The sequence below is a fragment of the Arcobacter thermotolerans genome (assembly GCF_983172305.1).
Genome location: NZ_CFAFZJ010000005.1, coordinates 1 through 57055, shown reverse-complemented (window position 1 = coordinate 57055; position 57055 = coordinate 1). Strand labels below are relative to the sequence as shown.

General features: G+C 26.9%; 67 protein-coding genes and 1 other RNA gene (1 of these 68 cut by a window edge). 29 read left to right on the top strand and 39 right to left on the bottom strand.

What is annotated here, in order from left to right:
• The 7 genes from rpsS to AC5LG6_RS05535 all read right to left on the bottom strand — a co-directional run.
• Nucleotides 1-147, bottom strand: partial view of a 30S ribosomal protein S19 gene (rpsS, locus tag AC5LG6_RS05565; protein WP_066154611.1) — the 5' portion only. It extends 129 nt beyond the left edge of the window; 147 of the gene's 276 nt are visible here — the first part of the coding sequence; it begins with the start codon at nt 145-147; the stop codon falls past the left edge of the window.
• Between the two features lie 9 nt (nt 148-156).
• Nucleotides 157-984 carry a 50S ribosomal protein L2 gene (gene rplB, locus AC5LG6_RS05560; RefSeq protein ID WP_066154608.1) on the bottom strand — a complete coding sequence of 276 codons (828 nt, stop codon included), beginning with the start codon at nt 982-984 and terminating at the stop codon, nt 157-159.
• 10 nt (nt 985-994) lie between these two features.
• Nucleotides 995-1276 carry a 50S ribosomal protein L23 gene (locus tag AC5LG6_RS05555; protein WP_066154604.1) on the bottom strand — a complete coding sequence of 94 codons (282 nt, stop codon included), beginning with the start codon at nt 1274-1276 and terminating at the stop codon, nt 995-997.
• Between the two features lies 1 nt (nt 1277).
• A complete protein-coding gene (gene rplD, locus AC5LG6_RS05550) occupies nt 1278-1889 on the bottom strand; it encodes a 50S ribosomal protein L4 (protein WP_141050392.1) in 612 nt (203 codons plus the stop codon).
• Nucleotides 1886-2461: a 50S ribosomal protein L3 gene (gene rplC, locus AC5LG6_RS05545; RefSeq protein WP_066154598.1), complete on the bottom strand. Its 576-nt coding sequence runs from the start codon at nt 2459-2461 to the stop codon at nt 1886-1888. The genes rplD and rplC overlap by 4 nt, the downstream gene beginning before the upstream one ends.
• 19 nt (nt 2462-2480) lie before the next feature.
• Complete coding sequence (gene rpsJ, locus AC5LG6_RS05540; protein WP_066154595.1) at nt 2481-2795, bottom strand: 30S ribosomal protein S10; 315 nt, start codon at nt 2793-2795, stop codon at nt 2481-2483.
• A gap of 214 nt (nt 2796-3009) precedes the next feature.
• Nucleotides 3010-3759, bottom strand: a complete 750-nt coding sequence (locus AC5LG6_RS05535; RefSeq protein WP_498585915.1) for a sulfite exporter TauE/SafE family protein — start codon at nt 3757-3759, stop codon at nt 3010-3012.
• A gap of 94 nt (nt 3760-3853) precedes the next feature.
• Here AC5LG6_RS05535 and AC5LG6_RS05530 point away from each other — a divergent pair, with 94 nt between their 5' ends.
• Entirely contained in the window at nt 3854-4108 is a 255-nt protein-coding gene (locus AC5LG6_RS05530; protein ID WP_434283473.1) for a hypothetical protein, read from the top strand.
• On the top strand, nt 4108-4896 hold the full coding sequence (locus tag AC5LG6_RS05525) for an exodeoxyribonuclease III (RefSeq protein ID WP_498585914.1): 789 nt from the start codon (nt 4108-4110) through the stop codon (nt 4894-4896). The genes AC5LG6_RS05530 and AC5LG6_RS05525 overlap by 1 nt, the downstream gene beginning before the upstream one ends.
• Nucleotides 4897-4913: 17 nt before the next feature.
• Here AC5LG6_RS05525 and thiI read toward each other — a convergent pair whose 3' ends face one another.
• Entirely contained in the window at nt 4914-6371 is a 1458-nt protein-coding gene (gene thiI, locus AC5LG6_RS05520) for a tRNA uracil 4-sulfurtransferase ThiI (protein WP_498585913.1), read from the bottom strand.
• 84 nt (nt 6372-6455) lie between these two features.
• Here thiI and AC5LG6_RS05515 point away from each other — a divergent pair, with 84 nt between their 5' ends.
• Nucleotides 6456-6713 carry a hypothetical protein gene (locus tag AC5LG6_RS05515; RefSeq protein ID WP_066154578.1) on the top strand — a complete coding sequence of 86 codons (258 nt, stop codon included), beginning with the start codon at nt 6456-6458 and terminating at the stop codon, nt 6711-6713.
• Here the strand turns inward: AC5LG6_RS05515 and AC5LG6_RS05510 are convergent.
• The 3 genes from AC5LG6_RS05510 to AC5LG6_RS05500 form a co-directional block, all read right to left on the bottom strand.
• Nucleotides 6710-7198, bottom strand: a complete 489-nt coding sequence (locus tag AC5LG6_RS05510; RefSeq protein WP_066167881.1) for a hypothetical protein — start codon at nt 7196-7198, stop codon at nt 6710-6712. The two genes, AC5LG6_RS05515 and AC5LG6_RS05510, sit on opposite strands and share 4 nt — an antisense overlap.
• 12 nt (nt 7199-7210) lie before the next feature.
• Nucleotides 7211-8470: a putative Na+/H+ antiporter gene (locus AC5LG6_RS05505; protein ID WP_066154571.1), complete on the bottom strand. Its 1260-nt coding sequence runs from the start codon at nt 8468-8470 to the stop codon at nt 7211-7213.
• Between the two features lie 75 nt (nt 8471-8545).
• Nucleotides 8546-9199: an ATP-binding protein gene (locus tag AC5LG6_RS05500; protein WP_498585961.1), complete on the bottom strand. Its 654-nt coding sequence runs from the start codon at nt 9197-9199 to the stop codon at nt 8546-8548.
• A 139-nt stretch (nt 9200-9338) separates the two neighbouring features.
• On the opposite strand from AC5LG6_RS05500, the gene AC5LG6_RS05495 reads away from it, so the two are divergent.
• From AC5LG6_RS05495 to AC5LG6_RS05465, 7 genes are all read left to right on the top strand, one after another.
• Nucleotides 9339-9593, top strand: coding sequence for a hypothetical protein (locus AC5LG6_RS05495; protein ID WP_498585912.1), 255 nt, complete (start codon nt 9339-9341; stop codon nt 9591-9593).
• Between the two features lie 107 nt (nt 9594-9700).
• A complete protein-coding gene (locus tag AC5LG6_RS05490) occupies nt 9701-10333 on the top strand; it encodes a TnsA endonuclease N-terminal domain-containing protein (RefSeq protein WP_498585911.1) in 633 nt (210 codons plus the stop codon).
• Nucleotides 10334-12208, top strand: a complete 1875-nt coding sequence (locus AC5LG6_RS05485; RefSeq protein ID WP_498585910.1) for a transposase — start codon at nt 10334-10336, stop codon at nt 12206-12208.
• The gene (locus AC5LG6_RS05480; RefSeq protein ID WP_498585909.1) at nt 12205-13110 is read left to right on the top strand and encodes a TniB family NTP-binding protein; all 906 of its coding nucleotides are present in this window, start codon (nt 12205-12207) and stop codon (nt 13108-13110) included. The genes AC5LG6_RS05485 and AC5LG6_RS05480 overlap by 4 nt, the downstream gene beginning before the upstream one ends.
• A complete protein-coding gene (locus AC5LG6_RS05475) occupies nt 13107-13688 on the top strand; it encodes a TniQ family protein (RefSeq protein WP_498585908.1) in 582 nt (193 codons plus the stop codon). The genes AC5LG6_RS05480 and AC5LG6_RS05475 overlap by 4 nt, the downstream gene beginning before the upstream one ends.
• A 101-nt stretch (nt 13689-13789) precedes the next feature.
• Nucleotides 13790-14728, top strand: a complete 939-nt coding sequence (locus AC5LG6_RS05470; protein WP_498585907.1) for a tyrosine-type recombinase/integrase — start codon at nt 13790-13792, stop codon at nt 14726-14728.
• Between the two features lie 50 nt (nt 14729-14778).
• Nucleotides 14779-15528 carry a hypothetical protein gene (locus tag AC5LG6_RS05465; RefSeq protein ID WP_260960312.1) on the top strand — a complete coding sequence of 250 codons (750 nt, stop codon included), beginning with the start codon at nt 14779-14781 and terminating at the stop codon, nt 15526-15528.
• On the opposite strand, the gene AC5LG6_RS05460 is transcribed toward AC5LG6_RS05465, so the two are convergent.
• The 3 genes from AC5LG6_RS05460 to AC5LG6_RS05450 form a co-directional block, all read right to left on the bottom strand.
• Entirely contained in the window at nt 15512-16312 is an 801-nt protein-coding gene (locus AC5LG6_RS05460; protein WP_260960313.1) for a class I SAM-dependent methyltransferase, read from the bottom strand. The genes AC5LG6_RS05465 and AC5LG6_RS05460 overlap by 17 nt on opposite strands.
• A 122-nt stretch (nt 16313-16434) precedes the next feature.
• A complete protein-coding gene (locus AC5LG6_RS05455; protein ID WP_498585906.1) occupies nt 16435-17499 on the bottom strand; it encodes a restriction endonuclease subunit S in 1065 nt (354 codons plus the stop codon).
• The gene (locus AC5LG6_RS05450; RefSeq protein WP_498585905.1) at nt 17492-19276 is read right to left on the bottom strand and encodes an HsdM family class I SAM-dependent methyltransferase; all 1785 of its coding nucleotides are present in this window, start codon (nt 19274-19276) and stop codon (nt 17492-17494) included. The genes AC5LG6_RS05455 and AC5LG6_RS05450 overlap by 8 nt, the downstream gene beginning before the upstream one ends.
• 625 nt (nt 19277-19901) lie before the next feature.
• On the opposite strand from AC5LG6_RS05450, the gene AC5LG6_RS05445 reads away from it, so the two are divergent.
• The gene (locus tag AC5LG6_RS05445) at nt 19902-20558 is read left to right on the top strand and encodes an endonuclease (RefSeq protein WP_498585904.1); all 657 of its coding nucleotides are present in this window, start codon (nt 19902-19904) and stop codon (nt 20556-20558) included.
• Nucleotides 20559-20610: 52 nt separating this feature from the next.
• Here the strand turns inward: AC5LG6_RS05445 and AC5LG6_RS05440 are convergent, their stop codons facing one another.
• The 8 genes from AC5LG6_RS05440 to AC5LG6_RS05405 all read right to left on the bottom strand — a co-directional run bounded on the left by AC5LG6_RS05440 (nt 20611) and on the right by AC5LG6_RS05405 (nt 27865).
• Nucleotides 20611-20736 (bottom strand): YHYH domain-containing protein, encoded by a 126-nt coding sequence (locus tag AC5LG6_RS05440; RefSeq protein WP_260960301.1) that lies wholly within the window; start codon nt 20734-20736, stop codon nt 20611-20613.
• A gap of 70 nt (nt 20737-20806) precedes the next feature.
• Entirely contained in the window at nt 20807-21031 is a 225-nt protein-coding gene (locus AC5LG6_RS05435) for an excalibur calcium-binding domain-containing protein (RefSeq protein ID WP_260960302.1), read from the bottom strand.
• 35 nt (nt 21032-21066) lie between these two features.
• Entirely contained in the window at nt 21067-21456 is a 390-nt protein-coding gene (locus AC5LG6_RS05430) for a hypothetical protein (protein WP_498585903.1), read from the bottom strand.
• Nucleotides 21457-21467: 11 nt separating this feature from the next.
• Nucleotides 21468-22406, bottom strand: coding sequence for a zinc dependent phospholipase C family protein (locus AC5LG6_RS05425; protein WP_260960304.1), 939 nt, complete (start codon nt 22404-22406; stop codon nt 21468-21470).
• A gap of 212 nt (nt 22407-22618) precedes the next feature.
• Nucleotides 22619-24214: a hypothetical protein gene (locus AC5LG6_RS05420; protein WP_498585902.1), complete on the bottom strand. Its 1596-nt coding sequence runs from the start codon at nt 24212-24214 to the stop codon at nt 22619-22621.
• An 18-nt stretch (nt 24215-24232) separates the two neighbouring features.
• Nucleotides 24233-24538 (bottom strand): hypothetical protein, encoded by a 306-nt coding sequence (locus AC5LG6_RS05415; protein WP_260960306.1) that lies wholly within the window; start codon nt 24536-24538, stop codon nt 24233-24235.
• A 338-nt stretch (nt 24539-24876) separates the two neighbouring features.
• Complete coding sequence (locus AC5LG6_RS05410; RefSeq protein WP_498585901.1) at nt 24877-26595, bottom strand: Tn7-like element transposition protein TnsE; 1719 nt, start codon at nt 26593-26595, stop codon at nt 24877-24879.
• 379 nt (nt 26596-26974) lie between these two features.
• Nucleotides 26975-27865 (bottom strand): magnesium chelatase domain-containing protein, encoded by an 891-nt coding sequence (locus tag AC5LG6_RS05405; protein ID WP_498585900.1) that lies wholly within the window; start codon nt 27863-27865, stop codon nt 26975-26977.
• Between the two features lie 110 nt (nt 27866-27975).
• Here AC5LG6_RS05405 and AC5LG6_RS05400 point away from each other — a divergent pair, with 110 nt between their 5' ends.
• The 3 genes from AC5LG6_RS05400 to AC5LG6_RS05390 all read left to right on the top strand — a co-directional run bounded on the left by AC5LG6_RS05400 (nt 27976) and on the right by AC5LG6_RS05390 (nt 30646).
• On the top strand, nt 27976-29766 hold the full coding sequence (locus AC5LG6_RS05400) for a methyl-accepting chemotaxis protein (protein WP_498585899.1): 1791 nt from the start codon (nt 27976-27978) through the stop codon (nt 29764-29766).
• Between the two features lie 31 nt (nt 29767-29797).
• Nucleotides 29798-30199, top strand: a complete 402-nt coding sequence (locus tag AC5LG6_RS05395; RefSeq protein WP_081560801.1) for a PAS domain-containing protein — start codon at nt 29798-29800, stop codon at nt 30197-30199.
• Between the two features lie 72 nt (nt 30200-30271).
• Entirely contained in the window at nt 30272-30646 is a 375-nt protein-coding gene (locus AC5LG6_RS05390; RefSeq protein ID WP_066347059.1) for a hypothetical protein, read from the top strand.
• Nucleotides 30647-30654: 8 nt separating this feature from the next.
• On the opposite strand, the gene def is transcribed toward AC5LG6_RS05390, so the two are convergent.
• The 7 genes from def to AC5LG6_RS05355 all read right to left on the bottom strand — a co-directional run bounded on the left by def (nt 30655) and on the right by AC5LG6_RS05355 (nt 37620).
• The gene (def, locus tag AC5LG6_RS05385; RefSeq protein WP_066163997.1) at nt 30655-31170 is read right to left on the bottom strand and encodes a peptide deformylase; all 516 of its coding nucleotides are present in this window, start codon (nt 31168-31170) and stop codon (nt 30655-30657) included.
• Between the two features lie 8 nt (nt 31171-31178).
• Nucleotides 31179-31763 carry an ATP-dependent Clp endopeptidase proteolytic subunit ClpP gene (clpP, locus tag AC5LG6_RS05380; protein ID WP_066153896.1) on the bottom strand — a complete coding sequence of 195 codons (585 nt, stop codon included), beginning with the start codon at nt 31761-31763 and terminating at the stop codon, nt 31179-31181.
• A 14-nt stretch (nt 31764-31777) separates the two neighbouring features.
• Nucleotides 31778-33079: a trigger factor gene (gene tig, locus AC5LG6_RS05375; protein ID WP_498585898.1), complete on the bottom strand. Its 1302-nt coding sequence runs from the start codon at nt 33077-33079 to the stop codon at nt 31778-31780.
• Nucleotides 33080-33172: 93 nt separating this feature from the next.
• The gene (gene ppk2, locus AC5LG6_RS05370; protein ID WP_498585897.1) at nt 33173-34303 is read right to left on the bottom strand and encodes a polyphosphate kinase 2; all 1131 of its coding nucleotides are present in this window, start codon (nt 34301-34303) and stop codon (nt 33173-33175) included.
• Complete coding sequence (gene ppk2, locus AC5LG6_RS05365; protein ID WP_434257232.1) at nt 34290-35243, bottom strand: polyphosphate kinase 2; 954 nt, start codon at nt 35241-35243, stop codon at nt 34290-34292. The genes ppk2 (AC5LG6_RS05370) and ppk2 (AC5LG6_RS05365) overlap by 14 nt, the downstream gene beginning before the upstream one ends.
• 23 nt (nt 35244-35266) lie before the next feature.
• Complete coding sequence (gene nspC / locus AC5LG6_RS05360; protein ID WP_498585896.1) at nt 35267-36415, bottom strand: carboxynorspermidine decarboxylase; 1149 nt, start codon at nt 36413-36415, stop codon at nt 35267-35269.
• A 2-nt stretch (nt 36416-36417) separates the two neighbouring features.
• On the bottom strand, nt 36418-37620 hold the full coding sequence (locus AC5LG6_RS05355; RefSeq protein ID WP_109066277.1) for a saccharopine dehydrogenase family protein: 1203 nt from the start codon (nt 37618-37620) through the stop codon (nt 36418-36420).
• A gap of 154 nt (nt 37621-37774) precedes the next feature.
• Here AC5LG6_RS05355 and ssrA point away from each other — a divergent pair.
• Nucleotides 37775-38172: a transfer-messenger RNA gene (gene ssrA, locus AC5LG6_RS05350) on the top strand.
• A gap of 34 nt (nt 38173-38206) precedes the next feature.
• Here the strand turns inward: ssrA and AC5LG6_RS05345 are convergent.
• From AC5LG6_RS05345 to amrA, 3 genes are read right to left on the bottom strand one after another with little or no spacing between them, the layout of a single operon-like run.
• Nucleotides 38207-38965, bottom strand: a complete 759-nt coding sequence (locus AC5LG6_RS05345; protein ID WP_498585895.1) for an ElyC/SanA/YdcF family protein — start codon at nt 38963-38965, stop codon at nt 38207-38209.
• Nucleotides 38966-39751 carry an AmmeMemoRadiSam system protein B gene (gene amrB, locus AC5LG6_RS05340; RefSeq protein ID WP_498585894.1) on the bottom strand — a complete coding sequence of 262 codons (786 nt, stop codon included), beginning with the start codon at nt 39749-39751 and terminating at the stop codon, nt 38966-38968.
• Entirely contained in the window at nt 39748-40290 is a 543-nt protein-coding gene (amrA, locus tag AC5LG6_RS05335) for an AmmeMemoRadiSam system protein A (protein ID WP_498585893.1), read from the bottom strand. The genes amrB and amrA overlap by 4 nt, the downstream gene beginning before the upstream one ends.
• Before the next feature lie 132 nt (nt 40291-40422).
• Here amrA and AC5LG6_RS05330 point away from each other — a divergent pair, with 132 nt between their 5' ends.
• From AC5LG6_RS05330 to cobA, 11 genes are all read left to right on the top strand, one after another.
• Nucleotides 40423-40752, top strand: a complete 330-nt coding sequence (locus tag AC5LG6_RS05330) for a hypothetical protein (protein WP_066153920.1) — start codon at nt 40423-40425, stop codon at nt 40750-40752.
• Between the two features lie 21 nt (nt 40753-40773).
• On the top strand, nt 40774-41421 hold the full coding sequence (locus AC5LG6_RS05325; protein ID WP_498585892.1) for a c-type cytochrome: 648 nt from the start codon (nt 40774-40776) through the stop codon (nt 41419-41421).
• On the top strand, nt 41411-42826 hold the full coding sequence (locus AC5LG6_RS05320) for a cbb3-type cytochrome c oxidase subunit I (protein ID WP_066153926.1): 1416 nt from the start codon (nt 41411-41413) through the stop codon (nt 42824-42826). The genes AC5LG6_RS05325 and AC5LG6_RS05320 overlap by 11 nt, the downstream gene beginning before the upstream one ends.
• A 12-nt stretch (nt 42827-42838) precedes the next feature.
• On the top strand, nt 42839-43000 hold the full coding sequence (locus tag AC5LG6_RS05315; RefSeq protein WP_164071313.1) for a hypothetical protein: 162 nt from the start codon (nt 42839-42841) through the stop codon (nt 42998-43000).
• An 81-nt stretch (nt 43001-43081) separates the two neighbouring features.
• Nucleotides 43082-44734: a nitrite reductase gene (locus AC5LG6_RS05310; protein ID WP_141051908.1), complete on the top strand. Its 1653-nt coding sequence runs from the start codon at nt 43082-43084 to the stop codon at nt 44732-44734.
• Nucleotides 44735-44794: 60 nt separating this feature from the next.
• Complete coding sequence (locus AC5LG6_RS05305; protein WP_498585891.1) at nt 44795-46375, top strand: cytochrome D1 domain-containing protein; 1581 nt, start codon at nt 44795-44797, stop codon at nt 46373-46375.
• Between the two features lie 8 nt (nt 46376-46383).
• Nucleotides 46384-47184, top strand: coding sequence for a peptidylprolyl isomerase (locus AC5LG6_RS05300; RefSeq protein ID WP_498585890.1), 801 nt, complete (start codon nt 46384-46386; stop codon nt 47182-47184).
• A 24-nt stretch (nt 47185-47208) separates the two neighbouring features.
• A complete protein-coding gene (locus AC5LG6_RS05295) occupies nt 47209-47517 on the top strand; it encodes a c-type cytochrome (protein WP_260969554.1) in 309 nt (102 codons plus the stop codon).
• The gene (locus AC5LG6_RS05290) at nt 47517-48638 is read left to right on the top strand and encodes a radical SAM protein (RefSeq protein ID WP_498585889.1); all 1122 of its coding nucleotides are present in this window, start codon (nt 47517-47519) and stop codon (nt 48636-48638) included. The genes AC5LG6_RS05295 and AC5LG6_RS05290 overlap by 1 nt, the downstream gene beginning before the upstream one ends.
• A gap of 2 nt (nt 48639-48640) precedes the next feature.
• Nucleotides 48641-49726, top strand: a complete 1086-nt coding sequence (locus AC5LG6_RS05285) for a cytochrome D1 domain-containing protein (RefSeq protein ID WP_498585888.1) — start codon at nt 48641-48643, stop codon at nt 49724-49726.
• 3 nt (nt 49727-49729) lie between these two features.
• Entirely contained in the window at nt 49730-50464 is a 735-nt protein-coding gene (cobA, locus tag AC5LG6_RS05280; protein ID WP_066164914.1) for a uroporphyrinogen-III C-methyltransferase, read from the top strand.
• Nucleotides 50465-50483: 19 nt separating this feature from the next.
• On the opposite strand, the gene AC5LG6_RS05275 is transcribed toward cobA, so the two are convergent.
• Together AC5LG6_RS05275 and AC5LG6_RS05270 are read right to left on the bottom strand one after the other, a co-directional pair.
• Nucleotides 50484-50864: a hypothetical protein gene (locus AC5LG6_RS05275; RefSeq protein ID WP_498585887.1), complete on the bottom strand. Its 381-nt coding sequence runs from the start codon at nt 50862-50864 to the stop codon at nt 50484-50486.
• Complete coding sequence (locus AC5LG6_RS05270) at nt 50851-51432, bottom strand: precorrin-2 dehydrogenase/sirohydrochlorin ferrochelatase family protein (RefSeq protein WP_066220317.1); 582 nt, start codon at nt 51430-51432, stop codon at nt 50851-50853. The genes AC5LG6_RS05275 and AC5LG6_RS05270 overlap by 14 nt, the downstream gene beginning before the upstream one ends.
• 124 nt (nt 51433-51556) lie before the next feature.
• Here AC5LG6_RS05270 and ahbA point away from each other — a divergent pair, with 124 nt between their 5' ends.
• Together ahbA and AC5LG6_RS05260 are read left to right on the top strand one after the other, a co-directional pair.
• Nucleotides 51557-52579: a siroheme decarboxylase subunit alpha gene (ahbA, locus tag AC5LG6_RS05265; protein ID WP_498585886.1), complete on the top strand. Its 1023-nt coding sequence runs from the start codon at nt 51557-51559 to the stop codon at nt 52577-52579.
• 14 nt (nt 52580-52593) lie between these two features.
• Entirely contained in the window at nt 52594-52989 is a 396-nt protein-coding gene (locus tag AC5LG6_RS05260) for a hypothetical protein (RefSeq protein WP_066163860.1), read from the top strand.
• A gap of 33 nt (nt 52990-53022) precedes the next feature.
• On the opposite strand, the gene AC5LG6_RS05255 is transcribed toward AC5LG6_RS05260, so the two are convergent.
• The 5 genes from AC5LG6_RS05255 to AC5LG6_RS05235 form a co-directional block, all read right to left on the bottom strand.
• Nucleotides 53023-53514, bottom strand: a complete 492-nt coding sequence (locus AC5LG6_RS05255; RefSeq protein ID WP_066402627.1) for a hypothetical protein — start codon at nt 53512-53514, stop codon at nt 53023-53025.
• Between the two features lie 63 nt (nt 53515-53577).
• The gene (gene hemH, locus AC5LG6_RS05250) at nt 53578-54513 is read right to left on the bottom strand and encodes a ferrochelatase (RefSeq protein WP_498585885.1); all 936 of its coding nucleotides are present in this window, start codon (nt 54511-54513) and stop codon (nt 53578-53580) included.
• Nucleotides 54503-55087: an ATP-binding cassette domain-containing protein gene (locus AC5LG6_RS05245; RefSeq protein ID WP_120987421.1), complete on the bottom strand. Its 585-nt coding sequence runs from the start codon at nt 55085-55087 to the stop codon at nt 54503-54505. Before AC5LG6_RS05245 ends, hemH begins: the two co-directional genes overlap by 11 nt.
• Before the next feature lie 151 nt (nt 55088-55238).
• Nucleotides 55239-55379, bottom strand: coding sequence for a hypothetical protein (locus tag AC5LG6_RS05240; protein ID WP_164071290.1), 141 nt, complete (start codon nt 55377-55379; stop codon nt 55239-55241).
• Nucleotides 55380-55438: 59 nt separating this feature from the next.
• A complete protein-coding gene (locus AC5LG6_RS05235) occupies nt 55439-55657 on the bottom strand; it encodes a cold-shock protein (protein WP_066220302.1) in 219 nt (72 codons plus the stop codon).
• Between the two features lie 443 nt (nt 55658-56100).
• Between AC5LG6_RS05235 and AC5LG6_RS05230 the strand changes: the two genes are divergently transcribed.
• On the top strand, nt 56101-56802 hold the full coding sequence (locus AC5LG6_RS05230) for a metallophosphoesterase family protein (protein ID WP_498585884.1): 702 nt from the start codon (nt 56101-56103) through the stop codon (nt 56800-56802).
• Nucleotides 56803-57055: the final 253 nt, after the last annotated feature.

The following is a 57055-nucleotide window of genomic DNA, read 5'->3' as shown; positions in this document are numbered from 1 at the left end:
AAATGTTAATCCAATCATATCTGGAAGAATTGTAGATCTTCTTGACCATGTTTTAATTGGTTTTTTATCTTTTGAACTATTAGCAGCCACAACTTTTTTTAGTAAGTGTGAATCTACAAAAGGTCCTTTTTTTATTGATCTTGCCATCTTAAACCCTTACTTCTTTTTTCTTGAAATGATTAGTTTATCACTAGCTTTTTTCTTTCTAGTTTTATAACCTTTAGTTGGCATACCCCATGGAGTAACAGGATGTCTTCCAGAATTCGTTTTACCTTCTCCTCCCCCGTGTGGGTGATCAATAGGGTTCATCGCAGATCCTCTTGTTTGAGGTCTAATTCCTAAGTGTCTTGTTCTACCAGCTTTACCAATTACCATATTTATATAATCCCCGTTTCCAACTACACCAATAGTAGCCATACAAACTCCAAGGATTTTTCTCATTTCACCAGATGGTAATCTTAAGATAACATATTTATCTTCTCTTCCCATAATTTGTGCATATCCACCAGCACTTCTAGCAATTTGAGCACCTTTACCTGGTTTTAACTCAATATTGTGAACCATTGTTCCAACAGGAATACTTACTAGTTGCATAGCATTTCCTGGTAAAATATCAAGTCCAGAAATAGCAGCTTGAACTTTATCTCCTACTTTTAAACCAGCAGGTTGAATAATATATCTTTTATCACCATCAGCATATGAAACTAAGCTAATTCTACAATTTCTATATGGGTCATACTCAACAGTTGCAATAGTACCTTCTATACCAAATTTATTTCTTTTGAAATCAATAATTCTATATAATTTTTTTGCACCTGCTTCTTTGTGTCTTGATGTAATTCTTCCATTATTATTTCTACCAGCATTTGCTTTTACTCTTACAAGTAAAGATCTAACTGTTGGTTTTGAAGTAATATCAGAGCTATCGATAACTGACATAAATCTTCTAGCAGGAGTTATAGGTCTAAATTTTTTAATTGACATTTTTTACTCCTTATGCTGAAAGGTTCGCAATTGCTGCGCCCTCTGGTAATGTTACATAGAATTTTTTAAAGTCAACTCTTTTTCCAAGTTTTCCTCTAAATCTTTTAACTTTACCATCTTGTCTTAAAGAGTTAATTTTTGTTGGAACAACTCCAAAATACTCTTTGAAAACCTCTTTTAAACCTGTTTTAGTCATTCTAGGACTAGTTTGAACAACGATTACACCATTTTCTTGAAGCTCGATTGTTTTTTCTGTATATAAAATTGATTTAATATCTGTTATATCTGCCATCTTAAGCCTCTTTTGTTAATGCTTCTAGTACTGATTTTTCAATTAGTACAGAGTGATATACAGCAATTAAGTATGCATTTACTTCTTGCTTTTCAATCATATAACAGTTTTTAATATTTCTAAACGCTAAATAAGTTTTTTCATCAATTGTATCAACAACAATTAATGTATCTCTTTTGTTTAGTTTACTTAAAACTGCAACCGCATCTTTAGTTTTACCTGATTCTAATTTAATTGAATCAACTGCAAAAAGTGAACCATTTTGAGCTTGTGCATTTAAAGCATATTTAAGTGCAAGAGCTTTTTGTTTTTTATTTACTTTTTGCTCGTAGTTTCTTTTTGTAGGACCAAAAATAACTCCACCGCCAACAAATAAAGGTGATCTTTTAGATCCCCATCTTGCAGCTCCACTACCTTTTTGTGCTTTAGGTTTTTTACCACCACCACTTACTTGTGCTCTAGTTTTCGCAGCTGCTGTATTTGATCTTAAAGATGATAAATACGATTTTACATATAAGTATAAATTGTGTTTATTAATCTCTTCATAATTAGCAGGTAAAACTAATTCACCACTATTTTCAAATTTTGTATTTAATACTATTGCTTTACTCATTTAGCAACCTTTACTTTTCCTAATGAACCATTTGGACCAGATACTGAACCTTTAAGAACTAAAACTCCAGATTCTGCATCAAATGATAAAACTTCATTTTTTACAGATACATTTGTATTTCCGTATTGTCCTGGCATTTTTTTACCTGGTTGAACTCTTCCTGGGAACTCACAGTTACCAATTGAACCTGTTCTCTTACCCATTCTATGTCCGTGAGAACTTCTTCCACCAGCAAAATTCCATCTTTTTACAACCCCTGAGAAACCTCTACCTTTTGTTCTAAAAGTTGTTTTAACGATTTTTGCTTCACCTAAACCAGTAACATCTAAATCTCCAGCTTCACTATTTGCTACAGTAATTGTTGCAAATCTGTTAAACTCTTTAGATAGGTTATATTTTTTTTGTTGTCCCTCAATAGCTTTGTTAAATTTTTTACCACTGCTATAAGAAACTAGTGCTACACCATCAGTTACTTGACATACTTTTGTATCAATAACTTTTAAAAGTGTAACCGCTGTACTAGGAACAGATACTGTTCTACTCATACCGATTTTTTGAACTATAAATTCCATCTTGTATTACCCTTTCTACTTATTCTTGACCCATTGATCTTACTTCAACATCAACCTCAGGAGCTAAGTCTAGTTTCATTAAAGAATCAACTGTATCAGCTGTTGCTGAAATAATGTCAATAATTCTTGAATGAACTCTAATCTCAAATTGCTCTCTTGAATCTTTGTTTACGTGAGGACCTTTGATAACTGTATATCTTCTGATTTTTGTAGGAAGAGGGATTGGACCTCTTAAATCAGCACCAGTTCTTTTAACAGCTTCAACTATTGAAGCAACACTTCTGTCTAAAACTCTATGATCATAAGCTTTAAGCTTTAATCTGATTTTTTCCATATATTTTTTCCTTTAAAGAACTCGTTAGACACCAAAAAATGGCTCTAACCACATTAAGTGGACGCGGATTATAACTTAAGTTACGTTAAATGTCAATAATTATGGGGCTTTTGAAAATAAATTATCAAATTTATTTCCTTTAATAAAGGAATAAAAGTAGATTTTTGACGCAAAATAAGTTACTATTAAGAATTGAAATAAAAAGAAACTTATTCTACATTATTTTTACTATAATATCTACAATAAGTTTTATAGCTAAAATTGTAAGTAGTGTTTTTAGAATAATTGTAAATTTTTTACCATCTATTAAACTTCTCGCTTTTGTTCCAACAAAACTTCCTGCAACAGCTCCAAAAATCATAGCAATAATAATCCAAATAAAGTCAAAGAATACAAAACCAAAATAGATAAAAACAACAACTTTTAGAAAATGAGTTATACTCATCAAAGCAGCTCCAGTTGCTACAACTTTATCTTTATCTTGATAATCTTTAAATAATAGTGTCATAGTAAGTGGTCCAGTAGCACCAACAACCATAGAAAGTCCAGTTTGAAAAAATCCAGCTAAATAGTAATTTTCATATCTTTTAATCTTTTCATTAAATTTTTCACTCCAAAGCGAAAGTAAAATATAGACTCCAATAAATAAAGGAACATATTCAAGAGAGATAAAACTCAAAATTCCAGCAAATAACCCTATTCCTAAAACTGAACCTATTAAAAACTTTGGTATTACTTCATATTGAATATCTTTGTATCCAAAAAAAGCACGGCTTATATTACTACTTACTTGAGTAAGTCCATGAACTGGAATAAGTGCATTTAAAGGCAAAAATGATGGTAAAATTGCTATTAACATCATTCCACCTCCTATTCCAACAACAGCTGCAATAACTGAAGTTAAAAAAGTAATAACTCCTAAAATAATCTCTGTTGAAGTTAAAATAGAAATAAATTCTGACATATATTTTTCCCAATTAAAAAGATTTTGTAAAATATCAAATAAACCCTTTATTATTGAAATATAGTTATACTTTAAATTAAAAAAAGGAGAAAATATGAAATTACTTCTTATTATTACTATATTTTTATCAAATTTATTATTTGCAGATTCAAATTATAATAAAAGTTATAGTGGCAAAATAGATATGCACGGTGGAAAGAGCGAAAATCTTTTAAATGATAAAAACAGTTTATCAAATAAAGATTTTAAAAATATTGGTATAAATAAACCAACAACACCAACTCAGCCAAAAGAGCCATCAAGCTTAATAAAAGATGAAAAAAAAGATATAAAGGAAATTAGAAAATAATGACAAAAAGATATAAATTTATCTCTTGGAATGTAAATGGTATCAGAGCAGTTGATAAAAAAGAGGCTTTAAAATGGGTAGACGATTACAATATTGATATTTTAGGAGTTCAAGAGACAAAATCACAAAAAGATCAAATACCAAATACAATATTTAATAAAGAGTTTTCTTTTAAAACTGCTAGTCAATCAAAAATAAAAGGAAGAAGCGGAACAGCCCTATTTTCAGATATTAACACTACTTTTGATTGCACTTGTCCTAGTGTAGATATTTTAGATGAAGGACGAATAAATGAAGTTCATTTTAATTTAGGAGAGAAAGATATAGCATTTTTTAATGTATATTTCCCAAATGGGCAAAGCTCTCAAGAGAGACTTGAATATAAAATGGAGTTTTACGATAGATTTTTAGATCATTGTGAAAATTTAAAAAGAGATGGAAAATCAATAATTGTTTGTGGTGATGTTAATACAGCTCATACCGAAATTGACATTGCACGTCCAAAAGCAAATGAAAATACAAGTGGTTTTTTAAAGATGGAAAGAGATTGGATAACAAAGTTCTTAAATCATGGATATATTGATACTTTTAGACTCATAAATGGTGATTTAAAAGATAAGTACTCTTGGTGGAGTTATAGAGCAAATGCTAGAGAGAATAATGTTGGATGGAGAATTGACTATTTTTATGTAAGTGAAGATTTAAAAGATTTTGTAAAAGATGCTTATATTTTAGATGATATTTTTGGAAGTGACCATTGTCCTATTGGACTTGAAATAGAAATTTAGAAATTTGTTTACAAATATTAAGGTCTAAAAACCTTTATATTTGTATATTTTCCTTCATCTTTTAAATATTGTCCATGAAGTTGGCTTAAAACACCTTTATCACAATATAGAAGATAAGTTTTTGAACTATCTAATTTCTTAAACTCTTTTTTTAAATCATAAAATGGTATTTTTAAAACTTCACCAGAAGCTTTTAAAATATCACTACTTTGTCTTATATCAACTACTATTTCATTTTCACCAACACTATTTACAACTTCTAAAGTTCCAACTTCACAAACATCATCTAATACCTCATCAATATTTTTAATTTTTGCATTTTTAATAGCTTCTTCTAAGATAGTATAATCAAAATTCTTTGCCTCTTTTTCAACTCTATCGAAACTGCCTGCTGTTACAGGATGTTGAGAAATCACTCCACAATACTCAGGCATTGCTTCTGCAAATTTCTTTGTACCTATTTTTGTTGCAATCTCAATAATATCTGGTTTACTCATCATAGCCAATGGTCTTAAAATCAAAATATCGCTTGCACTATCTATTAAACTTAAGTTTCTTAAAGTCTGGCTTGAAACTTGAGCAACACTTTCACCTGTCATTAAAGCATCAATCTTCATATCTTTTGCAACTTTTTGAGCCGCAATTATCATAAGTCTTTTTAACATAACTCCCATATAAGATGGGCTAATATCTTTAAAAATTTGTCCTACAACATCTTCAAAAGGAATAGTAATAAATGAAACTCTATGTGATGAAGCAAATTTATTCCATAAATACCAAGATACTTGCTTAACCCCTATTTCATGAGCAATTCCACCCAAATTAAAAAAGATAAAATGTGTTTTAAGACCTCTTTTAATAGATAAATATGAAGCAACAGTTGAATCAAATCCACCTGACATCAAAGATAAAATCTCACCTTGACTTCCTAAAGGAAATCCTCCTAATCCTTGATATTTTTGTGTAATAATATTTAATTTATTATGTTCCAACTCAAGTTTTATAGTAACTTCAGCATTTCTAAGATCAACACCTTTTGTCTTATTGTGTGCTAGCATATAACCACCAACAGTTTGCTCAATATCAATAGATTTAAAATCTTGTGTTCCAACTCTTTTGGCTCGTATTACAAATGTCTTATCAATTATCTCTTTTGACATATATTTGTTTACTTCAACTTTTATCTTATCTAAACTATCCATTTCATTTATTTGTATAGCTTCTAAAACCTGATCAATTCCTGGTGTTTGTAATAGTTTTTCTTTTAAAACTGAAGAGAATTCTAATGGAGTAATAAGTTCTATCTTATCAAAAAACTTTTTTAAAACTATTTCATTTGAAATATCTTTTGAAATTTTTTGTAAATTCATTAAAAGTTGACTTAACATCTGTCTTTTTGCTCTATCACCTTTTATCATAATCTCTGTAAAATATTTAACTATAAATTTTTGTGTTTTTATCTTATTTTCTATCATTAATTGCTTACCTATATTTTTTTAAGTCGGGATTATACCATTTTTTGAGATAATACAGCTTTTACAATATTTAAAAGGCGAAATATGGCTTTAGAAACTTTAGAAGATTTAGCAAAAGAGCTAAAAAATGAAGATAATAAAAATGTATATAAAATCTTTGATGATTTTGTTGCAAAATCAAATTTTAGTGCTGAGGAGCTAGAACAAAAACTAGCAAAAGAGTATGACTGTTTTAAATGTGATAGTTGTGAAAAATTTTACTGCTATGATGAGTATTCATTTTTTGATGAAGAGTGTATTTACTGTTTTGATAGCGAATCTGACGAGGAAGATGAGTTTTAGTCGTTAAACTCAGCTTCCAGCTCATCTTTAATAATTAAGGCATCTATTTGTCTTGATTTTATCTTTAATGATTTTGACTCTCCAAAACACTTAATCAAAATTTCATTATCTTTTTTTTCTAGTGTAATCTCACCAGCTCCTTGAATCACAAAATCTGTAAAAATTCTATTTGCAACCCTTTTAAAACTAAATTTCTTTGGAAAAATAATAAACTTAGAAGATGTAATAATATACCTAGAATTTATAACAAAAGATTCTAAAAGCTTTTCTCTTAAAGCCTCTGTTGTTTTTCCTTGTATCAAATCACATTTTAAATCTTCATGTAATAGACAAATCCTATCGTCATTTACTTTAAAAAAACCAAACTCATTTGGCTTAACTTTCTCTTTATAAAACTTTTTGAAAACTTCAATATGATCAAATGAGTTTGAAAAAACTATTAAACTCTTATTTGTCCTTGCAAATTTAGCAAAACTACAAACCATTTTTTCTTATCCTTATAAAAATATAAAACACAAACTTGATATTATTGTAGGAACTAATGCTCCTAAAAATAAAAATCTTGGATCAATAGAGTTATCTTGGAAGTGACTTTTAAGTATTGCAGCACCTGCTGGGTTTGGTGCATTTGCAATAATTGTCAATCCCCCACCTGTAACAGCTCCAGCTACTAAATAGTACTTAAACTCATCACTTAATCCTTCAACTAAAGAACCTAAATACGTAATCGCAGCATTATCAGTAAATGCTCCTAGTGTTATAGCTCCTAAAAATGCTTCTGGGTTACTTAAATTTGAGATAATATCTTTTAGCCACCACTCTTGCTGACCACCTAATATTACCAAACCACCCAAGAAGAATGCAACCAAAAGACCTTCTCTTAGCATTAATCTATCTTGATACTGTTGATAAGCATATGTAACTCCCAAAAATAGCAAAAATATACTCATAAAAAATGCTGGATAATGTCCAAAATATACCACTAAAAAAAGAAATATAAAATGAACTAGAATTATAGCAAAAGGTATCTTTTCTCTATCACTAACTGTTGTTCTTATGTTTATATTTGAAAGCTCTTTATAAAATAAAACTATAATTAAAATTGTATTAATAAAAGTAATAATAATTGCCTTCCAACCAAATGTTGTAAACATAAAAATTGTATCCCACTCCCAAGTTTTTGCAACCATTAAAATAGGAGGGGCTGCAAAATTTGTCAAAGTTCCTCCAACAGAAATATTTATAAATAAAGTTCCCAAAGTTATGTATTTTAACTTATTTGAAATACCCTGTGAAAATAGTTTATCACTTAAAATAAGAGCTGCCAAAGTCATAGCCGCTGGTTCAGTGATTAGTGAGCCTAAAAGTGGAACTAAACACATTACAACAAAATAGAAAGAAGTAGCTCCTTTAAGTGGCAAAATATTTGATACTCTTTTTACCAAAGATAATACCGTATTTAAAATAGGTCTAGTAGCTGCAATAACCATGATTACGAATACAAACATTGTTTCTACATAATTTCTATTATTTACATAGTTCATTGTCTCTTCTTTTCCTAAAAATATAAACATAAATAAAACTAAAATCATAGCCCAAATACCAAATACAACCTCAATCTCTCCAAGAAGATGAAAAAGTCCAGAATGTTTTTCACTTCTGTGTGCTAAATGTTCAAAATATTTAACTGAAAAAATATGAATAATTGCTAATGTAAAGATAGTAACAGCGATAATTTGCAGTGTTGATGGTGACATATTTTAATCCTTAACGCAAATTTTGTTCGATTTTACAAAAAAAATATTAATAGTAATTAAACAAAATATATTTTTTTATCTTTTTCTAAAATTTAAACTTTTTAATAAATCACCTTTAGTTATAAACTCATTTTCATTTATATCAGCAATTGTTCTTGCCACTTTTAATATTTTGTTTATACTTCTAAATGATAAAGAGTAATTTACTCTAGCTTTTTCAAGTATATCTGAAGTTTCACTATTCAACACACAATATTTTTTTATATCTTTATCATTTAGTTTTCCATTTAACTCTTTTTGTCCTCTGTTTTTTTGTCTTATAAAAGCTTTTATTACACTTTCGTGAAGCTCTTTTGAACTTACGATATTTTTATTATCACTAAAACTATCATTCATAACAACATATAAATCAATCCTATCCAAAAATGGCTCACTTAAACGGTTCTTATATCTTTGTACTTCAAAATCACTACATCTACACTCTTTCACACTTGAAAGTTTATTTCCACAAGGACAGGGATTCATAGCACTTACAAATATAAATTTTGTCTCATAAAGTATCTTACTATTTACTCTTGAAATTAATATCTTATTATCTTCAAGTGGTTCTCTTAAAGCTTCTAAAATATTGCTTGGAAAATGTGGTAACTCATCAAAAAATAGAACACCGTGGTTGCTTAAAGCAACTTCTCCCATTTTAGCATTTGAGCTTCCTCTGTAATTCTCAATAATAGTTAAGAATAAATATACAAAAACCTAGACAAAAAATAAAAAAATATTAATAAAAGTTAAGATTATATCAATAAATATTGCGAATAAGTTTTTTTAATTAGTGGTAGTTGCAAATAAATTTAATAAAAGGAAAAATATGAAAGATTTAAATGAAATGACAAATGAAGAGCTAGTTAATGTAATGTTTTACTATTCAAATAATGAATCTAACTCAGAAGAAGCTAAAAGAAGAATAGAATTAGCAAAAACTGATTTAACATATAAAAAATATCCTACAACAAATATTTTGACAGGTGAATTTCAAGGTTATCCATTTGAAGGTTGGACTAAAGAAGAAATAGAAGATTATATTGAAAATTATGACAAAATTATAAAAGAAATTTTTAAGTAATTCAATATAAATGTCATTAAGTATTATTTTAAGAATTTATTATTTAATTAGTAAGCAACAATATTGTAAAATCATTAGTAATATTATCATTAAGGTTTAAAATGCCTGTGAGAAAAATACCTAAGAATTATAGAAGCGTTACTGGTACTTTCCCAAGTTATAAGAATAAACGTAATATTTTTTATGAATCTCTTCTTGAAAGAGATTTTTATTTATTGCTAGAATTTAATGATGATGTAGTTTCTTATGAAGAACAACCTTTTAGAATTTATTATCAAAGATCAAAATCTACTTATAGATATACTCCAGATGTTTTAGTTCACTATAATTCAGACTTAAATCAATTACCTTGTGTATTTGAGATTAAGATGAGTGATGAGATTAAAGAAAAAAAAGTATTTTTTGAAGAAAAATTTAATCAAATTGAAAAATATATAAATATAAATGACTTAAATTTTAAAATTTTCACAGAACTTGATATAGATAAAATTTATTTAGAAAATGCAATGTTTCTTTATAGATATAAAGACTTAAATAATCAAACTATTTCAAAAAATATTTTAGAAAAAATGAAACTTTTTCAAGAAATATCAGTAAATGATTTATTACAACATTTTTCATCAAATAAATTTGAACAAATGGAAATACTACCATATATTTGGCAACTAATTTTTTTAAATAAAATTGTTATAGATATGTATATTAAGATAACAAATAGTTCTGTTATAAAGGCTAAATAGATGGAAAAAATAAATTTAAATATTGGTTCAAAAATTTTTGTGAATAATCAAGAATATGAAATAAAAAAACAAATAGATTTAAAAACTATTTTAGGTTTAAATTTATTGACAAGTAAATTAGAAAATATCTCAATAAATCATATTAGAAATGAACAAAAATCATCTAAAGTAATAATGAATGAAGATATACCAGAAGAACATTGGATTGAAGCAAAAAATAGACTAGAAATCATCACACCACTTCTTGAGAAAAAAACTACAAAAAATGAAATAGAAGATATTGCAAATAAAAATAATTTACATATTAGTACAATTTACAGATGGATTGTTCAATATAAAGAAAACCCTCTTTTAAGTTCACTTTTACCAAAACATTTATCAAAAGGTGGAAAAGGAATTCTACGAACAAATGAAGAAACCGAACTTATTATTCAAAAATCTATTAATGACTTATATTTATCTCAACAAAAGTTTTCAGCTAGAAAAGTCTATTTTGATATAGTAAGACGATGTAAAAATGCAAGAATTACGCCTCCTAGTGAAAATACTGTTAGAAGTAGAATAGCTCAAATTGAAGAAAAGAAAAAAATAAAATATAGAGAAAGTGCAATGCTTGCTGATAGAAAATATAGAAACACAGATGGTATGTTTCCAGAAGGTAAGTATCCACTTGATTTTATTCAAATTGACCATACCCCAATGGATATTGATATAGTTGATGAAATATATAGAAGGTCTATTGGAAGACCTTATTTAACTTTAGCAATTGATGTCTATAGTAGAATGATTACAGGCTTTTACATAAGTTTAGATGAACCCAGCTATTTCTCAGTGAGCCAATGTATAAGCCAATCAATACTTACAAAGGAGAAATATTTAAGAGAAATAGGAATTGAGGGGAAATGGTATATTTATGGAGTTCCAAGAGCTTTAGGAATAGATAATGCTCAAGAATTTCGTTCGAAAGATTTACAAAGAGTTTGTGAAGAATATGGAATAACTATCTCATGGAGACCTGTTGCAAGACCCCAATTTGGCGGGCATATAGAGAGAATGATCGGTACAGCAATGAATGAAATACATACTCTTCCAGGTTCTTTATTTTCATCTATACAAAAAAGAGGAGAATATAATTCTGAAAAAAAATCAATTTTTACGCTAAAGGAATTAGAAAAGTGGTTTGCAAATTATATAATCAATCAATATCACAAACATATTCATTCAGCAATAAGAATGACTCCTGAAAAAAAATATGAATTAGGAATATTTGGAGATGATGATAATCCAGGTAGAGGTTTACCTGAGAAAATTTCTAATGAAGATTATTTTAAAATATCTCTACTTCCTACAATAGAAAGAACAATACAACAGTTTGGTGTAAAAATTGATAATATTGTTTACTATTCTGATATTTTAAGACGTTGGATTAAAGCAAAAGATAAAGACAATAAAGCTAAAAAATTTTTGTTTAAAAGAGACCCTAGAGATATAAGTGTTATTTGGTTTTATGACCCTACAATTAAGAATTATTTTGAAGTTCATTACAGAAATATTTCTTATCCACCTATTTCCATTTGGGATTTAAGAAATATCAGAAAATATTTAGATGATAAACATCAAAAAGACTATGATGAAACTGTATTATTTAAAACTTACTATAAATTACAAGAAATTCAAAAAGAAGCTGCTAAAAAGACAAAAACTGTAAGAAGAGAACAAGCAGCAAAAGAAATTAGAAAAAATAGAAAAGAATTTGATGATATAAAAATAAAATCAACAAAAAATATTTCAATAGAAAGCAATACAAATAATGAGACTTCTACTTTTAATGATTTATTTAAAGATATTAAACCTTTTGATGAGATTGAAATATGAAAAATAATGAACATTTAGATAATTTACTTCCAATTGTTAGAGAAAAATTAAATTTATCAAATGAAGATAGAAAAGAATTCATTCTAGAAGAAAAATGGATAACTTATCCTAATGCAAAAGAAATTTTAGAAAAATTAGAATTTTTGTATAGTCATCCCAAAAAAAGTAGAATGCCATGCATGTTAATAGTAGGTGCAACAAACAATGGGAAAACATCAATTATTAATAAATTTCTAAAAAACCATCCTCCTTATGAAAATGAAGAGGCAACAATAACTCCTATTTTATGTGTTGTTGCACCTGAAACTGGTTCGATAAGTGATTTTTTTAGCAAAATATTACAAAACCTTTGTGTTCCTTATAGAAATGGTGATAAAATAAATAAGAAAAGAGAACTAATTGATCATTATTTTAAAATATGTGATATAAAAATTCTAATAGTCGATGAAATTCATAATATACTTGTTGGTGCTATTTCAAAACAAAAAGCCTTTATGAATTCTTTAAAAAATTTGAGTACTGAACTTCAAATACCAATAATAATAGTTGGTATTCCAGATGCTTTACACGCTACAAATACAGATGAACAAATAAATAATAGGTTTAAACCAATTGCTCTTAAAAAATGGCAATTTGATAGAAATTATTTATCTTTGTTAGCAAGTTTAGAAAAAACATTACCATTTAAAAATGCTTCTAATATTTATTCAAATAAAGAATTAGCTGAATATATTTTTGATACAAGCGAAGGTTATATAGGTGAAATTATTGAATTAATTACTCAAGCTTCCTTATATTCAATTGACAATCACATTGAAAAAATTGATATAAAATCTTTAAAAAACTGTGGTTTTACGAAACCATCTCTTAGAAAACATATAAATAGTATTTTAGATTTATGATTTATAATGTTACAAGATATATTGATTTAAACAATGAAAAATTTCGTATAAAACCAAAACCTCAAGAAGATGAACTATTAAGTTCTTGGTTAGTTCGAGTTGCACGAGCTCATTTAACACTTACAACATCGTTTACAAATATGCATTTTAAAGAATATAAAAATAATATTATTTGGCAAAGAGACTTAGATATTTGGTGTCCAGATAAATTAATTGATAGAATTTCATTTAAAAGTGGCTATTCTCAAGAAATAATTTTCAATATGACGCTTAGAAGTTTAGAAGGAATAATTACTGATAAAATTACGGGGAAATCAAATACTCCAAATATAAGAGCTTTAGGGAATTATTGTCATATAAAAAAGAATGGTGGATTAATGTTTTGTCCAGAGTGTTTAAATGAAGATAAAATACCTTATTTTAGAAAGATATGGAGATTAAAAGAACACATTATTTGCGAAAAACATAATATTAAACTATTAAGTAGATGCTCGAATTGTTCAGCCCCTTTAACTATTTCAAAATCTTTTAAAGAGAAAGATTTTATATTTTGTTATAAATGCGGAAATAAACTATAATTATTTAATTGTAGGTCCATAAATATTGTATAAAAAATTTTAATAAATTCTTCCCTTACCACTATTATAAGATAATACCTAAACCAATTTTAGGAGAAAATATGAAAATAGACAAGTTACTACAAGATTTTTTATTTCATTGTAAATTTGAGAAAAATCTAAATCCAAAAACAATTGCTGCTTATACAATGGATATAGAGCAATTTAAAACATTTAAAGATATTCAATCTATGTGTATTAATGAAGTTGATAAAGATATATTGAAAGAATATATTCAGCATTTATATACTTTAGAATTAAAACCAAAATCAATTAAAAGAAAACTAGCAACATTAAAAGCTTTTTTTACACACCTAGAATTTGATGAAATTATCACTATAAGTCCATTTAGAAAAATGAGAGTTTCAATAAAAGAACAAAAATTACTACCAAAAACAATTGAAATTCAAAATATTAGAAAACTTTTTAAATATATTTATAAAATTAAATCCGATTCTAATAACATAGAACAATACTCATATAAAGCACTTACTAGAGATATTGCTATTTTAGAATTATTATTTGCAACAGGACTTAGAGTATCGGAGGTCAGTAATATTAAATATAATGATTTTAATTTAAGTACTGGAAATATCAAAGTTTTAGGGAAAGGTGGGAAAGAAAGAAATATACAAATTTGTGATCAAGAAGTAAAAACAGCTTTAAAAGAATATTTATCAATATTTAAAGATGAGATACTTAAAAAAGAGTGGTTTTTTATTAATAGATTAGGTAATAAATTTACAGAACATTCTATTGCAAATATGATAAAAAAATATCAAACAAAGGCAAATATACAACAACATTTAACTCCACATATGTTTCGTCACAGTTTTGCAACTATGCTTCTTGAAGAAGGAGTTGATATTAGATATATACAAGGGATGCTGGGACATTCATCTATCTCAACAACTCAAATTTATACTCAAATAAATATGAAGCAACAAAGAAAACTTCTATCAACAAAACATCCGAGAAGAAACTTCCAATTCCTCTCTTAACAGAAAATATCCTATTAAAATGAATACATAATAATAGGATATTATAGTTTATGAAAAAACCTTATTACTCTAAATGGATTGATTACTCTTTTGGTCCAGTGATAGCTATCATAGTATTTTTATTTATGTATTGGCTAGATCCTTTTCAATATGGGCCAAAACAAGTTGCAACAGCTATACCTGCTTTTTTATTTTCTATTATTATTTTATTTATAGAGCATGGAAGAATTGTTAGTAAAGAGGCCAGAAAATCTTCTGATCTTTCTGACAGAGTTTATGATGCAGTAAAAAATTATTTACATGTAATAAGAATAGGTTCACCTGTAAAAGCTATGGAATATATTAACACTAGAATTTCTACACTTGTTGAAATAAAAAATACTTCATTTAATACGACTCAAGAAATCGAACGATCAAATGAAAAATTTTATTCAATGGAAGAATATAATAAATTTCAAAAAGAAATAGCTAGATATATGGCTAAACCTTTATTATGTAAGGAAATTGGAGATAAGCATGCATTACAAAGATTTAGGAATACTTTTAATTTAACTAAAAAAAGTGATAAATATAAATATCGATTAATTTCTCATTCAGAACCACAAATGAATTTTATAATTTTAGAATATAAAGATGGTAAAAAAGAAGTATTGTTCAATTGGGATTTTAGAGGATTAGGGCAAGACCCTATAGTACTATTATCACGAGACGATAAAATAGTAGAAATGTTTTATATTCATTTTAATAATTTATGGGAAAGTGCTTCTCCTGACTACGATACAACTAGCGAGAAAGAATAGAAATTAAATCAACTTCATAAAAATATGATGAGTTACTTTCAACCAAATGCTTATTATACCAATGTTGTAACTCTTTTGACATATTCTCATTTAGATAATTTATAGTCCATTTAATAGTATTACTATAATATTTATAAAAATCTTGAGGATATGGAGAATTTCTTTGAAACAGCTCAAAATTTATTTCTTTATGCTCAAAAGTTGAATTTTCAATCACATCAAAAACCCTATCTAAATCATAATGTTTAAAAGATTGACTATAATTTACAGAATTGAAAAGTACATTTTCAATATTTATTCTTAATTCATGAGTCATAGGACCAAATCTAATTGCCGCACCATCATATTGTCTTATAACTAATTTGCCATTTTGAGATAATTTATCTTTTATCCCATCTATAAAACATGAAGGTGATTTTATATATGAAAAAACATTAAATGCCAAGTATAAATCAGCTTCTGGTAAATCTTGAATATTCATAAAATCACTTTCAATATAAGTGACTTTTTTATTCCATCTAATAGATTTTTTTTTGGCTTCTTCAAGTGCAAGTTTATCTGAATCAATACCAATAAATTCACAATCAAAATCAATTGTATTATTTATTAACTCTAACCATAAGCCTGTACCACAACCAAGATCAACAATTCTTTTTGGTTTAAAATTAGAGAAAAGATTTTTAATAAAATTAGTTCTTTCTGGTAATTTTGCAATATGGTGTTCATATAACCAATCCGATGAACTCAATGGTCGTCCTGATAAATTATTCCATTTCTTTTGCAATATAATATCCTATTATCCGTTATTAATTAATTTTTTGGATTATGCCCAAATTTACATTAAACTTGAAATTCCTTTCCAATACATGATAATAAAGAATTATCTTAATTAAATTTACTTAAAAATTATTGTATATTGCTTAGTAGTTCTAATTTATTTAAAGTATTTTCTTTAATATCTTTTATATAATTTTCCATATATTCCCAATCAATTTGTTTGTCGTCATTGACTGGTAATAATATAGAAAAATCCGTTTTTATATGTCTATTTAGTTCATCTATAAAAGCTTTGTAATATGTTCTTGATTCTTTAAAAATCATGATACTAATAAATAGTTTAGTGTTATAGCTAATTTCATTATTTGGAATTAATACATTTACATTTTGACTTGTGTAAAAATCTTTTGGTTGAATAAAGCAAGAACCTAAATATTCACCACCCAAAGCAAGGGTTAAATATCCTTTTTTATAAGGTTCTAAACCAATAATTTCATTAACTACCGCAGTTATCCCATTATTTTGATTTGCCCTTCCAACAAAGTTTACTGTAGGATTATTCGTTGCCATTTTAGATTTATCTAATTTATTACCACTATCTATAGTAAACAATTGTTCATCATATAAATTAAATCTTTTCCAGTTTTTTAAATCTAATTCTTTATAACTATCTAATTTTAATGATTGAAGCTGATTTAAATACTTGCTAACTGTAGGTTCTAAATTTTTTATATATGTTTCCATAAAATTCCAATCAATTCCATTCTTATTTATAGGTAAATAGATAGACTCTTCTTTCAATATTGTGCCAGATATCATTGAATTAAAATCATATTTTGATAATGTTTTTTTAAGAATAGCACATATAAATAATGCGTTTTGTTCATTAAGATTCTCATTATATAGTATTTTAATGGCAGAGCCAGCACCACCACGTCCTACAAAATCTTTTTCTTGGTAGAAAGAAAAACCACCTATAGCCGAAACAGTGATACAGTTTCCTTGATCAAGTACTTCATCTGTTTTAACGTATTTTTCTATTCCATTATTAAATGCTCCTGATGCAACAAAAGGGACGGAACCTTCCTCTATGTATTCTTTTGATTTTCGAACTCCTGGTTGTATAAGTTTAAAAATACCTTTTTTCCCACAAATAAAAAAGCTTTTCCAAGTAGAAGTATCAATGTTATTCATCTTCTGCATCTTTTATTTTTATTACAATATTATTATCTTCTTTTAAAATTTCACTGTTATATAATGTTTTATTTATCAATTTATCAGAAAATTCTTTTACATCAATTTTATTTTTAAACATTAAGTAATTCATCATAGTTTTTACAAAATCTTCTTCGTATAAAACAAATTCAGCTTTAGGTTTTTGATAAGATAAAAATTTTTTTGGATCTATCCACTGTGATGTTCCATATTTAGTGTCATTTCTTTTTCGTATAGAGTCAACCCAATAATTTTCTAATTCCATCCATTTATCTTTTATATCTTGCCTACCTTGATTTTTAACTCTTTCTAAACCATCATCTTCTATATAACAACCATATATCTCTCCAACTTGTTTTTTACCTGTTTCAAATACATATATACTTGTGGTTACTCCTGCATCAAATAGTTTTTCAGGCAATTTAATAATTGCTTCAAGATGGTGTTTTTCTAATAGTTTACCCATCTTATCCTTTTCCATTTTTTTCTCAGGCATTATAAAAGCACATTTTATACCTGACGGGACACTGTTAAGAACATTTTCAACTATTTTTTTACAACCATATTTTCTTTCAAATGGTGGATTCATAAGAACTTTAGTTATACCTTTACTTTTTATCCATTCTGAAGCTTCTTTATCTCTACTATCTAATTGCTCTAAATTTGTTTTTCCATCTTTATGTATCATCATATTGGCACAGGCTAAAGCAAAAATTTCTCTATCAAATTCAATCCCAAATAAACTATGCTCTTTTATTTTTTTTGCTTCTTTTGTGTTTATTCCACCTACTTCTTTAATCATATTACTCATAGATTTAACTAAAAAAGCTCCACTACCGCAAGCAGCATCTAAAATTTTATCATTTGCATTTACTTCTAATATTTTATACATTAATGAAGTGATATGGTCAGGAGTAAATACTTGGCCACTTTCACTTTTTTTCTTATATCTATTAAATTCATTAAAGAATATACCCATAACATCTTCGCCGTTCCAGTTATCTGAATTTACAGAATCAGATATTTCAATAACACAATCAATAAAGTCATTAATAGCTTCTTTATTTTCAACTATATTCATTTTAATATCAATATAAACTTCCATTAAAATATCTAATTTCATATTTTGTTTTTTATTATCTTCTAATGACTTTTGAATAGTATCTCTTATAACATTTCTAAAAACTTCATACCCTCTATTCTTAATCCCATTTAAATCCGCTCCATACCTTTCTGAAACTAAAGCAGCTGCAGTAAATATCATTCTATGATATAAGTTTTTTATGCCAAATTTAAAGTGTAGATTTTCATTTATTTTTTTAGTTAAAGTATATATCCTATTTTTATCAATATAATTATCTTTATATAAATTCAAATAAAATATTTTGTTTTGTAGAATAGTTGATGTATCTATCTTAGTCTTATTTTTATATACTTTTGTTTCTATTCCATTATATAAAATTCCAATAGTTTTATTATATTTTGTAGAAATTATTTCAATATTTTTAAGTAGTTCATCAATATATTTCTTTTTATTTATATCTTCTTTTTCAGATTTAGCTTCCAAGATAATAGCTACATCATTAATATTACTAGGCAGATACCATCCATCAGGTTTATCAGATATACCTTTAAATCCTAGTTGATTAAATGTTGTGATTTGTCCTGTACCTTGTTTTATATCTTTTTCTACTTCATCAAAACCCAAAATTATTTTTGATGCATCTCTTACTTGATCTTCTGTTCTAAAACTCAACCTTTAAATCTCCACTTTAAGTATTATAATTCTTTATTATTAACTATTCATTGTATCGAAATAGTTTTAAAATAATCTGTAATTTTTATTACTTCATAGAAGCTTTTTATCAACAAAATATTTCTATTTATATTGTAAATTTTGCAAATAAAGAAATTCAACAAGAAGCAGTAAATCAATTATTTAATTTGAAAAATTAACAAGTGATATAAGACAAAAAAAGTGTTGAGATTTACAAATACATATAATTTTATGCTGACCTACTCAATTTTTAAATAATTTAGATAAATCTTTTATAAAAACTCAAACCCTATGATACAATAAGTATAGAGGTATACAAACCTTTATACTTATATAAATGAGTCCTTTTATAGAGTACCATAAATATTACAGAGAGTTACATATCAAAAAAGCTACCAACAAAGATAAGAAAGGAAATTATAAAATTTATCTTTTAAAATTTTATAAAAAGTTGACAACTAACAACATATTTAACTAAAAATCATTTTTTGTAAGTACTACATAATAGCCTCAAATTTAGATTTATTATAGAAATAACTCATTTTATATTAATTTGAAAAGAAAATTAACTATAATTCAAAACTTCAAACAAAAAGGAAAATATTTGAAAAAAATATTTTTATTGTTACTATTAATAGTATCATCAATATATGCTGAATCATTTAGTAAATCAAAAAAGATATTAAAGAATATCTATAAAGATAATCAAACAACTTTTTATTGTGATTGTAAGTATAACCCATCAAATAAAGATAATATGATTGATAGAGATAGTTGTGGTTATGTTCCAAGAAATGAATTAACTAAAAAGGGTAAAGTTAATGAAAGAGCCAATAGAATAGAATGGGAACACATTATGCCTGCTGAAAACTTTGGAAGACATTTACCTTGTTGGCGTGAAGACGGAAGAAAAGCTTGTAAAAAAGACCCTTTATTTAATAAAATGGAAGCAGATATGCATAATCTAGTTCCAGCAATTGGTGAATTAAATGCAGATAGAAGTAATTTAAGATATGGAGCTGATAAACCAAAAGTTGGAATGTATGGAGAATGTAAATTTGAAGTAGATTTTGATGCAAAGAGAGCCTATGTAAAAGATGATATAAAAGGGGATATAGCAAGAGCATATTTATATATGAGTAAAACATATAATATTAATTTATCAGACCAAGAAAGAAAATTAATGGAAGCTTGGGATAGACAAGACCCAATTAGTGAATGGGAAATTGAAAAAAATAAAAGAATTGAAAAGTATAAATAATATTATTCAATAAGGTAAAAATATTATAATTTTACCTTATTAAAATATTTTCTTAATGGCAATGATAAACACCAGTTTTATGGTCAGTATGACATCCAGCAGAATCTGTTCTACCAGAATGAGCAAATAAAGATGCTAAAATACCTAATCCTAAAATTACTAAAAATGTTTTTTTCATTTTAACTCCTTGTGTAAATTTTTTAATTGTATCATATAAATTAAAAAATGCATTAAATTATTATTGTATTTTATTTACAAATTGTTTCACAAGGAATTCCATCTTTATCTCTATCTAATCTTGTTAATCCACATTGCGTTAAATAAAACTTTGCTTCAGCACAACTTTTCATTTCTTTACAATATTTTTTTCCTTCGCATTTAAACCCTTGTTTATTATCTTCTTGTTTAGTTTTTTTACTTTCAGCAGAGAATAAAGAAACTGAAACTATCATTATTATAAAAATCTTTTTCATAAAGTAATTCCTTCGCATTTTCTAAATTTTAAAATTTATTTTTCACAAACTGGATTTTTAATATAAAAACCACATTCTCTGTTATCATTTATATATTCATTATCAATTTTTAAATCACAAGATAAATCTTCATAAATGGCTTTATTATCTTTACATACAAGAATCACAGTAACTTCATTTTCATACTTTACTTTTAAATCATAATCTTTAAAATTTTCCATTAGTATAGAATCTTTTTTGATAAGAAATTCTATTACATCATCTACTGCAATATCTCTTCTTTCTATAGCATTATTAGCTCTTTTAGTAAGGTTGTTTAAATTAGGTTTTAACTCAATTAAATCATCGTTACTTTTTAAACTACAACCGCTTAAACTAATTAATAAAATTATAAATAAAGTTTTTTTAAATGTTATTATTTTCATATCTCTAATCCTTATGCCCAATATTCTAATTTACCTGAAGATGTTCTACCATTATCCAAATTCCAATCTGCAAAATAGTCTAAATTAGTAACATCATTACCAAATACTGCTTCATCTAAAACCTTCCAAGTTTGTTGAACTTGAGATACTACTTTATTAAATATATCATCATAGTGCATAGTCTGATTTCCAGGTACTTTTAAATTTTCAATAAATTCTTTTATATTTACTTCTTCAAATTTAGGATATATTGCTCCAGAATCTAAACCTATTACATGTCTTGAAATAGTAGGAAAATTCTGAGTTTCTTCTATTGTTGATACCAGTGAATGAAATCTACGATGCCATGTATCAAATTCTGGTTTATTAATAGCATATTCATCAGCACTTAGAACTTCTAACATTTTCTCCCAAACTAAAGAAATTATTCTATTTAATTTATCAGTATCACCATTATCGCTACACTCTTTACCAAATAAAGATAATTGTTCAGTTTCAGAAATTTCTCCATAACCTGTAATTTTTTTATAAATATAAACATCCTGATGCATTTCACAATTTCTATGAGCTGATTCATTTCCTTCATAAGTACCTACTTTTAGCTCAACTACAGGATGAATAACAACATCTGTAACAATATGCCCAGCAAGACCACAGAGCCAAGCAAAAGCTTTTCTTTTATCCTCTTTATCTTTAATTACTTTAACTTCTTCAATACCTTTTAAAATGAAAGCTCTTGTTTTCATTTCTAAATGCATTAAATCTGCCCATTTTTTGTGTTTTTGAGTGATTGCAAGATATGGATAATCTGGACTAACCGAACCTAATTCTGTAAAAGTCGAATAATCCCCTAGTGAAATAAGCGACTCTTTACTAAAACCTAATTTTTCTAATTCAGTTTCAGTAAATGCTTTATTTACAACAGTTAAATGTGCATAAGCCCCTGCCATTATTTTCCCCTTGATGTTAAATATTAATTATACGAACTATTTAAATAAAATAACTTAGATTGACATTACATTATATCTAAGCAATCAAAGGATTGTCTTAAAAGCACAGAAAGTTCTTTTAAAATACATTTGTGAATTTTGTAAGAATGTTACACAATATACGCATTATTAATATTTACTTATATTAGTATGAGTTTATTGTGAAAATTTACTTAGATTAAACTTAGACAATAATATATTAATATTTTTATATATGAAATAATTGAATAGTAATTGAAATATATAAGCGCACTTACTAATCCAATTGTTCCCAATAATATCCTTAAATGTTTTCTTATAAAGCTTATTTCTTTATTATGATATAGATATAATAACTTAACAGCTGACATATCTCTTGGTCTTGCATCTTTAAACAAATATCTTTTGTAACAAAACTTTATTTTAATAGATTGAAATAAAAATATAAATATTAATATAGCCAAAGCAAAAATGTTATGTTCTAAAATAAATGATACTATACTAAAAATAGTATCTTTGAATCGTGTTAATATAATATCATTTTCAGGCTTTAAATTACTAAAGTTTTGATTGAATAATAAAGATAAAAAACCTACAATAAGAATTGCAAATGGAACCAAAGATTTTAAAAAATCAAAATAAGCACTTTTTGCTTTATTTATTAATTTGATAGACTCTTCATTTCTATCATTAAGCGTCTTAATTGATTTTAAAATATCATCTTCAAATGTTGTTATTTTATCTTTTTCAGTTTTTTCTAAATAAAGTTTTTTGTATACATTAGCATAACAATTAACACCTTCAGCATCAAATTTAAATGATGGTATAAGATTAGAACAAGGTAAAGTTTTTCTTTTTTGTTCAACTTTATCAAGTATTTTTATAAAATGTGTAATCTGATTCAATATTGTAGTTTCTTTATTAAATTCATCTATTGGAACAATTTTTAATATAGTATCAGATTTATAATGGTGATGAGAGTCCCCATGAATATCCATTTTTATCAATGTAAATAGCTGTTGCATAACTTCAACTTGTTCATCTTCTTGATCGAAAGAATTAATAAGATTTATTTCTTTTTTAATATTTTTTACTATTTTTAAATTGCTTAAAGTAATTAATCCCTTGAGTTCTATTTTGTACTCTACAGAAAAAGCATAAATAAAATTTGAATTATTTTTAGAAAAATAATTACTAAATTCTTTAAAATTATTGTCTATATCATCTTGATCTAAAGTTATTTTTGAATTAAGTTTTTTCAGCTTAGATACTTCATTAAATTTTAGGAATTTTTTGAAATCATTAGGTGTTAATGAGCATAGATATGCTTTCCCAATATATCCAGCATCTTTATAATTATCTGTTAATAAATGCTTTTTGTCTAATAAGTTTGGTGTTTCATTTTTTATATTATCAACAAGTTTGATATTATTTATAAATATTTGCTCATCATCATTTTTTAAATAACCGTATTCTTTGATTATTTTCTTTGTCTTAGCATTATTTGTTAAATTTCCAACACATCTTTTATAAATATTTTTTAAAGTATCAATATAGCTAGGAAGATCATCTTTTAAATCTAAACTATAGTTTATAACAGTAATATTAAAAGTGTTCTTATCATTACCATGATTAACTCTAAATCTAGTATCTTTACTTTGAGACAACCCAATTAAATTTGGTCTAATATATCCACTATTGTTCGGTATCCAACTTTTGTATTTACTTTTGTTTTTGTCTTCGATTTCATTTGAATCAATTTTGCTTACTAGAGGATTGTCAAAATTCATAGAAGGGTTAGAGAACTTTTACAGCCCCCATCCCCCACCATGAACTCTTTTTTGAGTTTTGTATTCTATATACAATTCTTCTGTATCATTATTTACTAAAGAACTTTTACTTCCAAAAGAAGTTTTAAGAAGTGCATTACTAGAAGTGTTTTTAACACTTTTAAAATCTGCATGGTTCTCAACCATATTTTTTGAAATTCTTATGATTTCAGTCGATGGATTTAACTTTCTACTTACAAACCAATCGATAAAACCAATAACTATAAAATATGTACTTACAATCATTATTGCATAAAATACATAGTCTAACAGTATATTTTCCATAACTTTCCTTATTATCATTTCTTACAAAAAAAAGTTGCGAATTGTATCTGTATTAACCTTAAACATAAGTTACAATTAACATAAAAAAACCTTAAATTTTATAATTTAAAGAAATTATTAATAATGTAAAAAGTCACTTTTTACTTAAGAAGTTATATAAATATGAATAACTAAAGTGTCAATAAAAGTTCAACTTATTACCAGAAAGTTATTATAGCAGAACAAAATTAATAGATAAAAATTATATTTAACATTAGCTATAATTGATATTATTTAATCAATTAAAATATATATTTAAGTTATAAAAGAATTTTTATATATATTATTAAAATTATTCTTTAAATATTAAGATATTTAGTTATTTTTGTTATCAATCTAGAATACCATTCCTTTATTTTGCTTTTATTTTCATCTTTAGGGTGTTCTAAAAAATCTTTGTTAAAAGTAAACTCTTCATAATTTTTTAGCCATCTTCCATTTTCATAAACAAAATTTCTTACTACTGATAAAATAATTGAAGTATCAATTTTGGAATAATCATTATCCCAAATAATTAAAGTACTCAATCCATCTACTAATAAATCTCGTTCTATTTCAATTAATATAAAATTTCTATTATTATATTCAATGGAAACAGCTAAATATTTTCTTTGTGTTTTATCATCAGCTAATTTAGCTTTTCTCCATTTCCTTTTTTTATTAATTTCATTTTCTGGCTTTTGAGGAAGATAATCTTCAAGTTGGATGTTAAAACTAAATTCTTCATTTTCTTTTGAACATTCAAATAACATATTTTTAAAATCTGTTAAATTTAAATATTCTCTATCATCATTATCAGGATTTTCATTTTCAATCAAGCCACCAGCAGTATTCTTATCACCATTTGATTCAGCATCTTTTGTACTTAAATCAATTTTTCTATCACTATTAAAATTTTCTTCTAACTGTGAAATATCTTCCTCATCAATATATTCTACAATTTTTATAATATCTTTAGATTTCAAATCTAATCTTTCCTCAAAGTCTTCAGATTCATTATTGATAGAAATAGGAGTAAAATCTTCTTTTGGTGTATTATTTGTAATCTTTTTAGATAATTTCTTTTTAGAAGCTTTTCTTTTTCTAACTATTCCTACTGGCTCATTTGTCTTATTTTTTCTTTCAATTTTAATGAATAAAGTTTCAAAATCATAAGTACTATCTTCATTTATAAATTTTAATACTAAAAATGAACCATCAGATAATATTTTAACTCTTGCATTTAAAGATATCTCCTCTATTATGGGAAAATCAACTTTGAGTTTCATCTCATTTGAATTATTTAAATAACCTTTTTCTTGTTTTATTAATTTTATTTCTTGTGCACTTGCTGTTAAATTTCTTCTAACTTGATGCCAAGAATTATTTGAATATTCATCTGTAGCATATCTATAGATATTTGAAGCATCATTTGTATTGGCATTTTGAGTTAATATAATTTCTTTATAGTTTAAATTTATATGTGTTATATCTTTATATAAACCTTTTAATATAGAGGATTCTTCTCTTAATGATGCCGATAAAATTTGTTTTGTCATTGATGGTGTTGTAAAATAAAACCATCTAGCAACTTCATAATGAGGAATATATACATTTTTATTTGTATTCTCATCTTTTAGAATGAAATAATATTGTCCTTGAATATGATATTTAGCATTAAAGTTATCAATTTTATTTGGAAAGTTTGGTAATACTAACTCTTGTCTCAATTCTGATATTTCAAATAATATTTTTGAATCAACCTTTTCTAAATTTAATAGTAAATTAACTTTTGTACCAGCGAATATATTAAGCTTCTTTTGATTATCAATAATTGAACCTATTGGAAAATTTGCCATATCTTTTAAATTTATATATACTAAGAAATATTCAGGATTCTCTTCTAGCATTTCTCTTAGAATTAAAGCTAATTTAAAATTTGTTTCTTGTTGATAAATATTACCATATGAAAAAACCACAACTCTTTTATCTTTTGGAAAATAAGTTAATGAAAATTCTTCTAATTCTAAATCAGGCATAACTATTCCTTGCTATCAAAATAATTTTATACAAAAATTTTAAATCTCTTAAATTAAAAGATATGAAATATTTAAATTATATTTATAATGTTATTCACATTAATAATATTTTAAAATTATAATAAATGATATTTACTTTAAGTTTAAATCTATAATTTTGTTAAAAAGATAGCCATAACCACCTAAAAATCATATTTATTTCATTTAAGTGTATTACGAATACTATTAAGATTATCTTAAGTTATAAGAAATTTTACAAACAACATATTATCAATATATTTAAAATAAATAGATAAAAATTCATTTAGTTAATTTTTAAGAACTTATTTTTTAACAGTGTACTTTCAAATTCTCATTATATTCTGAATATTTGCAACTTTTATTGAAAATTACATCCTCCACCAAATATAGAAGATTTTGTACTTGAATGATGTGGATTTCTAAAAGCTCTTATAGGGCTAAAATCAACATCTTTTAAATCAAGAGCTTGAAGTTTTGCCTTTTCAAGTATCTCTTCAAGATTCATAGGAGCTAAAATATATTGTAACCTTTTTGCTATCATTGATTTCCCACAACCTGGACTTCCTTCCATCAAAAAATTATGATTTCCAGCTGCACAAATAAGTGCTGCGTATTTCGCCATATCTTGACCTATAACATCTTTAAAATCTTCATCATATTTTTTATTATAAAAATATTGTTCATCTTTTATAGTTAAAACATGATATTTAATCTCCTCTTTTTTATACAAATAGTTATCTTTATCTTTACTTTTTACAAACTCTATTGCGCTATTTAAGGTATTTACAACATAAATATCGATATTTGGTATATTTCCTAATTTTTTAGCACTTTCCAAAGAGCTTACAACTCTTTTCAACTCTCCTTTTTTTGCCAAAGATAAAACTATTGCGAAAATATGACTTGTATCTTTTATTGTTCCATCAAGGGCTAGCTCACCAAAAAAGAAAAAATCATCAAATTCTATTTTGCTCTCATCAAATAAAGCAACTTGTAAAGCAATTGGTAAATCAAAATGTGAACCTTTTTTATTTAATTCACTAGGTGAGAGATTTATTGTTATTTTTAATGGTGGAAATTTGAAATTATTTAAAAGAAGAGAAGACTTTATTCTATCTTTTGACTCGTTGATGCTGGCACTAACCATGCCCACTATTGTAAAACTTGGCATCCCTTTTGTAAATGTTGCTTCAACATCAATAATTGTTGCTTCAATACTATCAAGTGTAGCAGATTTTATAATTTTCATACTTACTCTTTATCGTTTTTAAAATAGTACAATAATTTATTATATTATTGCAAAAAAACAAAATAATTATGATAAAATTTACTTCATGTCTTAATTCTGGAGGGAAATAGATGTCTACAAGCAAAAAATTATTTTTAACTATGTTTTTTAATGTTATGAGTTTAATCTTTATAATTTTAGTATCATTTTTTATTGCTAAAAAAAATATTGAAATTTTAATAAATAAAGATTTAGAAAGCGTAGGTTTATCAGTATTTAATTTAAGCTCTTTTTATGCAAAAAACAATCCTAAAGGATATGAAAACAAAGAGTTTAAAGATGCAATTAAAGAGATTAAAATTGGTAAAAGCGGTTATATATACTTTGTTGATGAATCTGGAAAAATAATAATTCATCCAACAATAGAGGGTAAAAATCTAGCTTCTTTAGATTTTATTCAAAAAATTATCAATAGTAATGATAAAAGCGGAATAGTTGAATACTACACTGATATAACAAATCAAGATAAAATAATATACTATAAATATATTCCTGAATGGAAAATGTGGGTTGTTCCAGGTATAAATAAAGAGGATTATGTAAAAGATATTTATGTTGAATTTTTCTACAAAATTGTTCTTCTGGGAGCATTCATAATTATTTTACAACTAATAATATTCTACTTAATAACAAGAGGAATTACAAAACAGATAAAAGATTTTTCATCTCATTTTAGAGAATTTCTTAGCTTCATCACTTATAAGCAAAATAGGATTGAAAAGAAAAAATTAGAGGGTAATTGTGAATTTTCAGTTATGACAAAAGATATAAATAGTGCAATTGATGAGTTTGATGATAAATTTAAGCATGATATGCGAGTAATAGGAGAGAGTGTTTTAACTTTTGATAAACTAAAAAAAGGTATTTTTAAATGTAGAGTAAACTCAAATAGTTCAAATCCAATGATAAACACTTTAAAAAATACAATAAATGATGCTTTAGATGATTTAGAAAATTATATGAGAGAGATAGAAAAAACTCTTATATCTTACACTAGCAATGATTATAAAGATAGAATTGTTATTAATAATAAGATTGCAAATCCATCAAGACTTTTAAAAGTTATTCAAAGTGTAAACTCTTTAGGTGATACTTTAGCAACACAAGCAAAAAATAGTTTAGAAAATGGTAGTTCTTTGGAGACTAACTCTAAAACTTTAAAAAACTCTATTGAAAATCTTACTTCAAAGATTACAAAACAGATTGAAAGTCTTGAAGAGACAACCTTAGCTGTAGAAAAAATATCAGAAATAACAAATAACAACTCAAAAAACACTACTTCCATGTCAAAATTAGCAGAAATTGTAAAACAAGCTGTTGAAGATGGTTACAATCTATCAAACAAAACAACTAAATCAATGGATGATATAAACGAAAAAGTTATAGCTATAAATGAAGCTATAACTATAATAGACCAAATAGCATTTCAAACAAATATTCTTTCATTAAATGCAGCTGTAGAAGCAGCAACTGCTGGTGAGGCTGGAAAAGGTTTTGCTGTTGTTGCAGGAGAAGTTAGAAATCTAGCAAACAAAAGTGCAGAAGCTGCAAATGAGATAAAAAAATTAGTAGAAATAGCAAATCAAAAAGCGCATGAAGGTAAAGATATATCAAATGAGATGCAAAATGGTTACAAAAATCTTCACACTCATATTACTGAAACTTTACAAATTATTCAAAATGTAAGTGATGCAGCAAATGAGCAGATGGTTGGAATAAATCAAGTAAGTCAAACTATAGTAAGCTTAGATCAAATATCAAAAGATAATCAAAAAGAGACAAATTTGATAAATGATATTTCAAATGTAGTATCATCTATGGCTATAGAAGTTTTAGAAGACGCAAAAAATAAAAAATTTTAAAATATAATTAAAATATAGGGGTATTTATATTATGAAAGAAGAAGAGACAATTTTAGATGATTATGCTTTTTTGGTTAGCGAAACTGATGAAAAAGGTATTATAAGGTTTGCAAATAGAGATTTTTGTAATATCGCTGAATATAATTTAGAAGAGCTAATAGGGAAACCTCACAATATTGTAAGACATAAAGATATGCCAAAAGTTGCTTTCAAAGATTTGTGGGAAACTGTTGCAAAAGGTAATATTTGGACTGGATATGTAAAAAATGCAACAAAAAGTGGTGGATATTACTGGGTTTTTGCAACAGTTTACCCTTTTTCATCTTGTGATGGAACAAAGGGATACTTATCTTGTAGGAGAAAAGCATCAAAAGATGAGATTGAAAAAATATCAAAACTATATGAAGTTTGGATAAATGAAGAAAAAAAATAAAAATTTTATTCTTTAAACTTTTGTTGATTAAAAAACTTATGGATATAATGCAACAAAAAATTAGGAATATATATGTCTGAACTTATTAATTGCCCAAGTTGTAATAACAAAATTCTATCAAGAATGGGTACAATATGTCCAAATTGTAAATATACGGTTGGATATTTCAATGGAGAGAAAAGAAGAAAGGGGTATGGAAGACTTTTTGCACTTACCATATTTGCACCATTTTTCTCATTTTTTACACTAGTTTTTGCTCAAATTAATTTTTATAGTTTTATTTTAGCAGTTATTGTGGCAATTTTTTTGGCAATTAAATCTTGTCCTATAAATTTTAAGACTGTTTTTGCTACAAATTTTGAAAAGCTGTTTTTTTGGAATATTTGGATTTTATCAAATATTTTTTTAAGTGTGATTATTTTTAATATTATTTCAAAAAGTATATAAGAAAAAATCTATTTTTTAGATTTTTTCCTATTTTTCCACTCTTTTTCAAATTTTTGTCGTTTTGTAAAAGATAGATTCTCAATAAAAACATGACCAGACAAATGCTCCATTTCATGTTGCCAAGCAACAGCTAAGAAATCTTCACACTCCATAGTCTGTTTTTCACCAAATCTATTAAAATACTCTACAACAATATGCTTTGCTCTTGTAATATCCTCATAAAAACCTGGTACACTAAGACACCCTTCTTGATATACTAATTCTCCATCTTTATGAGTAATTTTTGGATTTATAGCTTCAATTAAATCATTTTTATCTTGAATATCTTCTTCATTTATAGGATTTATAATTAAGACATTTAGTGGAACTGCTATTTGAATAGCTGCTAATCCTACACCAGAAGCTGCTATCATAGTTTCATACATATCATCCAAAAGAGTGTGAAGTTCGCTATTAAACTCCTCAACATCTTTTGATTTTGTTCGAAGTAATTTGTTTGGATATGTAATAATCTCTCTAATCATAGTTCTTCTTATTTATGTTTTTCAATAACTTCGTCTATAAGACCATATTTACAAGCTTCAGCTGCACTCATAAAGTTATCTCTATCAGTATCTTTTTCAATAGTTTTTACATCTTGTCCAGTTTGAGATGCTAAAATACTATTTAAAGTATCTTTTAGTCTTTGAATCTCTTTAGCTTGAATTTGAATATCCGTTGCTTGACCTCTAGCACCTCCTAAAGGTTGATGAATCATAATTCTAGAGTTTGGAAGAGAGTATCTCTTTCCTTTTGTCCCTGAACTAAGTAAAAAAGCGCCCATAGAAGCAGCTTGTCCAATGCAAATAGTACAAACATCTGGCTTGATATAATTCATAGTATCAAAAATAGACATTCCAGAAGTTACAACTCCACCTGGAGAGTTTATGTATAAATAGATATCTTTTTCAGGATCTTCAGCTTCTAAAAATAGAAGTTGAGCCACCACAGTTGAAGCAACTGCATCGTTGATTTCACCACTTAACATGATAATTCTATCTTTTAAAAGTCTTGAATAAATATCGTAACTTCTTTCTCCTCGACCTGTTTTTTCAACTACGTATGGTATATAACTCATTTTCTATCCTAAAATTATTTTTCTAATTTCTCATCAAAAAGTTTAGAGATAACTTTCTCTTCAATAATTGACATTTTAATTGCAGGTAAATATCCAGCTTCTTGATATTGTTTAATAACATTTTGTGGATTTTGACCCATTTGAAGTGCTTCAAAATATAAAAGTTGAGTAACTTCTTGGTCATTAACTTCAATACTCTCAGCTTTTGCTAAAGCATCGATAATAAACGTAGCTTTTACAGAGTTTGTAGCATCAGTTTTTAACTCTTCTTTAATCTCTTCTATTTTAGAAGGGTTCTCTTTTAACTCATTAATTTCAGCTTCACTCATAGATCTTATTTTACCATTTAATGCAAAGTTAATCTCTTGCTCAACTACAGTTTTAGGTAAAGCAAAATTGATTTTTTCAACTAAAGTATCTAAAAATTGTGGTTTTAACTCTTCTCTATAATAAGTTGCTTTTTCAGCTGCTACCATTTGCTCTTTTATTTTTTCTCTTAAAGTATCAATAGTTGCATCTTTTTCATTTGGAAGCATTTGTTTTGCAAACTCATCATTTAACTCACCTACTTTTCTCTCTTGAATCTCATGTAAAGTTACTTTAAATACAGCATCTTTTCCAGCTAAATCTTTTGCTTGATAATCTTTTGGGAATTGAACAGTAATATCTTTTTGCTCTTCATATTTCATACCAATAACTTGTTCTTCAAATCCTGGAATAAATGAACCAGAACCTATTTGAAGTGGGTATTTTTCAGCTTTTCCACCTTCAAATGCTACACCATCAACAAAACCTTCAAAATCAATCACAGCAAAATCACCATCTTTTACAGCTCTTTTTCTAGTAATTTTTTCTAATGGTGCTGATTGACTTGCAATTTCAGTAAGTCTAGCATCGATTTTTTCAATTCCAACTTCAATAGCTTTTACTTTTGGAACTAAAGATTTATAATCACCTAAATTTATTTGTGGTTTACAAGCTACAGAGATTTCTAACTCAACACTTCCATTATCTTTTTTCTCAAATTTAGAAATAGTAGGCTCTCCTATTAAATCTTCATTTTTAACATCAAGTTGTTTTAAACCTTCATCTAAAACTTTTCTAATAGCCTCACCTTGTGCATCTTCAATTAATTTATCTGCATATCTTTGTTTTACAACTGCAACAGGAACTTTTCCTTTTCTAAATCCTTGAACATTCATTGTTTTTGCAGCTTGAGCAGCTACTTTATCTAAGTTTTTTTCTATTAGCTCTTTTGAAATTGTTGCTTTAATCTCAACATTTGCTTCATCAACTCTATTTGCTTTAAATTCCATCAAATTTACTCCGAATTTTAATTTTAGCAAATATTTTATCTAATTTTTAATAAGGATTTTCTTTAAGTAACTATTTTGTTTTCAAACAAAAGATTAATAATCTTTTGTTTTTCTCATTTGAAGTAACTCTCTTTGAACAGAGATATTTATATCTTCATTTGCTTCAAAGTTTAATGAGTAGTTTCTGCCATCATAATCAACAGAATTTAAAATTATTTTCAAAGCTTCAAAACGAGCAAGCTGTTTATCATCACTTCTTATTATATGCCAAGGTGCACTTCTAGAAGTTGTACGTCTAAGCATTTCATATTTTTTTTCAGAAAATTCATCCCATAAATCTTGAGCTTGCATATCAACTTCAGAAAATTTCCACTGTCTTAAAGGATCATTTATTCTTCTATCAAATCTTCTTTTTTGCTCCTCTTTTGAAACAGAAAAATATAGTTTAATCAAAATCATACCCTGTCTTACTAAATCCTGCTCAAAATTTACAATATCTTCCATAAAAATTTCATGCTCTTCTGGTGTACAAAAACCAAAAATTGGCTCAACCATAGCACGATTATACCAAGATCTATCAAATAAAACTATCTCTCCACCTGTTGGAAAATGTTCAATATATCTTTGTAAAAACCATTGATTTCTCTGTGTTTCTGTTGGTTTACCAAGAGCTACAACTCTATAATGCTTATTATTCATATATCTTGTAATTCTTCTAATAGCTCCACCTTTTCCAGAAGCATCTCTTCCTTCAAAGATAATAATCATTCTTTTATTCTCTTTTTCTAACCAATTTTGAAGCTTTATTAATTCAATCTGATATGGTTTTAAAGATTGTAAATCATATATTTTTTGAATACCTTCAACTAAATCTTCATGTTTTACTTTTTTATACTCTCCTAAAATAGATTTTAGATAACTATTTTCTTCTTTTAATTTTTTTAACTCATTAGAGTCAATATTACTATTTTTAGAAATTACTTTTTTATCATCTTTAATTTCAATCTCATGAGAATTTTTTTGTATAGAAGATTTAAATTTTTCTATTAAGCTAATTGCCTTATTTAATGTAATGTTATCTCTTTTTTCATACCCCAAAACTTTAACATATCTTTTTTTATCATACTGAAATCTAGCAATATATTTTTTCCCAAAAATGGGATGATCATCTTTTGAAATATATAATCCACTATGAGTTGTTATATCAAAATCATTTAAATTCATTTTTACTCCTCATTTTCTCATTTCCTTCTTGCATATTTTCTATTTCAACTGCACCATTAATTAAAATTTTTCTATCAATTTTAAATATTGACTCATCTTTTGATTTTCTTCCATAATCAATTCCATTTAAAAGATGTCTAATACAATTTATTCTAGCTTTTTTCTTATTATCACTCTTAACAACAGTCCAAGGAGCTATTGGTGTATGAGAAGCCATAAGCATTGAAAACTTTGCATTTGTATATTTATCCCAAACTTTTTGAGCCTCTTTATCTATTGGAGATAATTTATATTGTTTTAAAGGATCATCTTCTCTTTTTTTAAATCTTCTCTCTTGCTCTTTTTTTGATACAGAAAAATAATATTTAAATAATATAATACCAGATTCTACAAGCATTTTTTCAAACTCTGGAACATCTTTTAAAAACTGTTCATGTTGTTCTTTTGTACAAAATCCCATAACAGGCTCAACACCTGCTCTATTGTACCAACTTCTATCAAATATAACTATCTCTCCAGAACTTGGGAAATGACTTACATATCTTTGAAAGTACCATTGAGTTTTTTCTTGTTCATTTGGTTTTTCCAATGCAACAATTCTAGCACCCCTTGGATTTAGGTGCTCAGTGATTCTTTTTATAGTTCCACCTTTTCCAGCTGCATCTCTTCCTTCAAAAATAATCAGAACTTTTAAACCTTTATCTTTTACATGATTTTGTAGTTTCAAAAGTTCAATTTGAAGCAGTGTAAGTCTTTTTTGATACTCTAAAGTCTCTTTTTTAATCCAAACTTGAACCTTTTGTTCTCCATCTTCCTCTTTTTCATTTAGTTCTTTTCTAGGTCTATTTTTATTAATTCCATGAGAGATATCTTCTTGTGTATCTATTTCTGAATTATCATCTTCAAATGCGTGTCTAACTAAGCTTCTATCGTGTCCCATATACTTTCCTTATGTAATTTTTATCAAGATAATTTTGATTTATAATCATTATAACCAAAGTTTTTTATAATTTTATAATTATTATCTTTAGTTTTTATAACAATTGATGGTAATTTTATACCATTAAAAGTGGTTGTTTTTACCATTGTATAATGAATCATATCTTCTAAAATTATCTTATCACCAACTTTTAAAGGTTCATCAAAAGAGTAATCTCCAATAATATCTCCAGCCAAACAAGTATTTCCACCTAATCTATATGTATATTTTTTCTCAAATGCTACTGCACTATTTCTAATCATTGCACGATATGGCATAGCTAAAGTATCGGGCATATGAGCTTCTGCACTAGTATCAAGAATTGCTAAATCCATTCCATTATTAACAATATCAAGCACAGTTGCTACTAAATAACCAGTTTGCCAACCAACTGCTTCACCTGGTTCCATATAAACTTCAAGATGAGGATATCTTGATTTGAAATCTTTTAAAAGATTAATCAATCCCTCAACATCATAATCAGCTCTTGTAATATGATGACCTCCTCCAAAATTTACCCATTTTAATTGAGAAAAATATTGAGAGAAATTTTTTTCAAAATTTGCTAAAGCACCCTTTAAAGCATCTACATTTTGTTCGCAAAGTGCGTGAAAATGGAACCCTTCTAGATATTGTAGTTGTGATTCATCAAAATTTGCTTTTGTAATACCAAGTCTTGAATTTGGAGCACAAGGATTATATAAATCTACTTCAACACTTGAATACTCAGGATTTAATCTCACTCCTAAAGATACTTTTTTAAAAGCTTTATCTTTATATCTTTTTAACTGATTAAATGAGTTAAATACTAAATGATTTGAGATAGATATAATTTCATCTATCTCTTCATCTTTAAATGCAGGGCTATATGTATGAACTTCTTTTCCAAACTCCTCTTTCGCTAAAAGTGCTTCATGAAGACCAGAGGCACAACAACCTTTAAGATATTTTTTACATAAATCAAAAGTTGAATACATAGCAAAACCTTTTAAAGCTAAAAGAATTTTAACTCCTGTCTCATCTTGAACTCTTTTTAAAAGTTTTAAATTTTTTTCTAAAAGTTCCTCTTCACAAACATATGCAGGGCTTGGAAGCTTATCAAAGCTATCAACTACTTCATAATTTTTATTCATAACTATTTCACATCAAGTTCAAGTATTTTCCAAGGAAGACCTTGAGTCATTAGCTCATCCATAAATGGTTTTGCATCAAACTCCTCTATATTAAATACACCTTTGTTTTTCCAAATACCTTTATATAAAAGTTTTGAACCAATCATAGCTGGAACTCCTGTTGTATAAGAAACTGCTTGTGCTCCAGTTTCTCTATAGCACTCTTGATGATCACAAACATTGTAGATGTAAACTTTTCTTGGTTTTCCATCTTTAATTCCTTCAATAATACATCCAATATTTGTTTTTCCAACAGTTCTAGGACCCAAACTTGCTGGATCTGGTAATAAAGTCTTTAGAAACTCTATTGGAATAATTTTTTGACCTTGATGTTCTACTGGCTCAATTCCTAACATTCCAACATTTTTTAAACAATTCATATGTTGAATATAAGAGTCTCCAAAAGTCATAAAAAATCTAATTCTTTTTAAACCTTTAATATTTTTAGATAATGACTCTAACTCTTCGTGATATAAAAGATATGAAGCCTTTACTCCAATTTCTGGATAGTCATGATCAACTCTAATTTCAAGTGGTTTTGTCTCAATCCACTCTCCATTTTCCCAATATCTTCCATTTGCACTTACTTCTCTAAGATTTATTTCTGGATTAAAGTTTGTAGCAAAAGCATAACCATGATCCCCTGCATTACAATCCATAATATCTATATAGTGAATCTCATCAAAAAGATTTTGCTCTGCATATGCACAAAATACTCCTGTAACACCTGGGTCAAATCCTGAACCTAAAAGTGCCATAATTCCAGCTTCTTTAAATTGAGCATCTCTTTCCCATTGAAGTTTATATTCAAACTTTGCTTCATCTGGATGTTCATAATTTGCTGTATCAACATAATCAACTTTACATTTTGTACAAGCATCCATAATTGTTAAATCTTGATATGGTAAAGCAACATTTAAAACTAATTTAGGATTTACTTTTTCAATTAGTTTAACAAGTTCATCAACACTATCTGCATCTACTTGTGCAGTATCTATCTTTACACCTTGATTTTTCAAAATATAATCTGCTATTGCATCACATTTGCTAAGAGTTCTAGAAGCTAATGTTATTTTTTCAAAAGTATCAATATTCATAGCACATTTTACAGTTGCAACTTGACTAACACCACCTGCACCTATTATCAAAATCCCTTTTTTACTCATTTTTAAAACTCCGATATTATTATTTTATGTTTAAATTATACAATTTTAAAATAAAAAAATTGATGAAACAAGTTAAATATTGAATTTAGTAACCATTTAATTACAAAATTAAATCTATTTTAATTTTATTCATATACAATACGGTTTTAAATTTGGGGATGACTTGGTATCGATTAGAGCAGTGAGTATAAGTTGCATGTCGGCCTGAACATGCCGTTACGCGGTTCATTTTTTTTAGACGCAAACAATACAAATTACGCTCCAGCTTACGCAAAAGCTGCGTAAGTTTAACAACTTATTGACTCGCCCAACGGCTTGAGTCTTCGGAGGCTAGCACTACAGATTCTATCTATGTAGGTAAATGCTGGTTCACAATAGATAGATTATCTTTGAGGAGTTGATTGAAACTTGAAGAGAAATTTTAAATCTTAGCTTTATGATTGCTTTTGGAAGTTGAGTTGTCATAGAGTGAAATTTTTCAACTTTGCTAAGCATGTAGACGCTTATATAAGCTGTTTTAAGACTGCGGTTCGATCCCGCACATCTCCACCAATTCTATAGATTTATATCATACAATATTAAAAAACTAAATTTCTCCTCTTAAATACGAATATAAAAGACCTAAATACTCATGAAATGCTAACTCAACTTTTTTTATATTTGTTCCACTAAAATATGATGATGGATATGTGCTTGTAAAGTATTTATGATTTGTTGGACTTTCTATAATATCTAAACCCTCTTTTTTAAATAACATTGATGCTCTTTTCATATGGCTTGCAGTTGTTACAAGAATTAGTTTTTTTCCATCTACTATTTTTTTACTCTCTATTGCCTCTTCTTTTGTATCTTTTGGAGTATCAAGTGTAATAATATCCGCTTCACTAACACCTAAAGATATAGCCAATCTTTTTTGCATTTGAGCATGAGAGTTTGGGTCATCAAAACTATATCCACTAACTATAAGTTTTGCATTTGATTCATTATTTTTTAAATTTTTATAATGTCTTATACCTTCTATTAATCTATTTATAGCTGTAGTATTTAACTCAGATGTAATAGCAAAATTTTCATTTGTTTTATGTCCATTTCCCAAAACTAAAATATACTCTATATCTTTTGGTGTATCTTTTAAAGATTGATGAGCATTTTCAAGTGGAGAAATTATCATATTTGATATAGTTTGATTTGATATTAATGCAAACCACAAAAAACTCAAAAATAAAAATATTTTTGCTTTTTTATAAGAGTTTTTTAGTAAAAAAACTAAAGCCAAAAGCAATAAGAAAAGTCCAATTGGTACAGGCATTAAAAAAGCTGCGATAATTTTTTTTAACAAAAACATCTATTCTCCTATTATTGCTGATGTATATCCAACAACTCGTGTTTTATCATTTGAAATATCAGCACTTGTGCAATAATGCAAAAGTTTTGTTTGAAGATTATTTTTAATTGAATATTCAATAATAGCTTCTAATCCAACTTTACCACAAGCCTCACAATTTTCAAAAGCTTTTAAATCTTTATTTGTTATTGCATTTAAACAAATTAAATCTAGTTTCATAGCATCTTGTTGTGAATAAAAATGGCTTAAATCACTACTTACAACCAAAAGTGTATCTTTTGATTTTAAAATATAATCAAACACTTTTTCTAAACTAAAATAATCAATATCTCCATAAACAATCTCAACAAAATCAATATTCCCAAAATAGTATTTTATAAAAGGAGCTTGAACTTCTGTTGAGTGTTCAAAGCTACACTCATCTTGAAAACTTAGAAAGTCAAATTTGTTTAGTAAATCTTTTGAATATTCTAAATCTATTTTTAAATTTCCAAAAAGAGTTTCATATTCGTTATAAAAACAGAGACTAGCTCCACTAAACCAAAATTTATGAGACGGTCCTACTACAACAACTCTTTTATAATTATTTAAACTAGCTATTTTATAAGCTTTATTTGCTGTAAATCCACTATAAATATATCCAGCATGAGGAACAATAATTGCATTTATATTTTTAAAACTATTTTTATCATCTTTGGTTTTATTAAATTTTTCAAAATAATCCAATAGCTCTTTTTTATTATCTGGATAAAAACAACCACTTACAACAGATTTTCTTACACTCATTTTATTTTCTCTACCTCATATTTATATACTTTTGGTTTAAAATTATCATCTACTTCAAATCCACCTTTATAGCATAAATGAGCAAAAAAATCATCAAAATTTGGTAACATATCCCAAACTTGTGGCAAAAAAGTACTTCTTTTTCCATCTTGCTCAATAATAACGCCATCTACATATGGTCTTATTTTTGATTTTAAATCTTCAAAATCTTTGTACTCTACTATAATAGGAGGTGTTAAAATGGATATTTCAATCTCTATTTTCTTAAACTCTTCAAAACTTAACTCTAAAAATCTTGGATCCTCAAAAGCTGCCATATATGCATTATTTACTAAATCATCAAATAAAGTTCTATTTGCTTCTAAACTTCCTATACAACCTCTTAACTCTTTATTTAAAGTAAGAGTTACAAAGCTTGCCCTCTTTTCATTTAAAAAGTTATTATTTTTTAATAACTCTTTTTTATCAATATTTATTTTATTATTAAATTTTCTCTCTATTGATTTTTTTGCTATATTTATTAATATATCTTTATTCATTGTAATCTCCAATTGTTTTATAAAACAATTACAATTTTAGTATAAATATGATTGATTATAATCAATAGAGCAATATTTTTTCTCATATATAATGCATTTAGATAAAAATATTTGAAGTAATAGGAGTAGAAAATGTTAGGTGAAGTAGTTAGGAATAGACCTGAAATTGCCTTGGATGATTTTTTACCTATATTTTTATCATCGTCTTTAGTACTTGTTTTTGGTGCTTTGTTTGTGGGTATTTATACTTTAGTAAAAATGGGTTATTTAAAAAAGTTTTATATGCCTTTTGCATATCTTTTTTGGATACTTCAAGCTTACTGTATGTATTTTATGGCTACAAGACTTCAAGTAGGAGATTTTGTTGGGAAAGTTTTATTTATCACTATGATAGCTTATCTTACTTTACCTCATCTTTATTACTATTTGAACAGCAAAGCAGAAGAAGAGTATGAAAATTAATAAAAAAGGGGGAAAGTAGCAATGTCTAAAAAAGTGTCTGTATGGACAGATAATCGTTTTTGGCAAAGATCAGCTGCTTGGGTTACTGGTGTAGCTGCCATGTTACTAATTTGGCTAACTTTTGACAGTATGAGTCAAATTAAAATGGGTTCGCAAGAGGATCTTAGTAGTGGGATAACAAAAAGAGTTCCATCTCCAACTGTTATAAACTATAAAGTTTCTTATGAGTTTAGCGAAAAAAGAGGTCACGAAGTACCTGTAATTGGAGAAAAAGAGAAATTCTTTGGAAGAGATGATTACAGCGAGGAAGAAGCTCTGGCTTTATTAAATTTGGGTAAATTAGCTTCTCAAACTAAAAACTGTATGAATTGTCATACTTTACTTGGAAATGGTGCATACTATGCTCCTGATTTAACTAAAGCTTGGCTTGATCCTATGTGGGATTCATATATGCTTAGAATGGGAAAAGCTTCAAAAGAAGAGGCTATAGCTGAATTTTTACAACATCCATCTGATAATCCATCAAATGAGAGAATGATGCCAAATCTTGGTATCACAGCAGATGAAGCAAAAGGTTTAGTGGCATTTTTAAAACATATGTCATCAATAGATACAAATGGTTTCCCTAGAAACTTTGGGAAAATCGAAGGAGGAATTCATGGTAGATAATATGAAATCTCAATCTAAACAGTTAGGAAAAATGTATTTTACAGTTGCAGCAATACTTTTTGGTGCACAAATACTATTTGGTCTAATTGCTGGGACTCAGTTTGTATATAGTGGATTTTTATTTGAACTATTGGATTTCAATGTTGCTAGAATGGTACACATAAATGCTTTAGTTGTTTGGCTTTTATATGCAATGATTGGTTCTGTTTACTATTTACTTCCTGATGAGACAAAAATAGAGACTGTTGGAATTGGTTTGGGAAAACTTGGATTTTATGTACTAACTTTAGCTGTTACAGTTGTAGTATTGGTATATATTTTAGTACAAGTAGGACCTGCAAATGAGCTGTCTATTTGGCTAATTCACGAAGGAAGAGAGTATATTGAAGCTCCTAGATGGGCTGATATTGGTATAGTTGTTGTTGTTTTAATCTTTTTAGCAAATGTTTATTTAACTGCAATAAAAGGTGAAAGAACAGGAATTATTACAGTTTTAATGGCTGACTTACTTGCTCTTGCTGGATTATATTTAGCTGGAATGTTTTATACAAATAATATCTCTATTGATCAATACTGGTGGTGGTGGGTTATTCACCTTTGGGTTGAAGCTACTTGGGAAGTATTTGTTGCCTCTGTTATTGGTTGGGCATTGATTAAAATAATTGGTGCAAATAGACAAATTGTTGAAATGTGGTTATGGATTGAAGTAGCAATGCTATTTGGTTCTGGAATTTTGGGAATCGGTCACCACTATTTCTGGATTGGAACACCTGAATATTGGTGGGAAATTGGAGCACTTTTCTCTGCACTTGAACCTGTACCTTTAGTTGCAATGTTTGTGCATGTAATGTATGACTGGGGGAAAGAGCAAGGATTACAAAAAGGTATCCATGGAAAAGCTCAAATGAATAATACTCCAGCTTTTTTATGGTTTTGTGCAAGTGCCTTTGGTAACTTTTTAGGTGCTGGTATTTGGGGATTTTTCCACACATTACCACAAATGAATATTTACACTCACGGTACACAATTTACATCAGCTCACGGTCACTTAGCTTTCTTTGGAGCATTTGCAATGGCAATGATTGCAATGTTTTATATGGGAGTTCAAGGTACTAAAAAAGAGTTAAAGATGACAAGTCTTACAAAATGGGGATTTGCTTTAATAACTATTGGGGTTGTTGGAATGACAGTAGCTTTAACTATCGCTGGATATGGTCAAGTTATGATTGAAAGAGCGCAGTTTGGTGCGACTTGGGAAGCATATTTTATTGGTCAAAGCAGTGTTTGGTTTAAACAGGCTATGGGTTGGAGATTAGTTATGGGTCTTGTTACATTTGTAGGTTTCTTATTTTTAGTAATTGATTTACTAACAATAAAAAATGCAAAAATAAATCAAGAATCATAAAAGGAGGTAATTATGTTTACAGAATTTACAGATATTGTTCCAAGTTTTTTTGGATGGTTAAATCAAGGTCCTATGACTTTGACACTATTTTTACATGGAGCAATAGTTCTTCCAATGTATTTTATATACAAACAAGAGAAGAAAAGATTAGAGAGTGAAAATAAAGGCAAGTAAAGTTTTATAGTGGTAAAGCACTATAAAACTTACTAAACTATTGTTTGGTTGTATATCTATTTTATTAAAAGGGAGAAAAAGATGAAATTAACAAAAGTTTTAAGTATGGTAGCAATTGCTAGCTTGGGTTTAACAACTGTTTCTATGGCTGAAGAGATAAAATTAACTGAAGAGCAGATGAAAGATGCCAATCAAGTATATTTTGATAGATGTGCTGGTTGTCATGGAATGCTAAGAAAAGGAGCTTTAGGTCCTACACTTGAAGCAAAAGAGATGAAAACTAGAGGTACTGAGTATCTAAAAACAATAATTCATGAAGGTACACCTGGAGGAATGCCAGATTGGGGAAAATCTGGTGAATTAACAGCTGCTCAAACTGAATTAATGGCAAAATATATTCAAGTAGAGGCTCAAACTCCACCTGAAAAATCTATTGCTGATATGAAAAAATCTCATAAAGTTTTAGTTCCTGTAAAAGATAGACCAACAAAACCTGAAGTTGGTGCTGAAAACTGGAAAGATTATTTCTCAATCATCTTAAGAGATGTTGGACAAATTGCTATTATTGATGGAAAAACAAAGGAGATTAAATCTGTTGTTCCATCTGGATTTGCAACACACATCACAAGAACAGGTGCATCTGGAAGATATATGTATGTTATTGGTAGAGATGGAAAAGCATCTATGATTGATATGTGGATGAAAGAACCTAAAAATGTTGCAGAGATTCAAGTTTGTAACGATGCTAGAGCAATTGACACTTCAAAACATAAAGATTATCTTGATAAATATGCCGTTGTTGGTTGTTATTGGCCACCATCAATTGTTACTTTAGAAGCAGATACACTTGACCCATTAAAAATTGTTTCAACAGGAAGTTATACTTATGATACAAATGAGTATTTAAGAGAAGCTAGAGTCGCTGCAATTATTGCATCTCATGATAAACCAGAGTGGATTGTTAACATTAAAGAGACAGGTCAAGTTTGGTTATATGACTACTCAAATGTTAAAAATCCAAAAGTTACAATGGTTGAAGCTGAGAGATTCTTACACGATGGTGGTTGGGATTTATCAAAAAGATATTTCATGACAGCTGCAAATGCTAGAGATGTTATCTCTGTTATTGATACAAAAGATGGTAAATTAGTTGCAAATATCCCATCTCAAGGAAATAAACCACATCCAGGACGTGGTGCAAATGTTGATCATCCAACTTATGGTCCTCTATGGGCATCTGGACATATTGGTTCAAATGATATAATATTTATTGGAACAGACCCTGTAAAACATCCAAAAAATGCTTGGAAAGTTGTTAAAAAAATTCAACTACCAGGTGAAGGTGGAGGAAACTTGTTTGTAAAAGGACATCCAAATTCACCATATATCTTTGCTGATAGACCTGTTCATCCTGATAGAAAGATACAAACATCATTTTATGTAATTGATAAAAATAAACTTGAAGTTGTAAAAACTATACAAATACCTGAAAAATATCTTCCTTCTGTAAAAGTTGGAGATAAAACAATTGAGTCAAGAGGACCAGTTCACTTTGAATTCAATGCTGATGGTACTGAGGTTTGGACTAGTATTTGGGGTAATAAAGAGGTTGCAACTGCTATTTTAGTTTATGATGCAAAAACATTAGAACTGAAAAAAGCGATTGAAGACCCTAGACTTAAAACACCTACTGGTAAGTTTAATGTTACAAACACTATGAAAGATGTTTATTAAAAAAAGAGTATCAAGCCTTAGGGCTTGATATTTTTATATCTATTTTCTTTGGGGGATCTTATGAAATTCTTATCAAACATATCAAAAGTATCAATTTTTACAATCTTTTTTTTAAGCAATGTTTTTGCACAAATCGATGGAGCTACAGCACATATGGCTGAAGCATTACCTAAAAAAGAGATAGGAAAAGAGTTGTATAATCAATATTGTGCCTCTTGTCATCATGAAAAAAGAGTTGGAATAGATGGTCCACCACTTCTTCCAAATAATCTAAAAAAGTATGATGAAAAAGATTTAGCTTCAAAAATAAAAGATGGTTTTCCACAAACTTTAATGCCCAAATATGATTTTTTATCTCTATACGAATTACATCAAATAGCAAGATACATAAAATCTCCTATTGATGGAGTCTTTTCTTGGGATTTAAATGATATAAATAAATCTATCACTTCATTTAAAGACCCTATAAATCCCTTAAATATAAAAGATAAAGAGCAAATTTTACCAGTAGTTGAAAGAGATGGAAACAAAACTTGGATTATGGAAGATAGAAGAGTTTTGAGTAAATTCCCACTAAATAATATTCACGGTGGAATAAAATTTACTATGGATGCAAAAACTATTTATGTTCCAACAAGAGATGGTTGGATACAAAATTATTCACTTGAAACTGGTCAAAGGATGAATAAAATAAGAGCTTGTATAAATCTAAGAAATATCTCTTTAAGTCGTGATGAGCAAAACTTATTTGCAACATGTCTTTTGCCAGAACAGTTAGTTGTGATGAATCCAAAAACTATGGAAGCAAAAGATATTTTAAAAATAGATGGGAAAATATCTGCTTTATATGAACTATATAGTAAAGATGAGGCTATTTTTACTTTTAGAGATAAGCCATTAATTGGAAGATTAGATACAAAAACAAATGAAATAAAATATATAGATATTAAAGAACCTATAGAGGACTTTTTTATAGATCCTTTTGATGATTTTTTAATAGGAACTGCAAGAGGAGGAGATGTTTTAAGAGTTTATAGCTTAAAAGATAATAGTGTAGTTTTTGAACATGAAATGAAAGGTATGCCACATCTTTTTTCTGCAACATATTGGTATAAAGATGGAAATTTCTATTTTGCAACTCCCCATATAAAAAAATCTTACATAACTATTTGGAAAATGTATGATTGGGAATTTGTAAAAGAAGTAGATATTAAAGGAGATGGTTTTTTTGTAAAAACACATCCAAATACACCATATTTATGGGCTGACAATGGAAGTGATAAATTAGTTTTAATAGATAAAGACGATTATAGTTTAAAAACAATAACTCCAAGAGAGGGAAAAAAATATATTCACACAGAGTATAGTGGAGATGGAAAATATGCATATTTGAGTATTTATGAAAAAAATGGTGAGATAATTGTAATTGATACAAATAGTTTTAAAGAACTAGCAAGTTATGATGCAAATGTACCTGTTGGAAAATATAACTTTATAAATAAAAATAGAGAGTTCTATCCAAGGCTTTTTGGAATAGATATTTTTAAACAAAACTGTAACTCAAAGTTACCTTGTGACAGTTCAAACTTTAATTATTATGAAAATAAAAGTTTTGAAGATTTTAAAAAAACTATTAAATAAGGAAAAATATGAAAAAATTTATAACAGCCTCAATATTTTTAGCTATAAGTTTAAATGCTCAAACTTTAGCAACAGTAAATAATCAAGAGATAAAAGTTGAAGATGTAAACAACTTTTTAAAATCAACAGATCAAAATATGGATTATAATAAACTAGACAATAAAGCAAAAAATCTAACTCTTCATCAAACAATAGAAAAAACTCTTTTAATTCAAGAGGCACAAAAAGAGAACCTTGATAAAACAGAAGAGTTTAAAAATACTATAGAAGATTTTAAGAACTCTTTATTGATAGAATTTTTTATGAAAAATGAGTTTTCAAAGATAGAAATATCAAAAAATGAAGTTGAAAACTACTATAACTCACATTTATATGAATTTCAACAAGATAAAAAATTAAAAGCTAGACATATTTTAGTTGAAAATATTAAAACAGCTTCAGATATTATAAAAGAGCTTGAAAAATCAAAAAACAGAGAGCTTACATTTGTAGAACTAGCTAGTAAAAACTCTATTGATGGTTCAAGACAGAGTGGTGGGGAGTTAGGTTGGTTTTCAAAAGGTGATATGATAGATGAGTTTTGGGATGCAACTTTGAAATTAAAACCTAAAGAATTTACAAAAGAGCCTGTAAAATCGATGTTTGGTTACCATATCATATTTTTAGATGAAATTCAAGAACCTTTAACAATTAAATTAGACCAAGTTTATAGTAATATTGAAAATCAAATAAGAATGGATAAATTTCAATCTGTAATTGATGAGAGAATTAAAAATATAAAAAAAGATGCAAAGATTATAATTAAATAAATTTGCATAAAAAAGGGGTTTATTGTGAGATATTTTTTTATATTGGTTTTACTATTTTGTATAAATCTACAAGCTTCACAAAATGATGGAGAGAAACTTTTTAAAAAGTATTGTTGGGGTTGCCATCATGAAACTTCAATGGCTTTTGGACCATCTTTTAATCAAATTGCAAACCAAAGAGATAGTGGACAAATTATTGCACATATTGTAAATCCAAAAAGTAACTATCAATCTTTAGGATATAAAAGAACTGCAATGCCTGCATTTCCACAACTAAATGCTAAAGAGCTTCAAGATTTAACAAACTTTATTCTAAGCTTCAAGGATAAATAATGTTTAGATTATCAAACCTTATAAAATCAACTCTACAAGAGCAAAAAAGTAGAAGTTTAGATGGAAGTATTATAATTTGGAATATGACAAATCGTTGTAATTTACTCTGTCACCACTGCTATAGCAAAGCTAGTGCAAATGAGAAAGAGAGTTTATCATTAGAAGATATTTTAAAAACTATTCCAAAACTCAAAAATGCTAATATTAATTTTGTAATCTTTAGTGGAGGTGAGCCACTTTTAAGAAAAGATATTTTCGAAATTGCACAATGTATGAAAGATAATAAAATTATGACTTATCTTTCAACAAATGGTACATATATAAACGAAAAAAATGCACAAAAAATTATAGATACTTTTAACTATATAGGTATTTCAATAGATGGAATAGGAGAAGTTCACGACTATTTTAGAGGACAAAAAGGCTCGTATGCTAAAAGTATTGAGGCTATAAAAACTATTCAAAAAAAAGGTGGAAATGCTGGTATTAGATTTACGATTACAAAAGAGACTGAAAGTAGCTTTTATGATATTTTTACCCTTGCTGAAGAGTTAAATGTGAACAAAATATATATCTCTCATCTTGTATATTCAGGTCGTGGAAAAGAGAATCTTGAGATTGACATAAGTAAAGAAAAAAGAAGAGAGTATGTAAATTTTATGATAAATAAGGCATTTGAGTATTATGAAAATGGAAAAGATATAGATATTGTTACAGGAAATATGGAGATGGATGCCATAATACTTTTAAAAGAGTTTGAAAAAAAATATCCAGATTTTGTGAACTCTTTAAAAAATAGATTAAAATCTTGGGGTGGAAATAGTGCTGGAAAAAGACTTGGAAATATGGATTGGAATGGTTTTGTAAAACCAGACCCATTTTTTCCTATGACTATTGGAAACTATTTAGAAAAAGATTTTGATAAAATTTGGTTAGATGATAATAATGAATTACTAAAAAAGCTAAGAGAGTTTCCACGAAATATAAAAGGGAAATGTAGCTCATGCAAATATATAGATATTTGTAATGGTGGTTCAAGAAGTAGAGCTTATGCAATAAGTGGTGATTTATGGGATGAAGATCCATCTTGTTATTTGACTTTAGAAGAGATAAAGGGGTAAAAATGTTAAAAAAAATAGCTTTAAGTCTAATAGTAGCTAGTAGTTTATTTGCTAGTGAAAAAATATTTGTAGTTGAAAGAGAGAGTTCTAGCATAGCTGTTATTGAAAATGATAAATTCAAAAATAGAATGGAGAACTTTAGAAATATGAATCACGGAGTTGTGAAGTTTTATAAAGATGAAGCTTATGCAATTTCAAGAGATGGATATGTTATAAAGTTTGACCCAAAAAAAGAGATTATAGAAGCTGAATACAAAACTAGTAAAAGTGCAATAGGATTTGAAATCTCAGAATACTTTGTAGCTGTTGCAAACTATGATGATAAAAGTGTTGATGTTTTAACAAAAGATTTAAAACCTCTAAAAAAAATAGTTACAAACTCACGAAATGTAGGGATAAAACTATATAAAAACTATATGATTTTTTCTCAAATGGATAGTGACATAATATCTGTTTATAAAGATTTAAATGAAGGAAAAAAAGAGCCAAATTTTGTTTTACACAAAGAGTTTAAAAATGCAGGTGAAATGCCTTTTGATGCTATGCTTCAAGAACAAAGTTATATAATGGGCTTTTTTAACTCTGCTTTTTTTGGAGTTGTTGATTTAGAGAAAATGGAGTATAAAAAAATAGATGTTTTTTTAGATGAAAAAAAACAACAAGTTTTAAAAGTACCTCATTTTGGTTTTTGGAGTTTGAGTAAAGATGAGATTTTTATACCAGCAGTTGGAGATAATAAAGTTTTTGTTTATGATAAAAAATTTAAATTCCTAAAATCAATAGATATAAAAGGAATGCCTGTTTTCACAAGTCTTAGCCCAAATAAAGATTTTTTAGCAGTAACTTTTTCTGGAGAAGATTTTCCATATTTACAAATTCTTGATACAAAAACTTTTAAAGTTATAAAAGAGTATAAATTTGATGGTAAAGTATTACATGTAAGATGGTCAAATGATAAAAATGAACTATATGTAAGTGTAAATGATAGTAATAAAATAGAGGTTTTAGACACAATTACTTGGAAAAATATTAAAACTATAAATGATATTAAAAAACCTTCTGGTATATTTATTTTTGAGGAGAGATAGAGTATGAAAAAAGTATATTTAACTGGTGCAGGACCTGGAGATATTGAGCTTATGACTTTAAAAGCAGCAAGAGTTATAAAAGAGGCAGATGTGATCATATATGATAAACTTGCGAATCCTGAGATATTAGAGATGGCAAAAGATGGAACAGAATTTATATTTGTAGGTAAAGAGTTTGGAAAACATTTAATACCACAAGATGAGATAAATGAGATAATATATCAAGCTTCTCTTAAATACGATCTTGTAGTAAGACTAAAAGGTGGTGACCCTTTTGTATTTGGTAGAGGTGGAGAAGAAGCTCTTTATTTAAAAGAGCGTGGAGTTAAGTTTGAAATAATTCCAGGTATTACTTCAAGCATTAGCGTTCCTGCATACGCAGGAATTCCTGTAACTCATAGAGGAATTACTTGCTCTTTTAGAGTAGTAACCGGTCATGAAGCACCAAATAAAAAAGATACTCAAATAAATTGGGATAGTTTTATTGCAGATGAAACAATAGTCTTCCTAATGGGAATTCATAATATAAAATTAATATCAAAAAAACTAATCAAAATTGGGAAACCATCTACAACTCCTTGTGCTGTTATATCAAAAGGTACAACAAATGAGCAAAAAGTAATTGTTGGAACACTTGAAGATATTGCAGATAAAGCCAAAGAGATTCCAACTCCTGCGATAATCGTTGTTGGAGAAGTTGTAAAATTAAGAGAAGAGTTAAAGTGGTTTGAAGAGTAGGAAACCCTACTTTTCAATTTTAAATTCCAAAAAACTCTTTAACCCAAACTAACTCTTGACTGTTTAAATCTACTCTTTTTAGCTCTTGTTTATCTTTATTTAAAACTATTAAAATATTTCCATCTAGTATTAAGTTATCTTTCCCCCACTCTTTATCAAGTTTATCAGTTATATGAAAAATCTGAGAGTTTTTTGGTTTCTCTTTTTCTCTTCCATCTTTATATACTATTGCTAATCCGCCTGTTCTTTTCTCTATTGTATATGGAAGATACTCTTGCAAAATACCATAAACTCTTTCGTTTTTATTTTCAGGTAAGGAATTTTTAAAGCCAATAAAACCAACTACAAAAAATATAGCAACTAATAATATTAATAAAATATTTTTCTTATTTTTGTCCACTTTTTTTCTCCCATGAATTTATATAATCTTTTACTTTATTGTCAAAATATCGCATTCTCTCTTTTCCTTTTGGAATTGTGCTTCTCAACTCTTTTAACTCTTTTAAAAAATCTTCAACTCCTTCTGGAATTAAATTAGAAAGAAATGTTTTAAAATTTTTTGCAAATGCAGGAGAGCTTCCACTTGTAGAAATTGCAACAGTTAAATCCCCTCTTTTAATATATGAAGGGAAAATAAAATCACAATACTGCTGTAAATCTACACAGTTACAAAGAATCTTATACTCTCTTGTCTCAAAATAGATATCCTCTTGTAGAACAAAATCATCTACAGCAACAATAACTATATCATAACCTTTAGCATCACCTTTTTCATACTCTTTTTGAAAAATCTTAAGACTATGTTTATCTATTAAATCATCTATTTTTTCACTAAAATTTTTTGAAATCAAAGTAATATTTGAAGAAAAATTCAAAAGATGTTCTAACTTTTCTAAAGCTATATTACCACCACCAACTATCAAAATAGTTTTATCATCAAATTTTAAAAAAGCTGGAAAATATGCCACTAAAAATCCTTTTTTTATATATTTTATTCTATCAAAGCTTATGCTATTCTATCTTAATTTAAGTCAATCTATAAAAATTATTATTAAGTTAAAATTTTTTTAATTTAAAATAGGAGAGAAAAATATGACACAAATTCCCCAACTAGAACTAAAAAATGAAGTTCTACTTAGAATCCAAAAAAATTTTCCACTTGCAAAAAAACCTTTTCTTAATATTGCAAATGAACTTCATACAACAGAAGAGAGAGTTTTAGAAATTTTAAATGAAGCAAAAAGAGATGGTATTATAAGACAAACATCTGCTATTTTTGATACAAAAAAGCTGGGGTATAAATCATCTTTAGTAGCATTTGAAATTGAAGAGAAAGATATACCAAATGCTGTAAAAATTTTAAACTCTCATCCTGGAATCTCTCATAACTATGAAAGAAATCACTCTTTTAATATTTGGTTCACTATTGCTATAGCTCCAAATTCTAATTTGGGACTAGAAAAAAGTATTGAGATTTTAGCTAAAAAAACAAATGCAAAAAATTATATAATACTTCCAACTTTAAAATTATTTAAAATTTCAGTAAAACTTGATACTACAAATAAAGAGGAAAAACAAGAGAAATTAATTCAAAAAAGTTTTACAAATCTTGATTTATCAGAGTCTCACTACAAATTTATCAAACTTTTACAACAAGATATAGAGTTTAAAAGTGAGCCTTTTAAATTTATAGTTGATGAACTAAATATTAGCTATGATGAACTTTTTACAACTGTTCAAGAATTTATAAACTCTGGTGTTATGCGAAGATTTGCCTCAATTTTAAATCATAGAAAAGCTGGTTTTAGTGCAAATGCTATGGTTGTTTGGGATATTGATGAAAAAAATTCTCAAAATATAGGAGAAATAGCAGCATCTTTTAGTGCGGTAAGTCACTGTTATTTAAGACCTCAATATCCAAACTGGAAATACAATCTTTTTACAATGATTCATGGTAAAACCGAAGATGATACTCAAAAAACAATAGAAGATATAGCAAATAAAATTGAATATAGAGACAAAATGGCACTATACTCAAGTAAAGAGTTTAAAAAAGTAAGAATTATTTACTTTAGTGATGAGTTTGAAAACTGGGAAAAAGAGAATAATAATTAAAAATGGAGTATAAAATGAAACTTTTTTTTGAACTTGAAATTGCCTATATTTTTATAGCTATATTTTTTCTTATAGTAACAGCTATTGTAACCACAAGAAAATTTTCTCCACCAAATAGCTTTAAAAAAGTTTTTCCACCTGTTTTAATATTTCTAATTATTGCAATTTTTGCTCATTTTAAAGTTACAACTTCAAGAATGGCTGAAGTTGAAAGTGAGTTTTTAAAAGGTGAAACAGTTCTTTGTGAAAATAGAACAAAAAGAGAAGTTTCAAAATCAATTATGATAAATGATAAATTAGGTTGGAATTTAAAAGATAATATATTTTCAAATCCTGAATATTTTAAAAATTTTCATAGCGCAAGATGTGTAAAAATGCTTGAAAATATGAAAAAAGAGTATATAAAATAAGCAACAAATTGCTTATTTTATTAAAATGGTATTTTAACTAGCCTCTTTTTGCCACTTTCTTTTTAGATTATGAATATAAATTATTAGAATAAAAAAGATAGAGGACGTTATTCCCAAAGCTACAAGTAAACTAGTTTCACTAGGTATTGTCTCAAGTAAAATAAGCTTTCTAATTATAACAACAAAAGCTATTTCCAAAAATGTCAAAGAGTAATCAAAACCATTTTTAATAAAAAGAGTTTTTACAATTGCAATTACAATCAAAGTAAAAAGACCATCTGTTAATATAGTCTTAATAGAAGAGAAATTCAAAGCTCCTTGCTCTATAGTAAAAGCTATTAATTTATATCCTAAACTCAACAAACAAACTGCTAAATATATAATCATTATTACAATAAAAATATATTTAAGCATATTTATAACTCTTAAAAGTATAGTATCTACTCTACTTTCTAAAACTTTATCTATACTATTTACTTTAAAAAAAACTCTCTCTATAAAACTCTTTTTCTCTTTTTCATCCATCTTCGACCTTTTGAACACTCACAAAATTTTTTGCGAATAGTATCCAAAAAAAACATAAAAAAATTAATTTTTATCTATTATATCTTTTATGGCATCTATAAAATTATCATTATAATTTACACATTTACAAACTTTATAATCTAATATTCCTAAATCTTGTGAAATATGTCTATATTCAATATCCAGTTCAAAAGTAGTTTCAGAGTTATCAACTATGAAAGATAGTGGATAAATAATAACTTTTTGATCTTTAAAATTTTTTAACATATCTTCAAGAGATGGTTCAAGCCACTTCAAAGGACCAACTTTTGATTGATATGCAAGATTTATTGATTTGAAGTTTATATTTTTATCTTTTAATTTTTGACTTAAAATCTCAACATGCTCAATCATCTGTTTTTCATAAGGATCACCATTATCTACAATTTTTTGAGGTAAACCATGGGCTGAGAATATTAGATTATAATCATCTTTTCCATCTTGAATTCTTTGGATTTCATCTACAATACAACTATTAAATTTATCATTTCTATAAAAATCATATATAGATTTTATTTCAAAACTATTTTTTGCAAACTTAATAAAATCTTCTAAAGATGATTTTGTAGTTGTTGTAGAGTATTGAGGATATAAAGGAAGAAGTAAAACTTCTTCTATACCATCTTTTTTTAAATTTTCAATCACATCTTTTGCAAAAGGTGGAGTATATCGCATAACCTGATATGTTTTAAAATTTTTAATTTTTTCATTACATTTTTCTACTAATTTTTCAGTTAAAGGATTTATAGGAGAACAATTTCCTATAAGCTCATAGTTTTTCCACGCTTCATTTAATCTTTTATTTACAATCAAAGAAGCTACTATTTTTCTTATAAATGAACTTTTTATAGTCAAAATATTTTCATCATTAAACATATTTGTTAAAAACATTTTTAACTCATTTTTATCTCTAGCTCCACCCATATTTAAAAGTATCAAAGCTCTTTTTTTATTTTCCATTTTCCAACCTTATTATTTCATTACTACACCAATAAGCCATATCTATATCGTGAGTTACAAGTAAAATTCCACAATCACTTAGAAGATTTACAATTAATTTCATAGTATCATAAGCAATTATATTATCTAGTGCGGATGTTGGTTCATCTATTAAAAGCAAATCTGGTTTTAATAAAATTGCCCTCAAAATAGAACATCTTTGAAGTTGCCCTCCACTTAATTCATATGGTTTTTTATGTAAAAGTGATTCTTCTAAGCTTAATTTAGACAAAATATTATCAACTTCATCTTTAAAATCTCTGTTTACTACATCTTTTATCTGCTCAAAAATTGTATATGTTGGATGAAAAGAGGAAAAAGGATCTTGAAAAATCATAGCTGTTTTACTTTTTTTTATCTCTCCACTTTTTTGTTTTAAATTTCCTAAAATAAGTTCAAAAAGTGTGGTTTTACCACTTCCACTCTTTCCAAAAATTGTTTTTAATTCACCCTTTTTAAGTTCTAAATCAAAATTTTCAAATATAAAGTTATTTTTTTTGTATCCAAATGTTAGTTTTTTTATCTCTAATACCAAATTAAAACCTCTATTTTTTAATTTTGAAACATTATACAATAAATAGAATGGCTAATTTGAAAAACTAGAGAAATATATTTGAGAAGATAAGATATTTTTAAAAGAGTTAAAGGATCTTAAGTGAAACTTTAAAACTATTTAAAACTAAAATTTATTTATTTTGAAGATATTCTTTTGCAATTTTAATACATAAACCAGACTTCGAACTTGCATCTATTAGGCTTTCACCATTATTTATAAGTCTTAAAAGTACTAACTGTTTTATTTTTATACTAATATTTGTTATTGACATTTTTCTCCTTTGTAATATTTATATTGTCTTAATATGGTTTATAAATAAACCATATTTGACTAGATAGAAGAAACGTTTTTTGCTTGAGGACCTTTTTCGTTTCTACCAATTTCAAAAGACACCTTTTGACCTTCTATTAAATTAACTCGTCCATAACCTGAAGAGTTAACTTCACTATGATGAACAAAAAACTCATCATTTCCATTTTCTATTTGGATAAATCCAAAACCTTTTTCTGTGTTGAACCATTTTACTGTTCCAATATTTTGAGTTGCCATTGCAATTCCTTAAGTTTAATTTACTTCTTATTGAAGTATGTGATGTTTATATAATGAGGAGTTATATTTTTAATAGATGTTCGTATTAACTTTGTAAGTATCAATAAAAGCAAACTAAAGATGTCGTAAAACTCTAATCATCTTTAACGAAAAGATTCTATCTGAAAAAATAGATAAATGCAAACTTTATTATTTACGGTATGATTATGTTTTTTTATAATAGTTTGGCAAGATAATTTAAATATTTTAGTTTAAATACAAACTAATCAGTAACAACTGAATATTTTTTATTTATTACAAACATATATAAAAAATGTAAAATAACTAGATATGGAGATTTTCAACTATCTCTTTTTGTAAAATTACTCTGTTTTAAAATAGAACTAAAAATAGATAAATATAATATTTAAAAAATTTGCTATGCTACACAAGTGGAACTTAGAATGAAAAACATATATATTGTAAGTGATGTTCACGGTTGTTACAAATCACTTTTAGCTTTGATTGAGCAATTTCCAAATAAACAAAACTCTAAAATTGTTTTTGTAGGTGATTTAGTTGATAGAGGAAAAAACTCATATGATGTTGTTAAGTTTGTTATGGAAAATAAATATGATTGTGTAAAAGGTAATCATGAAGAGATGCTTTTAGAGTATGGACCAACAAAAGAAGAGCTTTATTTTAATGATGAGTCAAAACACTGGTTATATAGTTGTGGTGGAGATGAAACATTAACTTCTTATAACAATAAAAAAGAGGAATATTATAAACATTATGATTTTTTAAACTCTTTACCTTTGTATATAGAATATCAAGATTATAAAACAAAAGATAATAGATATTTAGTAGTAAGTCACTCAACTATATCAGATGTTTGGGAACTAAAAGATAGCTCTGATATTATTGATAAAGATATTTTTGAATCTCACATTTTGTGGAGTCGAAAATCAAGTAAAGATATAAAAGAGATTTTTAATGTTTATGGACATACGATTTTTGAAGAGCCAAAAATGAATGAATTTAGCTGTGGAATAGATTTAGGTTGTTGCTATAAAAAAAATCCATCAAAAATCCAAAATCCTAGACTTTGTGCTTTAGAATTTCCAAGTATGAAGCTATTTATTCAAGAAAATATAGAAGATTAAAAGATTACTTAAAATGAAAAAGATTCATATAAATTATAATAAATAATAAAATGATAAAATCATTTAAGATAATGTATTAATTTTGTAAAAGTAGCAATAATAAGTATTATTTCATATTTTAATTGAATATTTTCCTGACTTCGAGACCGTTAAATATTTCGTGTCAAAGTAATTCTGATAGGAGAAATCCTATCACACCAGAACTTAAATTTTAAGTTCACTATCTAATCTTCCTTCAAAAAATATTGCCAGT

Excerpts from the sequence above, each read along its gene's own strand:
- rplB (WP_066154608.1), bottom strand. The coding sequence starts at position 984 with ATGTCAATTAAAAAATTTAGACCTATAACTCCTGCTAGAAGATTTATG.
- AC5LG6_RS05555 (WP_066154604.1), bottom strand. The coding sequence starts at position 1,276 with ATGGCAGATATAACAGATATTAAATCAATTTTATATACAGAAAAAACA.
- rplD (WP_141050392.1), bottom strand. The coding sequence starts at position 1,889 with ATGAGTAAAGCAATAGTATTAAATACAAAATTTGAAAATAGTGGTGAA.
- rplC (WP_066154598.1), bottom strand. The coding sequence starts at position 2,461 with ATGGAATTTATAGTTCAAAAAATCGGTATGAGTAGAACAGTATCTGTT.
- rpsJ (WP_066154595.1), bottom strand. The coding sequence starts at position 2,795 with ATGGAAAAAATCAGATTAAAGCTTAAAGCTTATGATCATAGAGTTTTA.
- AC5LG6_RS05535 (WP_498585915.1), bottom strand. The coding sequence starts at position 3,759 with ATGTCAGAATTTATTTCTATTTTAACTTCAACAGAGATTATTTTAGGA.
- AC5LG6_RS05530 (WP_434283473.1), top strand. The coding sequence starts at position 3,854 with ATGAAATTACTTCTTATTATTACTATATTTTTATCAAATTTATTATTT.
- AC5LG6_RS05525 (WP_498585914.1), top strand. The coding sequence starts at position 4,108 with ATGACAAAAAGATATAAATTTATCTCTTGGAATGTAAATGGTATCAGA.
- thiI (WP_498585913.1), bottom strand. The coding sequence starts at position 6,371 with ATGATAGAAAATAAGATAAAAACACAAAAATTTATAGTTAAATATTTT.
- AC5LG6_RS05515 (WP_066154578.1), top strand. The coding sequence starts at position 6,456 with ATGGCTTTAGAAACTTTAGAAGATTTAGCAAAAGAGCTAAAAAATGAA.
- AC5LG6_RS05510 (WP_066167881.1), bottom strand. The coding sequence starts at position 7,198 with ATGGTTTGTAGTTTTGCTAAATTTGCAAGGACAAATAAGAGTTTAATA.
- AC5LG6_RS05505 (WP_066154571.1), bottom strand. The coding sequence starts at position 8,470 with ATGTCACCATCAACACTGCAAATTATCGCTGTTACTATCTTTACATTA.
- AC5LG6_RS05495 (WP_498585912.1), top strand. The coding sequence starts at position 9,339 with ATGAAAGATTTAAATGAAATGACAAATGAAGAGCTAGTTAATGTAATG.
- AC5LG6_RS05485 (WP_498585910.1), top strand. The coding sequence starts at position 10,334 with ATGGAAAAAATAAATTTAAATATTGGTTCAAAAATTTTTGTGAATAAT.
- AC5LG6_RS05480 (WP_498585909.1), top strand. The coding sequence starts at position 12,205 with ATGAAAAATAATGAACATTTAGATAATTTACTTCCAATTGTTAGAGAA.
- AC5LG6_RS05475 (WP_498585908.1), top strand. The coding sequence starts at position 13,107 with ATGATTTATAATGTTACAAGATATATTGATTTAAACAATGAAAAATTT.
- AC5LG6_RS05470 (WP_498585907.1), top strand. The coding sequence starts at position 13,790 with ATGAAAATAGACAAGTTACTACAAGATTTTTTATTTCATTGTAAATTT.
- AC5LG6_RS05465 (WP_260960312.1), top strand. The coding sequence starts at position 14,779 with ATGAAAAAACCTTATTACTCTAAATGGATTGATTACTCTTTTGGTCCA.
- AC5LG6_RS05455 (WP_498585906.1), bottom strand. The coding sequence starts at position 17,499 with ATGAATAACATTGATACTTCTACTTGGAAAAGCTTTTTTATTTGTGGG.
- AC5LG6_RS05440 (WP_260960301.1), bottom strand. The coding sequence starts at position 20,736 with ATGAAAAAAACATTTTTAGTAATTTTAGGATTAGGTATTTTAGCATCT.
- AC5LG6_RS05435 (WP_260960302.1), bottom strand. The coding sequence starts at position 21,031 with ATGAAAAAGATTTTTATAATAATGATAGTTTCAGTTTCTTTATTCTCT.
- AC5LG6_RS05430 (WP_498585903.1), bottom strand. The coding sequence starts at position 21,456 with ATGAAAATAATAACATTTAAAAAAACTTTATTTATAATTTTATTAATT.
- AC5LG6_RS05425 (WP_260960304.1), bottom strand. The coding sequence starts at position 22,406 with ATGGCAGGGGCTTATGCACATTTAACTGTTGTAAATAAAGCATTTACT.
- AC5LG6_RS05420 (WP_498585902.1), bottom strand. The coding sequence starts at position 24,214 with ATGAATTTTGACAATCCTCTAGTAAGCAAAATTGATTCAAATGAAATC.
- AC5LG6_RS05415 (WP_260960306.1), bottom strand. The coding sequence starts at position 24,538 with ATGGAAAATATACTGTTAGACTATGTATTTTATGCAATAATGATTGTA.
- AC5LG6_RS05410 (WP_498585901.1), bottom strand. The coding sequence starts at position 26,595 with ATGCCTGATTTAGAATTAGAAGAATTTTCATTAACTTATTTTCCAAAA.
- AC5LG6_RS05405 (WP_498585900.1), bottom strand. The coding sequence starts at position 27,865 with ATGAAAATTATAAAATCTGCTACACTTGATAGTATTGAAGCAACAATT.
- AC5LG6_RS05400 (WP_498585899.1), top strand. The coding sequence starts at position 27,976 with ATGTCTACAAGCAAAAAATTATTTTTAACTATGTTTTTTAATGTTATG.
- AC5LG6_RS05395 (WP_081560801.1), top strand. The coding sequence starts at position 29,798 with ATGAAAGAAGAAGAGACAATTTTAGATGATTATGCTTTTTTGGTTAGC.
- AC5LG6_RS05390 (WP_066347059.1), top strand. The coding sequence starts at position 30,272 with ATGTCTGAACTTATTAATTGCCCAAGTTGTAATAACAAAATTCTATCA.
- def (WP_066163997.1), bottom strand. The coding sequence starts at position 31,170 with ATGATTAGAGAGATTATTACATATCCAAACAAATTACTTCGAACAAAA.
- clpP (WP_066153896.1), bottom strand. The coding sequence starts at position 31,763 with ATGAGTTATATACCATACGTAGTTGAAAAAACAGGTCGAGGAGAAAGA.
- tig (WP_498585898.1), bottom strand. The coding sequence starts at position 33,079 with ATGGAATTTAAAGCAAATAGAGTTGATGAAGCAAATGTTGAGATTAAA.
- ppk2 (WP_498585897.1), bottom strand. The coding sequence starts at position 34,303 with ATGAATTTAAATGATTTTGATATAACAACTCATAGTGGATTATATATT.
- ppk2 (WP_434257232.1), bottom strand. The coding sequence starts at position 35,243 with ATGGGACACGATAGAAGCTTAGTTAGACACGCATTTGAAGATGATAAT.
- nspC (WP_498585896.1), bottom strand. The coding sequence starts at position 36,415 with ATGAATAAAAATTATGAAGTAGTTGATAGCTTTGATAAGCTTCCAAGC.
- AC5LG6_RS05355 (WP_109066277.1), bottom strand. The coding sequence starts at position 37,620 with ATGAGTAAAAAAGGGATTTTGATAATAGGTGCAGGTGGTGTTAGTCAA.
- AC5LG6_RS05345 (WP_498585895.1), bottom strand. The coding sequence starts at position 38,965 with ATGTTTTTGTTAAAAAAAATTATCGCAGCTTTTTTAATGCCTGTACCA.
- amrB (WP_498585894.1), bottom strand. The coding sequence starts at position 39,751 with ATGAGTGTAAGAAAATCTGTTGTAAGTGGTTGTTTTTATCCAGATAAT.
- amrA (WP_498585893.1), bottom strand. The coding sequence starts at position 40,290 with ATGAATAAAGATATATTAATAAATATAGCAAAAAAATCAATAGAGAGA.
- AC5LG6_RS05330 (WP_066153920.1), top strand. The coding sequence starts at position 40,423 with ATGTTAGGTGAAGTAGTTAGGAATAGACCTGAAATTGCCTTGGATGAT.
- AC5LG6_RS05325 (WP_498585892.1), top strand. The coding sequence starts at position 40,774 with ATGTCTAAAAAAGTGTCTGTATGGACAGATAATCGTTTTTGGCAAAGA.
- AC5LG6_RS05320 (WP_066153926.1), top strand. The coding sequence starts at position 41,411 with ATGGTAGATAATATGAAATCTCAATCTAAACAGTTAGGAAAAATGTAT.
- AC5LG6_RS05315 (WP_164071313.1), top strand. The coding sequence starts at position 42,839 with ATGTTTACAGAATTTACAGATATTGTTCCAAGTTTTTTTGGATGGTTA.
- AC5LG6_RS05310 (WP_141051908.1), top strand. The coding sequence starts at position 43,082 with ATGAAATTAACAAAAGTTTTAAGTATGGTAGCAATTGCTAGCTTGGGT.
- AC5LG6_RS05305 (WP_498585891.1), top strand. The coding sequence starts at position 44,795 with ATGAAATTCTTATCAAACATATCAAAAGTATCAATTTTTACAATCTTT.
- AC5LG6_RS05300 (WP_498585890.1), top strand. The coding sequence starts at position 46,384 with ATGAAAAAATTTATAACAGCCTCAATATTTTTAGCTATAAGTTTAAAT.
- AC5LG6_RS05290 (WP_498585889.1), top strand. The coding sequence starts at position 47,517 with ATGTTTAGATTATCAAACCTTATAAAATCAACTCTACAAGAGCAAAAA.
- AC5LG6_RS05285 (WP_498585888.1), top strand. The coding sequence starts at position 48,641 with ATGTTAAAAAAAATAGCTTTAAGTCTAATAGTAGCTAGTAGTTTATTT.
- cobA (WP_066164914.1), top strand. The coding sequence starts at position 49,730 with ATGAAAAAAGTATATTTAACTGGTGCAGGACCTGGAGATATTGAGCTT.
- ahbA (WP_498585886.1), top strand. The coding sequence starts at position 51,557 with ATGACACAAATTCCCCAACTAGAACTAAAAAATGAAGTTCTACTTAGA.
- AC5LG6_RS05260 (WP_066163860.1), top strand. The coding sequence starts at position 52,594 with ATGAAACTTTTTTTTGAACTTGAAATTGCCTATATTTTTATAGCTATA.
- AC5LG6_RS05255 (WP_066402627.1), bottom strand. The coding sequence starts at position 53,514 with ATGGATGAAAAAGAGAAAAAGAGTTTTATAGAGAGAGTTTTTTTTAAA.
- hemH (WP_498585885.1), bottom strand. The coding sequence starts at position 54,513 with ATGGAAAATAAAAAAAGAGCTTTGATACTTTTAAATATGGGTGGAGCT.
- AC5LG6_RS05240 (WP_164071290.1), bottom strand. The coding sequence starts at position 55,379 with ATGTCAATAACAAATATTAGTATAAAAATAAAACAGTTAGTACTTTTA.
- AC5LG6_RS05235 (WP_066220302.1), bottom strand. The coding sequence starts at position 55,657 with ATGGCAACTCAAAATATTGGAACAGTAAAATGGTTCAACACAGAAAAA.
- AC5LG6_RS05230 (WP_498585884.1), top strand. The coding sequence starts at position 56,101 with ATGAAAAACATATATATTGTAAGTGATGTTCACGGTTGTTACAAATCA.